Source organism: [Clostridium] aminophilum (assembly GCF_900101295.1).
GTDB classification, from domain to species: Bacteria; Bacillota; Clostridia; order Lachnospirales; family Lachnospiraceae; genus Clostridium_R; species Clostridium_R aminophilum_A.
The window spans coordinates 1-57,671 of the sequence record NZ_FOIL01000013.1 but is presented as its reverse complement, the minus strand read 5'-3'; the positions used below and the strand labels follow the sequence as shown (position 1 = coordinate 57,671).

The window sequence follows — 57,671 nt, the reverse complement described above, 5'->3', positions numbered from 1 at the left end:
CCGTCAGTTCCTCCGGAAGAGTCTTCGGATCGACCGCCAGCGAGTGATACCGCGCCACCGGAATCGTCTCCGGCAGCCCCGCAAAGAGCGGGCAGGAGCGGTCCAGTTTTGCCATCGACTGCTTTCCGTGCATCATTTTCTTCGCGTAGATGATATCCGCGCCAAAAGCTTCGCAGATTCCCTGCTCGCCGAGGCAGACACCCAGAATCGGAATCCGGTCCCCCAGTTTCCGCACGGTTTCTTCCAGAACACCCGCATCTGCCGGCCTTCCCGGTCCCGGGGACAGAATCACCGCTTCCGGGGAAAGTTCCGCAATCTCCTCCACCGTCAGTTCATCGTTCCGCACGACCCGGATCTCCGGCTCGATGCTTCCCACAAGCTGAAAGAGATTGTAGGAAAAACTGTCATAATTATCGATCAGCAAAATCATATCCGTTTGCCTCCTCCAGTGCTCTCACGACCGCGGCCGCCTTGTTGATGCACTCCTCATACTCCTTTTCCGGCACGCTGTCCGCGACGATTCCGGCTCCGCTTCTCACAAAAACCTTTCCGTTTTTCTTATAGGCAAGGCGTATGCCGATGCAGGTGTCCATATTGCCGGTAAAATCGATATAACCGATGGCACCTCCGTAGATGCCGCGCCGGTTGTCCTCCAGTTCATTGATCAGCTGGCAGGCCCGGATCTTAGGCGCCCCCGAAAGCGTTCCCGCCGGGAGAACCGCGCCGATCGTATCCAGCGCGTCCAGGCCGTCCCGGATGTTTCCCCGCACCGTCGAGCCGATGTGCATGACATGGGAGAAACGGAGAATCTGATGATAATGCTCCACCTCAACGCTTCCGAATTCCGAGAGGCGGCCGAGATCATTTCGGCCGAGGTCCACCAGCATGTTGTGTTCCGCCAGTTCCTTTTCGTCCGCAAGGAGCTCATCTTCCAGCGCCCGGTCCTCCTCCGGCGTCTTTCCGCGCCGCCTCGTCCCCGCCAGCGGGAATGTGTGCAGAACGCCGTCCTCCAGCCTTACCAGTGTCTCCGGCGATGCCCCCGCCGTCTCGACATCGGTTCCGGAAAGATAGAACATATAGGGGGACGGGTTGACGGTCCGCAATACCCGGTAAGTATTGAGGAGCGTTCCCTCGAAGCTCCCCTCCAGCCGGTTGGAGAGAACGATCTGGAAAATGTCGCCTTCATGGATGTGATCCTTCGCCTTCCGGATCATTTCGCAGTAGGATTCCTTATCGAAATACGGCGTCATGGAGGAGGTCAGCCTGCCCGGCACGTCCTCTGCAGGCGTTCCGTTGAGAATCAGATCCCGCATCTCTGCCAGATTACGCTCCGCCTTGTGATAACCCGCTTCACCTTCATCCACATTCATGTTGGAGATCAGAATGATTTTCTGCTTCACGTTGTCGAAGACGATGACGTTTTCAAAGAGCATCAGATCGATGTCCTCGAATTCTTCGGTATCCTCTGCGTCTAGGCTGAGCGTCGGCTCCGCGTATTTGAGATAATCGTAGGAGAAATATCCGACAAGCCCGCCCGCAAAGGGCGGCAGTTCCGGAATCCGCACTGCCTTGTGCTCCTTCAGGATCTGACGGATGTAGGAAGCGGGATCCCTTGTTTCCACCGTGATTGCGCCGATCTTCATCTTTCCGGCGCGGCACCGGATCTCCAGCGTCGGATCGTAGCCGAGAAATGTATACCTGCCCCATCGCTCCTGTGCCTCTGCGGATTCAAGGATAAAGCAGTGCTCGGACACCTTTTTCAGCTTCCGGAGCACCATGATCGGCGTAACCATATCGGCCGGAAGCTCACGGTAGACCGGAACCCGGTGATAATCGCCTCCCGCGGTCATCTTCCGCACATCATCAAGTGCCGGAAGTGCCGACTCCATCCCGTTCTGCCGGTTTTTCCCATATTCGGATGTCATTTCGGGTATTTTCTGGATATTCATATACTCTCCTCTCCCAGATAGAAATCTCAGCCTTTCTGCGTTATCCGACCGGTCCGGGGTGAAAACAAAGTCCGCAAGCAGGCTTTGGCTCGTTGCCCGCGGAACAAAGTCCGCAGGCGGACTTCGTCTCCCCATCCCCTCAGTCCTGAGGGGAGACCTGCGGACTTTGCGCGCCGCCGCTGGTCACCGTTAGGTGACAGCTTCCTTGGCGAAGCTCTTAGCGACACATATTTCACTTAGCGGCTTTGCCGCTTAGTGAAATAGCGTGCTGCGGCTGGTCTTTTCGAGCTTAGTGCGTGCCATGGAAATTCACTTAGCGAGGTTTTCTCGAGCTTAGTGAATTTGCTTACAGCGGCGTGCGCATCCTCGCGGAGCGTTTTTGTTTCATGGGGAATTTCGGAGAAATTTCCCATGAAACAAAAAAACGCCCCTGAGAGAGATCTTCCGATCATCTCTCAAGGACGTTGAATCTGAATTCAGCGCGGTGCCACCTTGATTCACAGCATTGGGGCGTTCCCTCCTGCTGTGCACTTTTGCGAAGTACCATCATACTCCCGGACAGTAACGACGTCCTCCCGTCATCGAATACTTGCGGCGGATGCTCCGCCGTGTTCACGATGCCCTCTGTGGTCCATTTGCATCAGGGTGATAATGCTGAAATCCCACCGCCTTCAGCTCTCTGTGAATTCCTTCTGATACGTTATCTCCACGTCATCGGTTTCAAACGCTCTATGAAATTGTCTAAATATTACATGATCTTCTACCGAAAGTCAACATTTCATTTCTTCATCCCGTTTATAATCTGACGGAATATCGTCATTTCCTGCATCCTCCTGCTTCTCCGGATCCATACAGGACTCCGGTTCCGACCTCAGAATCCGTTGCCACTCTTTTTTCAGTTCCCGGAACGCTTCCCGCTCACGGTCAAAAAAGCCGTGCTTCCAGAACTGTCCGATTAAAATTCCGATGGGAACGGCGAGGATCATTCCGCCGATTCCGCAGACACGGTAACCGGTAAAAAGGAGGAAAAGCGTCATCAGCGGCGACAGTCCCATGGTATCTCCCACCACCTTCGGCTGAATCAGCTGCCGGAGAAACTGCGTGACCGCCCAGAGAATCACACACCCCGCCGCCATCCGGTAGTCGTTCTGCCAAAATGAGAATACAGCCCACGGAAGCAGTGCCGTCCCGGTTCCGAATACCGGCAGGAAATCCAGAAACGAGATGAGAAAAGCCAGCAGAAGCGCCCATTTCACCTTCAGGATCAGGAATCCGGCAATCAGTACCGCCATCACCACCAGCATGATCCTGAACTGTGCGAGGAAATATCCCCCGATCAGACGTCCCGCCTCACCTTTCAGGAAGATCCCGTATGCCGTAAACCGTTTCGGCATATGCCTCCTCAAAAATGCGATGCAGCTGTCATAGTGGACAAGGAACAGGTAGGAGCCGGCCAGAATGACCACCGTGTAGACGAGAGTGTCCGGAAACACGCTGAGGACTTTCCGGATCTCGGGCGCCGAACCGCGAAACTGGTCCGGAATCTTCTCCGCCAATTCCGGAAACTGTCTCTGCGCCCACAGAAAAAGCTGATATGCCCACAGGCCAATCCTCCACAGAAGATAGAACACTGCCGCCAGAACGGTTCCGATCAGGACCAGGGACCCGTATCTCCTGCCGATCCGGAATTTCCGCTCCAGAAAATGCACGAGCGGGTGAATCAGCATCGCGATCAGCCAGGCGACCAGGAAAGGCATATAAAAACGAAACAGGAAAATGGCGCACAGAATCACCCCCGCCTTCTCCGCGATCGGTATCAGAAACCGCGCGGAAAGGAGCATCAGCCGATTCCTGTCCGATCCGGCCTCCGGGGCCCGATCGACGTCCTTCCTGTTTCGCTCGTTATCCATATGCTGTCCTCCGGGACTTGATTTTTATTTGTTCAGACCATACCTCTCCGCAACCTTTGCAAATGCCGGCATGGAACGCTCAATCATGTCATAGCTCACGCAGTACGCGATGCGGACGTATCCGCCGCAGGCAAAGGAGGAACCCGGCACCACCAGAATATGATGTTCTCTGCAGACATCACAGAATTCCTTTTCATCTTCCACAGGAGACTTCACCCACATATAGAACGCTCCCTGCGGGCGCACACATTCAAATCCGAGATTTGTCAGACCGTCATAGAGCGCACTGCGGTTCCGGTCATAGGCTTCGACATTCACTTTCGCATTCAGACAGCGCTTGATCACTCTCTGAATCAGAGACGGCGCATTCACGCTTCCGATGACACGGTTTGCGATGGCGGCCGCCGCGATCAGCTCCCTGCTCTCACTGACCTCGTCCGGGATCACAACATATCCGATTCGCTCCCCCGGAAGGGAGAGGGATTTGCTGTACGAATAGCAGACCACGCTGTTGGCGTAGAACTTTGTCACATACGGAACCTCGATTCCGTCGTACGCCAGCTCTCGGTAAGGCTCATCGGAGATCAGAAGAATCTCCGTGCCGAATTCCTTCTGCTTCTCTTCCAGAATTGTCGCAAGACTCCGGATTGTCTCCCCGGAGTAAATGACGCCGGTGGGATTGTTCGGCGTGTTGATGATCACCGCCTTGGTGCGCTTGTTGATCATGGAACGAAACACGGCAAGGTTTGGCTGAAAAGTTTCGGTGTCCGCCGGAACCACCACCAGTTTTCCGTCATAGTTGCGAACATAATTGCCGTACTCGACAAAGTACGGGGCAAAAGTCAGCACTTCATCGTCCGGATTCAGCACCGCCTTCAGGATGATATTCAGCGCACTGGCCGCGCCCACGGTCATGATCAGATTCCGGGCACCGAAGCCGGTTCCGAACCGGTCATTCAGCGACTGCGCGATCGCCTGTCGGACATCTTCATATCCGCTGTTGGACATATACCCGTGAACCAGAAGGGTGTCTTCCTCCTCCAACACGTCCCGGATCGCCTGATTGACCTCCGGCGGCGCCGGAACCGATGGATTTCCGAGACTGAAGTCATAGACATTTTCCCGTCCGTACAGTGCCGCAAGGCGGTTGCCCTCCTCAAACATCATACGGATCGCGGAATTATTGCGGAGTAACGGCATCATTTTTTCTGATATCATGGTATATCCTCTTTCTGAGTAAACGGATCTGCAGTTCTTATCTATATATTTCTATTATATCCGTTTTTATATCCGATAACCAATTATCTTGAGTTTTGGCAGGCATAAATCTGCTTTATAATTTCCGTCAGTTTCGAAGTCCCACCGCGATTGCGGCCGCCGCCGTGACACCGAAATAAAACCAGGTCACCGGGAGGGAAAACCAGGTCGTAAAAAACGCCAGCAGAAGATAGACGGCAGCCTGTCCGTAGATCAGAAACATCACCGGATTCTCACATTTTTCCGTCCGATGGGCGATCCACCGCGCCGCTCCTCCGAGAAGGGCGGAGAACAGTATCACGCCGGGGATACCAAAATCATAGTAGGCGTCGTAGAGGATCGTGGTGGTGGTCAGCTCCTCCTTCACAAAATACATCGGCCATTCCACCAGTTCCGGCTTCAGAAATTTTATGCCGGTAAAGGTCAGAAGCGGCATCATGGATTTGGCTCCCATCGAGTGCTTTGCAAGCGCCCGGACCATATAATCAAAATTCTCGTAATTGTTTGCGATATAGATATACGGCTGCGAGAAAAAGACCGGCATGTGCTCATTCTTCATCTCAAACACCTGATTCAGATATGCCGCATCATGGCTTCTCGCGACGGAAAGCACCGCAAAGAGAACTGCGATCACCGCCAGAGCGGCCGGAAGCATCCATGGGCGGATCCGGTCAAACATCCGGACGTACACCGCCACCGCGATCAGAATTCCGAACATCATCTGAAAGCGGGAAACGCACAGAAGCGGGACCGCCAGCGACAGGATAAGGGCGAGTTCCGCCAGCCGGTCAAAGAAAAGATCTCTTTTCCCGATCATGTTGCCGTTGAGAAAATGAAACCGGTTGATGCTGCCGACGGAGCGGACGCGCACCGAAAACTGTTCTCCCGCATCCTTCCGGAGTTTCAGATATATCATGTCCAGTCCCGGCACCAGCACGCAGCTGACCGTAATGTAATGAACCCCCATGAGATGAAACTCAGAGTAGGCATGCGGAACGCCGCGGACAAAGAGTGGAACATACCCGAGCCGGAACGCCTCGAAAAGAAAACTCAGAAAACTCACGGCAGCGATGGCAAATGCGCTCGCCGCCACGGCATGCCGCGCCGAGTCAGCACCTCCGGTACCGTGTCCTCCGCTTCTTCCCCGGTCGCCTCCGAAAGCCGAACGCCGGCCGCTTCCGAAACCGGAATTCCAGCCACCGTTTTCCGTCTGCCCCGGGGAAGCGATTCCGAATCCATTCCGACCGTCCATCCGGATGCCTGTCAGTTCCCATGCCGTAAGAAATGCCATCTGTGCGGCAAAAAAGGAGAGCCACGTAACCGGAGACCATTCGGACGACAGATACGAAAGCCGCATGACAGCAAGGGCCTCTCCCCCGCTGAAACTCAGGGAAAAGAGGCCCCGCAGATCGCAAAAACTCCCGCTTCTTTTTACGCTTTCCGCAAAAAGGTAAATGGCGGCGATTCCAAGTTCCAGGCCCGCCAGAATCGTATGACCGCCCGCGGAAGCCAGATACGCCGCCGCATAGAGAATGGGATAGATTATCATGTCAGTTCTCCCCGGACCGCTTCACACATCGCTTTCAGAGCCTCCTGCTCATCCGGCCCGTCGCAGCGGATCTCAAACGTATCGCCGAACCGAATGCAGGCGCCGAGCGTGCTGAGCACGCTCTTTGCGTTGTAATCGGATTCCCGGACCCGGAACGTGATGCTGGACTGGAATCCGATGGCAATATTGCACAGGCGGTTCGCCGGTCTCAGATGAAGACCTTCCGGAACGCCGAGTATAACTTGTTCACTGATCATAGTTTAGTTTCCGGATGCGGCACCGGAATCCGCCGCATCCTCCTCCGTTTTCTTCTCTCCGTTTTTGCCGGAAGCTTTTGTCTCCTCTCCGGCCGAACCCGATTCCACTTCCGCGGAACCGCTGTTCTCATCGTCATTTGCGCTGTCATTTCCGTCGCTGACATGAACCGTGACGGACGGGTAGGTGACAATCTCGCATCCGTCCTCAGGCTCAGCCTTGACCGTAATCGTGTGCACGCCCGGCGTGAGGGATGACACATCCGCCGTCAGGCTCAGATCCGAAACCTTCAGCTTTTTCAGCACATCCGGAAGTCCCTGAATCCGCATTCCCATGGACGCGCTCTCCACCGTATAACGGTAACTGCTGTTTTCCCCCGTGAGCGTGATATCCGACGTGGTGACATTGAACCGCTGGATATCCAGTTTCTTCACGTTCAGAACCACATGAATCTCGGTGCTGTCGAGGCCGGACACGGTGACACCCTCCGGCAGATAATCGCTGATGTCGATATCCGTCTCCACATTCTTCTCGGCATCCGCTACGTTCAGCGCCGGTGTCTGGATCCGGATCTCACTGAGGGAATCCAGAATCCGGGTATCGCCGGCCACATTGACCGCGGCCACGGTCGCATCCGCGCCGGTGAATCGGTAACCATCCGCAGGAGTTCCGGAAACCACGAAGTTCAGCGGAACTTCCTTCAGCCGAAGCACTTCCATGGTGCAGTGAACGGAATCCGTCAGAATCTGTACAGAGTCGTTCAGATGAAGGGCATTTCCGTTTGCATCGTAGAATCCGGGCGTTCCGTCCGTCTCGACGGTCGTTTCTGCGCCTTCCACATCAAATTCCACGCCGATGGAGTTGATCTGTCCGACCAGTGACTGCGGTCCCTGAACCGTAACTTTCTGCGGATCCAGCGATACCGCTCCCTTCTCAAAGCCGGAAGCGACTTTTCCCTTCGGCCGTGCCACCACGGTAAACTCCTTGGTCTGCATCGGCTCGGTCTGAATCCGCACCACCTCCGGCGAAACCTTTTCGCCGTCAATGAGAGAGGCGTTGTTCAGAACCTGCAGATGGATGGGAATTGCCCCCGTCACGTCATACATCTCGGAGAGATCCGCATATGCACGGAAATCCGATGTCTTGATCCGGTAATCATCCCTCGTACGGACCTTGTAGGTGACCGTCGCGGTCTTCTTGCCCAGAACCTCATATGCCAGATTCGCGTCCTGAAGGATATCGCCGTTCACGATTTCCACCTGTACCTCACGGGTCGATGTGATCGTCGGATTTGCGATATTGACGACGCCAAGCCAGACGATAAACGCCAGCCCCAGGGCCAGCAGTTTCCATTTGGCATTATTCAGAATCATTTCCTTCATGCTTCCTCCTCTTCCAGAGTGAACCGAAATGCCGGTTTCCGGTCGGTTCACCGCGCAGCATCTGCGTCTCCAGAATATCTCTCAGCTGTTCCTGCGTCGACGCTTCCTGAAGCGCTCCGCCGATTGCCACGGAGACCTGACCGGTCTCCTCCGAGACAACCAGAGTCACACTGTCCGTGTTCTCGCTGATGCCGATGGCGGCCCGATGTCTGGTGCCGTAAGCTTTGCTGATGTCATTGTTCTCGGAAAGAGGGAGATAGCAGGTCGCCGCCGCGACCCGGTTTCCCCGGATCACCACCGCACCATCATGGAGCGGCGTGTTGTGCTCAAAAATATTGATCAGAAGCTGGCTGCTCACCAGACCTTCAATGTCGATTCCGGTGCGCCGGATTTCGGAAAGCGGACTCTCCCTCTCCAGAACCATCAACGCGCCGGTTTTAACCCTGCTCATCTCAAAGCAGGCGCGGACCAGCTCGCCCACCGTCTGCTCGGAAAACTCCTCTTTTTGTGCCTCCTCCACCGACTGGAAGAGACTGCCGAACATCTTCTGGCTTCCGAGCTGCTCCAGCGCTCTCCGGAGCTCCTGCTGGAAGATAATCAGCACCGCGGTCACCGCGATTACGGAGAATTTTTCCATCAGCCAGAGGATCGTGTCCAGTTCCAGAACCGCCGCAAACACGAAGAAAGCAAAGATAAATCCGATTCCCTTTAAAAGCACGCTGGCGCGGGTATCCCGGATCCAGATGATGATCTTATAAATCAAAAACGTGATAATCAGAATCTCAACGATATTTTTAAATCCGATCCTCGGAACAAACGAAATCCAGGAATAAAGCTCGGAAAAAAATGACGTTCCCACCGTGTCACCTCCTGTGAACTTTATTGATTTTCTGCACCCTGACATCCGTCCGGGCGACATTGACCTTCGGGACTGCCTTCACATAATAGTAATAGTCCTCATCCTCGTACTGAAGGAACTCCGTGCGGCCGTAATCGGCCGAAAAACGAAGGAACCGGTACAGCATCGCGACCAGAACGCTGACCGCCACCGACACTGCGGTGAGCGGAAGGCTGACGGAAAGGCTGAAGCTGTAGCTTCCGGCCAGAATCACGATGAGACCCGCCATCAGTCCGCCGGCAATCGCGATCTCCCACACATAATTGACGGAAAGCCGGCGCAGAAGAAGTGTTACCATCATGGTGATGCAGACTGCAATCAGCATGACGATCATTTCCGGATTGGACAAAACGCCGCGGAGAATTCTGGAAAACATCTCCGACATTTCCCTTACCTCCCCTTTTTCCGTCAGTGTACTGCTGTTTTGCCGGACATACATGATCAGGTAGTAGACGAAAATGCCGCAGCTCATCGGAATCACCGAAACCAGCGTCCCGGAAAGTCCCACCAGAACCGCCATGGCTAACGGCATTTTGGCAAACAGCACCAGCGGCGCCAGCAGAATCAGCCAGATCGAATCCGGCTGAAATCCGAACAGGAGCAGCATGACAATCAGGATAAATGTAAAGGTGATCACCGTCACCTCCAGAGAAAGCGCAAAAAACTCGACCAGCAGGAAAAATCCCGCGACCGCCGTGATGGCCGTGGTCGGAAGAAAGGCGCACCCCGCCGAAGTCAGGACAATCAGCAGAATGCTTCCGAGCTTGTCCTGATAACCGGTAAACCGTGTGATAAACAAAAGTGACATCAGCGCCAGAAGAAAGCGGACCGCAGGGTCGATCACGATACTCCAGCGCGCATAGACCGCCTTCAGATTTTCTTTTAAAACAAGCAGATTGGTCATCCGCGTTTTTCCTCCCTCATCAGTTCCTCCGCCCGTTCATGGTATTCGTAACGGCGCGACAGCGACGTGAGCATGTCCAGATACTGCTTCCAGAGCGTCACCTGACGGTCGTAGCGCCGCCCGTAGACGCCGCCGACGATCAGAAGATAGGTGATCATTCCCAGAATATAGAGGGCGATGGCAACCGTCACGCGCACCGTCAGCGTCTTCATATCCAGGTCATCCAGAACCATATCCAGATTGTAAAATACAAACAGAATACCGATCATCACGAAACTGACGGTATAACTGACAAAACCGCGCACAAGGCTGCGGAACACATAATCCGTACGGTAAAAATCCGACACTTCCCGGACTTTTTTGCCGTTTTTCTTCTCAAACATTGCCAGATCCGTCATCCGGCGGATCTTCTCTTCTCTCAGCATACTGCACCTCAAAAGATTTTCCTGCAGTTTCCGGACCGGTCTGCAGCGGGACGAATTACGTTTGCGCCCGTTATCACGTCAGTCTCCAAAGTCTCGCGGGGCGTTTTTGTTTCATAGGGAATTTCGGAGAAATTTTCCCATGAAACAAAAAAGGGCAGACCAGTATACGATAAAAGTATACCATATCTGCCCTGTCAATGCGATAAATCGCAGGAATTGTTCATAGATTTCACATAATTTCGTAGGAAACGGTTTTCCATCCCTGACGCCGTGCGTGGGCCAGCATCAGATCCACGATCCTGCCGTAACTTTTCACGCCCTCTTCCTGTCCTCCCGCCCGGAGATAGGCGTCATTCACCTTCTCATGAACTTCGGCCGCCTTCCCCCGGAAACGGTCCCAATACGCATTGTTCTCCGCCAGTTCTTTTTTCATGCTCTCCGGGATCTCCCCGTAGAGCGCCGAGAAGGCCTCCGGATCTTCCGCCGCCAGCGCATTGCCCGCATAGACCCAGCCTTCCAGCCATCCGCTTCTGGCAAATGCCGCATTGTCTGACCGGATGCAGGCGAGAAACGCGATGAAATTCGCCTCGTCCTCCCGCATGAATCCCCTCAGATGGGAGAGCTCATGGCAGGCCGTAAACGGGCGGTTGTATCCCGGAATATCGCGGTTCCACGCCGCCTCGACAAAGAACGGAAGGTAGATGCCGGTCACCTGCTGCTCGCTGAAAATCCGGGAGGTGACGAGCGGTTTCGGTATCGGATAATATCCGGACAGATCCGGATATTCTTCACTGAGCCCCTCCATGGCCTTCCGGGCCTCTTCCCCGATCTCCGTCTCGGCTCCGTAGCTGACAGCGGTCCGTGTTTCTCCCACGTTTTCCGCGTTGCGTTCCATGCCGTTGTCTTCTGCATGTTCCATGCGCTTTCCTTCCGCTTCGTTCAGCCGTTCCGCGATGTAGGCGCAGAGATCCGCCAGCGCCAGCCTGTCATAACCGTCCGATTCCGCATTTTTCCGGATTTCCGCCGCCAGCCCCGACTTTTCGGAAAACGGGACCGACCGGTAATTGATCCCGCAGTTTGTCACATAAAGCATTGCCAGCACCGCGGCCGTGAGATACGTACCGCCGAGCCACCGGAAGAACCGGCCCGCCTTCGGGCCTTTTCGAAAGATCCCCAGAAAACTCCCGGCCAAAATCAGGATCATGAGTCCGGCCGCCAGCTCCGTCACGGAAAAGGGTACGGTTCCGCTGATCCTGCTCACCTGTTCCGAGATCATCCGATAGATATTCTCCCGGTACCACTCGGCAAATGCCGCATTGACCATCGACAAATAATACAATCCTGCTGCCAGTATAAGCAGAACGGTTCCCTCCAGCCAGACCATCCCCGTGCCTCCTTTGCTGATTCTGTTCCCTATCATAACACACCAAAGCAAACGAAGGAACCAACTCCACAAGAGGCGGAAGCCCCGCAATCCGGAGTTTCCGCCTCTCTTTTCCGAATCCCGACCGGTCACGTTTCGAACGATCGGATCCATTTTCATGCTCCATCACGCGAATGCGTGTTTACCGGTTCTCTGCATTCACTTAGATGTGTATTATCCGTTTTTGTCACATGGAAGCGTGGCAGGTTCTGGAGATGACATCCAGCTGCTGCTCACGGGTCAGATCGATGAACTTGACCGCATATCCGGAAACGCGGATGGTGAAGTTCGCATATTCCGGCTTCTCCGGGTGCTCCATCGCATCCTTCAGTTTCTCGACGCCGAAGACATTGACATTCAGATGGTGTGCGCCGCGGTCGAAATATCCGTCCATGGCGGACACAAGATTCTCCGCTCTCTCATCGTCGCTGTGGCCCAGCGCGCCCGGGTTGATCGTCTGTGTGTTGGATATTCCGTCCAGTGCGTACTCATACGGAAGCTTTGCCACGGAATTCAGGGAAGCCAGAAGACCGTTCTGCTCTGCTCCGTAGGACGGGTTCGCGCCCGGGGAAAGCGGAGTCCAGGCCGCTCTTCCGTCCGGAAGCATTCCGGTGTTCTTTCCGTACACAACGTTGGATGTAATCGTGAGAATCGAGGTCGTCGGCTCGGAATCGCGGTAGGTATGGTAGTGCTCAATCTTCTTCATGAAGGTCTTCAGGAGCCAAACCGCAATGTCATCCGCGCGGTCGTCGTCATTTCCGTATTTCGGGAAATCACCCTCAATCTTAAACTCCTTCGCGATGCCGTTCTCGTCGCGGATCGCAGTTACCTTCGCGTACTTGATCGCGGAGAGGGAATCTACAACATGGGAGAAACCGGCAATACCGGTGGCAAAGGTTCTGCGGACATTGGTATCGATCAGCGCCATCTCCGCCGCCTCATAATAGTACTTGTCATGCATATACTGGATCAGGTTCAGGACATTGACATAAATGCCGGCGAGCCACTCCATCATGGCATCATACTTCTTCATGACCTCATCATAGTCGAGGACGTCGTTCTTCACCGGCGCATACTCCGGTCCGACCTGCATGCCGGTCTTCTCATCCACACCGCCGTTGATGGCGTAGAGAAGGCATTTCGCCAGATTTGCTCTCGCGCCGAAGAACTGCATCTCCTTTCCGGTCTGGGTCGCGGACACGCAGCAGCATACCGCGTAGTCATCCGACCAGATCGGACGCATCACGTCATCGTTCTCATACTGAACAGAGGAAGTCTTGATGGAGATCATCGCGGAATATTTCTTGAAGTTCTCCGGAAGTCTGGAGGAGTAGAGAACCGTCAGATTCGGCTCCGGAGCCGGTCCCATGTTCTCCAGTGTGTGAAGAAAACGGTAGTCGTTCTTCGTCACCATGCTTCTGCCGTCATCGCCGAGACCTGCCACATCGAGGGTCGCCCATACCGGATCGCCGGAGAAAAGCTGGTTGTAGCTCGGAATGCGGGCAAATTTCACCATACGCAGTTTCAGCGTGAAATGATCCACCAGCTCCTGCGCCTCGGACTCTGTCAGGGTTCCCTCCCTCAGATCTCTCTCAATGTAAATGTCCAGGAAGGTGGACACACGGCCGACGGACATGGCCGCACCGTTCTGGCTGCGAACCGCCGCGAGATATCCGAAATACAGCCACTGGAATGCCTCGCGCGCATTCTTTGCCGGACCGGAGATATCATAGCCGTAGCTCTCCGCCATTTTCTTCATCTTGCGGAGAGCGCGGATCTGCTCCGCGATCTCTTCTCTCTGCCGGATCACATCGTCGGTCATGATGCCGCAGCCGCAGCCTGCAAAATCCGCCTGCTTCGCCTCGATGAGACGGTCAATGCCGTAGAGGGCAACTCTGCGGTAGTCTCCCACGATTCTGCCGCGGCCGTAGGTATCCGGAAGTCCGGTAAGGATCTTGTTATGTCTCGCCAGCTTCATTTCCGGAGTGTAGGCGTCAAATACCGCCTGATTGTGTGTCTTGTGATATTTGGTAAAGATCTTGTGAAGTTCCGGGTTCGGGGTGTAGCCGTAAGTCGTGCAGGCTTCCTCCGCCATCTTGATGCCGCCGTAGGGCATAAACGCTCTCTTTAACGGCTTGTCTGTCTGAAGCCCCACGACCTTTTCCAGTTTCTCGGTGCCTTCCCCGATATAGGCAGCGCCGTACGCGTCCACATCGGAAACCACCTCGGTTTCCATGTCCAGAACACCGCCCTTTGCGCGTTCTTCTTTCTGATATCCCTGTACCATATCCCAGAGACGGTTCGTCGCCTCCGTCGGCTCTGCCAGGAAACTCTCATCCCCGTCATAGACGGTGTAGTTTTTCTGGATAAAGTCTCTTACATTGATGTCATCCACCCAATGGCCGCTTTCAAAGCTTCTCCATTCATCTCTCATTGACATGATTATTTCCTTTCTTCGTTCAAAATCCGGATTTCTATATTTCTTCCGGGACTATATATAGCACAGTCGATTCCCCCCGTTCTTTGACCGCGGTCAAATTCGGGAGGGGTTCTGTGTCCTTTTTCGCATGCAATATTAGTCCTATCTAACCGCATATATGAAATAAAGCCCGGAACCATGCGATTCCGGGCCTTTTCGGCCATCTTTGTTCTTTTTTCCATACACATATCCGGTCATGTTTTCCTCCGGAACGTCTCTGATCCGGAGTGCCGGTCATGATTCGCCGCTCGTGTTTCACCGGTCATGATTCGCCGCTCGTGTTTTACCGGTCATGATTCACTGTTCTCGGGCCTGCGGTGATTCTTCTCCTCTCAGAATCCGCTCCGCATTTTTTACGCGGTCCGGAGTCGGCGGCTCCATCTCCCGCAGAGTGTACGGAATCCCCAGTTCCTCCCATTTCGGGATTCCGAGGGCGTGATACGGGAGAACCTCGACCTTTTCGATATTGGTGAGCGTATCCAGAAACGCCCGGGTCTTCCGGAGATATTCGTCCTCATCCGTGATGCCGGGCACGAGAACATGACGGATCCAGACCGGTTTCCCGATCTCTGACAGATACCGCAGCATGTCCAGAATATTGTCATTGGGCTGCGCTGTCAGTTTCCGGTGTTCCTCCGGCACGATATGCTTGATGTCCACCAGCAGAAGATCCGTATACTCCATCAGTTCGCGGAACATTCCGAACCATGGTTCCTCCCTCGTAAAGGGCTGACCGGCGGTATCAATCACCGTGTGAATCCCCCGTTCTTTCGCTTTTTTCATCAGATCCAGCAGAAAATCCATCTGAAGGAGCGGTTCTCCGCCGCTGACGGTGATCCCGCCTTTCCTGCCCCAATAGGACTTGTACCGCACTGCCTGATCCAGTACGTCCTCCGCTTCCCGTTCCCGGGACTTCCCAATGGGATCCCAGGTATCGACATTGTGACAGTAACGGCACCGCATCCGACACCCCTGCACAAAAACAATAAAACGGATCCCCGGCCCGTCCACCGAGCCGAAGGATTCCGTCGAATAGATTCTTCCCTTTGCCATGTTTTTCCTCTCCTCCCGTCAGGCATCTCCGCTGGTAAAAATCCGCCGCAGCCCGTCTCTGGAAAGGATCCGGATCCGTCCCTGCCCCAGTCTCTGCAGAATCTCTTCTTTCTCAAACTGCCGCAGAACACGGCTGACCGTCTCCTGACGCAGACTGATGGAAGCGGCAATCTCGTCCAGTTTCAGGTGAATCTCCGGTTCCGGAAAACGCCGGATCCGGTCCAGCAAAAATCCGGCCATCCTCACCCGCGGGCTCCGGATCGACAAAAGCAGTGCCTTTTCCTTCGCCGCCTCCAGCCGCTTGGACAGGAGCGCGATCAGGTACCGTTCAATCCCCGGATGCCGGTCCAGCTCCCCGAAGAAGACGTCTTTGCTGATCTCACACACACTGACATCCGTCAGGCAGACCGCGGTATAGGTAAACACCGCATCTTCCACAAAAAGACTCTCCCAGATGGAATTTCCGTCCGAGAGAACATCCATGATATATTCCTGTCCGTCCGAGTCTATCCGGCATAATTTCACCCTTCCCGCCTCGATGATCCGGATAGAATTCACCGGATCGCCTTCGAGAAACAGAAGGCTTCCCTTGTCATGCCGGCGGCGGACCGCATACCGGCACAGCGATTCCTGCACCTCTTCCGGAAGTTCCCGGAAAAGGGGAAGGTCTGCCGTACAGAGATGACCGTCTCTGGTTCTGCACCGCTCGCAGAATGAACTGTTTGTCATATCTTCTTACTTCTTTCTGTCTGCCGCATTTCCCTTGACCTGGAAACCTTTCCCGTCCTGGAAACTTCCCCGTTCCGGGAACCTTTCCCGTCATGAAAGCTTTGCCTGTCATGAACGCTTTGCCTGTCATGAACGCTTTGCCTGTCATGGAAATGTGTCCGTCAAATATCTGTCCCGGACCGTTTCACGCCTCACCGGTCAGAACGACCGTCGTGTAGCCGTGATCCACCGCCGGCAGAAACTTATCCACCATATCGCTGGTCTTCATGCACAGACTCGAGGTGTTCACACAGGGATGACAGCCGAACTCCCCTGCGTTCAGCACATCCTCGTCAATCAGGAGCCGTACCCGGTGTTCCTTATCGTTCATCAGACCCAGCACCGACACCGATCCCGGCGTGATGTCCAGAAACCGCTCCATATATTCCGCGTCGGCAAACGACAGTCTCGCCGATCCGATCTGTCCGGAGAGTTCTTTTGTCTTAAAAGGCTTGTCTCCCGGCATCAGCAGCAGATAAAAATCCGTCTTCTGCCGGTTGCACAGAAACAGATTCTTGCACATCACAACGCCCGCCGCGCCGTCCACTTCCTCACACGCCTCCATGGTGTAGAGGGCCTCGTGATCAATCCGGCGAAACGGTATTCCGAGTAAATCCAGCAAATCATAGCACCGGATCTCCTTCGGAAGGCGCCCGGTCTCATCCTGAGGCCTTCCCTGTTCTATCCTGAGTTCCATATTCTTTCCTGTCTTTTCTATAATCTTGCCGGCTCCGCACCGCCGCTGCCGGACAGTCCCGCTCTCCTGTCCGGCACGGCGAATCCCCGTTTTTCACCGCACCTGTCCGGTTCCGTCGATCTGGTATTTTGTCGTCGTCAGTTCCCGCAGTCCCATCGGGCCCCGCGCGTGGAGCTTCGCGGTGGAAATGCCGATCTCGGCGCCGAAGCCGAATTCGCCTCCGTCCGTAAATCTCGTCGACGCGTTCCAGTATACGCAGGCCGAATCAACGGCATTCTGGAAGAGACGGGCATGGGCCTCATCCGGTGTGAGAATCGTCTCTGAATGCTTTGTCGAATACCGGTTGATGTGCCCGATCGCTTCTTCCACGCTGCCCACAGTTTTTACCGACATCTTATAATCCAGATATTCCGTTCCGAAATCCTCTTCCGCCGCGCGCTCAATCAGGGAAAGCTTCAGCGCCGGATCCGCTGCGGCCGCTTTCGTCAGCGCCCCGTAGGCTTCCTCGTCGGCATATACGATCACATTCTTTTCCTGCAGTTTTTTCACCGCAGCCGGGAGAACCGTATCCAGTACGCTCCGGTGCACGACAAGACTCTCTGCCGCATTGCACACACCGATCCGCTGTGTCTTTGCGTTGAAAATGATCGCCTTCGCCATCTCCGCATCGCAGCCTTCATCCAGATAAATATGGCAGTTTCCGGCTCCCGTCTCGATCACCGGAACCGTGCTGTTTCTCACAACCGCCTGAATCAGCCGGGCGGAACCTCTCGGAATCAGCACATCGACATATCCGTTCATCTGCATGAACCGTGTCGTGGTCTCGTGATCCGTCGAGCGGATCAGAAGCAGTGCATCCTCCGGAAATCCGTTTTCCGACAGCGCTCCGCGGATCACGTCCGCCACCGCGCCGTTGGAATATATCGCATCGCTTCCGCCCTTCAGAATCACGGCATTACCGGATTTAAACGCGATGGAAAATGCATCCGATGTAACGTTCGGCCGGGCCTCATAAATGATCCCGACCACGCCGATGGGAACGCGGACTTTGCGGAGACGAAGACCGTTCGGCCGGGTCCATTCTTCCAGAACATCACCCACCGGATCCGGAAGAGACGCCACGCCGCGGACTGCCTCCGCCATCCCGTGAATCCGCTCTTCATTCAGGAGCAGCCGGTCGAGAAGTCCCTCCGACATATTCTTTGCTCTTCCGTTCTCAATATCTGTCCGGTTGGCCCGGATAATCTCCTGCGCATGCGCCTCCAGCGCATCCGCCGATGCCATCAGGGCACGGTTCTTTTCCTCTGTCGTCAGACTGTTCAGGGAAAATGCCGCCCTTCTTGCTCTCATCCCGAGTTCTGTAAGCTGTTCCATCCGCAATCTCCTTCGAATCTCCGCCGATAGCGCGCGGGATCATTTTCCCGCATTCCGCCCGGCATTTCCGTTTCATGGGTTACTGATTCTTCATACTTTTCCAAATTTACCAATCCGTAGCCCGGCACGCCGTCATGGCTTTATTCTTCCGCGTCTTTTGCCCGGCGGATAAACTCTGCCAGATCAAAATTCTCATTTTTGTGTGCCGCAAAGAGGGTACCGACATTTTTTCCCTTCAGAATGTCGAAGATGATATCCGCGCTGTCGAATTTCGCGATCACCATGTCCGCATCCGAATCGGTGGCAATGCGGGCCGCCGCGATCTTCGCGCTCATGCCGCCGGTACCGACGTCGCTTCCCGCGCCTTTTCCCATGCCGAGAATCTCTTCCGTGATTGTCGGGACATATTCGATAAATACCGCATCCCGGTTGTGCCGCGGATCATCGGTGTACATTCCCTCAATGTCGGACAGAAGAATCACCAGGTCCGCGCCGATAACCGCGCCGACGATGGATGCCAGCTGATCGTTGTCGCCGAAGGTCTCCAGCTGGGCAAGCTCCTGTGTCGAGATCGTATCATTTTCATTGACAACCGGGATGACGCCGAGTTTTAAGAGCTCGTCGAAGGTGTTCTTTGTGTTATCCCTGGATGTCTGGTTGATGATGACATTTTTTGTCAGAAGAACCTGCGCCGTTGTCTGGCTGTACTCCGCGAAAAAGCGCTGGTAGGTGCTCATAAGCTTGGCCTGGCCGACGGCCGCAAACGCCTGTTTTTCGGTCATGGAGCCCGGTTTTCTTCCGATCTTCAGCGCCTGACGCCCGCAGGCCACCGCGCCGGAAGACACCAGAACCACGTCCCGTCCCTCCCCTTTCAGGTCGGCGAGAACGCGGATCAGATGATCGATCTTGGAAAGGTTCAGTTCTCCGGTTTCCGGATGCACCAGCGAATTGCTTCCGACCTTGATGACGATTCTCTTCTTGTCCTTCAGACTCTGTCTTTTTTCCATCGATGCTCTGGATCTGCGATCCGGGAGCGATGTCTGTCTCTCTTCCATATGGATCCCCTTTTCTGATACTGCACCGTGAATCTGCATTCTCTCCGGATCTCCGGAGCCCTGCCTTTCATCACATTTTACTTTAGCCGGTTAAATCATTTTTGGATATAGTGTACCATCATCGGACAAAAAGGTACATCACAATTCTTTCTTTTTCTTTCGCGTCTGCTTTTCATGTTACAATATTCAGCGTATCAGGCGGGCCTTTGTGTCAGCGGACACTCCGCTGGATTTTTATTCCCTCGAACGTTTTTGCAGCCCCATGAACATTTTCGCAGACCCACGAACGTTTCCGCAGATTCACGAACGTTTCCGCAGAATTACAATTACATTGTTGGAGATAATTTATGAACATATCCATCCCATCGCTTTCCGCATCCGAGCGCGTCCTCCTCGGGAAATGTCCCCTTTTTTCCGGCTTTCCCGAACCGGATCTGGACTTTGCGCTCCGTTTTTTCGATGCGGAACGCGTCACCTTTTCGCAGGGGGAATCCCTGCTGAACGAGGGCGATCCCCTCTCATTCTTCGGTCTGGTTCTCTCCGGCAAGATCCGGGTTTCCATGACCGCCATCACCGAAGAGGAACTTCTGATGGCAGGCGTACTCCCCGGAGGAACCTTTGCGGAATCCCTGTGCTATCTCGGTACCGAGAGCGCCGGCATCGCGATCCGCGCCGATCTGGATTCGGTTATTCTCCGGATGAGCACCGACCGGCTTCGAAATTCCCTCCTCGCTCCGGAAACGTCCGTTTTGCCGGCCCAATTCCACAAGAATTCCGCCGCTTCCGACGGCATTTCGGCAGACCATGCGGACCTGCCGGTCCGAAATGCCGAAAACCTGAACGCGGCACGCCTGTCCCGGCTCCTCACGGACCGTTTTCTCCGCATGCTCGCAAACCGCGCCCTCTCCATGAACCGGCGCATTCAGACCCTGACGCGGACCACTCTCCGCCGGAAACTCATCGCCTTCTTCAGTGAATGCCGTGACGAGTTCGGCTCAGATACCTTTACGGTCCCGATGGACCGGGAAGGACTGGCCTCCTACCTTGGCACCGACCGCTCCGCCCTCTCGCGGGAACTCTCGGCAATGAAAAGGGAGGGGCTGATTGATTTCCGAAAAAATGAATTCCGCCTGTGCCGCATGAACCGTGAGTAGAAACAGCCATTCTCTTCCCGCAGGCTGACAGAAATCCCCTCCGCCCGGCTTCGCCCCCGGTTCCGGTTTCTTTCAGGATGAGACATTCCTTCGCAAACCGATTTTTTATATTTGTTGCAGATGCAACAGAAATATTGTATGGACCGTATTATAATATTTCGGGCAGAAATGCATAAATCGTTATGGTATGGGAGGAATATATCATGAAAAATCATACTTACAGACTGAGCGCAGCCACTCTCGCCGCTGCGATGATGATTGGCGCCGCAGGATGCGCATCCGGCGCAAAGGCACCGGAGACCACTGCCGCTTCCACGACAGAAGCTCCTGCCGAATCCGCAGCGGAAACATCCTCCGAGAGTGCCTCCGATGCTTCCGGAGCCGCAGAGTCCACGGCGGCGCACAAAGACGGAGCCATCCGTCTGGCCGGTCTTAAGGGACCGACCTCCATCGGAATGGTTAAACTCCTTGACGACGCAGAGGCCGGAAAGAGCCTGAACTCCTATGAATTCCTGATGGCCGCTTCCGCCGATGAGATCACCCCGAAGTTCCTTCAGGGAGAGCTGGATATCATCGCCGCTCCGATTAACCTCGGCTCCGTCCTCTACAACAAGAGCGAAGGAAGGGTTCAGATGGCTGCCGTCAACACCCTCGGTGTTACCTACATCGTCGAGAGCGGAGACAGCAAAGAGCTGAAAACCTGGGCAGATCTCAAGGGCGAGACGATCATGGCAACCGGCAAGGGCTCCGTTCCGGAGTATTCCCTCACCTACCTCCTCAAAGAGAACGGTCTGGATCCGGAAAAAGACGTCACCATCGACTGGAAGTCCGAGCCGACCGAAGTTGTCGCATCCATGAAGGAAAACGGAAAAGGCATCGCAATGCTTCCGCAGCCTTTCGTGACCGTTGCCAAAACCCAGATCAGTGATCTGAAGACCGTTTTCAATATGACTGAAGAATGGGACAAACTGGGCACCGACAGCCGTCTGATCACTGCCGGACTCTTTGTCCGCAAGGATTTCGCGGAAAACCATGCGAAGGAGCTCGCGGATTTCCTCTCTGAGTATCAGGCTTCCACCGAATATGCCAATGCCAATCCGGCCGACGCTTCCAAACTGGTGGAGAAATACGGCATCGTCAAGGCTCCGATCGCAGAGAAGGCGATTCCGGAATGCAACATTGTCACCATCACCGGCGAAGACATGAAGAAAGCCGCATCCGGTTTCCTGAATGTTCTCTCCGAGCTGAATCCGAAGGCCGTCGGCGGCAAGGTTCCGGCTGACGACTTCTACTATGCAGCGCAGTAATACCGATAAGCGAAGAGATCGAAACCGCCGGGGAACGGGAACGCTTCCCTTCTCCGGTCCGGCGGAAAGGGCGGCCGCTCTCGCAGCCGCCATCCTCGTCTGGACATGCATTGCCCGTTTTGTCCACACCGGAATTCTCATTCCGTCACCGGGTGAAGTACTTATCCGCTTCCCGGCTCTGATGGCCGGGCCCGATTTTATGCCTGCGGTCATCTTCAGCACCGGCCGCATCGCGGCCGGCTTTTTTTTCGCATTCCTTGTGGGAATTGTGCTGGCCGCCTGCGCAAGCGCCTTTCCGGCGGTGCGTACGCTCCTCTGGCCGTATATCGCCGTTGTCCGCGCGGTTCCGGTCGCTTCGTTTATCATCATGGCCCTGATCTGGATCCGGGCGGAAAATCTCTCGGTCTTTATCACCTTTCTGATGGTTTTTCCGATCATCTACCAGAACACGCTGGCCGGTTTTGATTCGGAAGACCCCCTTCTCCGGGAGATGGCAGATTCCTTTCACGTTCCGATGCCGGTCCGCCTGCGCTATATCGATCTTCCGCGGCTTCGGCCCTGGATTCGCTCCGCCTGTTCGAGCGGAATCGGCTTCGCATGGAAGAGCGGTGTCGCAGCCGAGATTATCGGTCTTCCGAAGGGTTCCATCGGCGAGATGGTATATAACGCCAAGATCTATTTTGAGACGGCCGACCTCTTCTGCTGGACCATCTCCATCGTCCTTCTGAATCTGGTGACCGGGCGCCTGTTTCTGTGGGCTGCAGACCTCCTTTTTGCCGCTGCCTCTCCGGACTGCGGAATGGGAAGAGGCCCCCATGGGCAATTCCGGGATGCTGAGCGCACCGGTCCCAAAAACAGTACGTCACTTTCGGAAAATGCCGCCGGGGCTGACGTCCGTCTCGGGCATATCCGCTTTGCCTATGAAAATGAGCCCCCGGTTCTGAATGATCTTTCGCTCACCATCCCCGCCGGAAGCCACATGTCCCTCATGGGCCCTTCCGGTGAAGGAAAAACCACGCTTCTTCGCATCATTTCCGGTCTGCAGAGACCGGACAGCGGCACGGTGACAAGGCAAATGCCCGACGGTTCGGATGGACTGGTCGCCTTCCTTTTTCAGGAGGACCGACTCCTCCCGGATCTCTCCGCCCGCGCCAATATCCGTTTTGTTCTCCGCCGCGGAGGCCAGACAGCCGTTTCCGCGTCATCTGAAGATGATCTGATTGACAGCCTTCTCACCTCACTTCTCCTCACACCGGAAGACGCGAGAAAGCCGGTCCGGGAACTCTCGGGAGGCATGCAGCGCCGCGTCGCCATCGCAAGGACGCTGGCATACGGCGGAAACCTGATTCTTCTGGATGAACCTTTCAAGGGGCTCGATGAGAAAACTCGTGACACCGTGATCCGTTTCGTCCGGGATTATACCCAGGATCGCACGGTTCTCATGATTACACACGAGAAAGCCGAGGCAGAACTTTTCGGCGGAACGGTTCTGCGGCTGTAAACCTTCTCCCGTCCGGGAATGCGGTGCCGGATCGGACGCACCGTTTTTCTGAATAACCTCTGGAAATCGTCCTCCCCTTTTTCAAGGGGCAGGGCGATTTTTTTTACGCGGCTACCATGCCAGAGCTGTGCCTGCACGAGGCCTTGGCGACTGCCGTTAACGCGCGAAACCCGCAAAGCTTTTTTCGTGTCCCGTCAAAAAAATGTTATAATAGCCCCATAATAAAAAGCATTATGATATCTTTTTCCCGTTTTTTGAGACAGACAAAACGAGGTGACTTTTATGCATCCATTTTCCCATTCTTCCATGCGATATCACGCGGCCGTTCTCCTTTCCGCCTCTCTCCTTGCCGTGGGATGCGGCGGGACAGTATCCCGAGCAGCGGATTCTTCTCCGGAGTCCGGCCTGACCGGTTCGTCCGCTGCGAATCCTTCTCCGGAGTCCGGTCTGACCGGTTCGTCCGCTGCAGAACAGCTCCGCGCCGCCGAGCCGGCATCCCCGGAATACGGTCCTGCCACTTCCGGAACCAATACCGGTTCCGGTCCCGCATCCGCCGGTTCTTCTCACGGGTCTTCCTCCGGTTCCGTTTCCGCCAACGCATCGGCCGAATCCGGGACACCTGTCTCCGTTCACGGCGCTCTCTCCGTCCGCGGAACCGACCTGATCGACGGGTCCGGAAATCCTTTTCAGCTGAAAGGAATCAGCACACACGGTCTCGCCTGGTTCCCGCAGTATGTCAGTGAAGATGCATTTCGCACGCTCCGTGACGGATGGGGTGCCAATGCCGTCCGGCTCGCCATGTACACCGGGGAGTACGGCGGATATCTGTCCGGCGGCGACCGCACCGCTCTGGAGAACCTGATTGATCAGGGAGTTCAGGCTACGGAACATCTCGGAATGTACGTGATCATTGACTGGCACATTCTGAGCGACGGAAATCCGAATCAGCACACCGGGGAAGCCGCGGATTTCTTCCGCCGGATGTCCGCCCGGTATGCGAACCGACCGAATGTACTCTATGAGATCTGCAATGAGCCGAACGGCGGCACGACCTGGGCCGAGATCAAGCAGTATGCCGATCAGATTATTCCGGTCATCCGGGAAAACAGCCCCGAAGCCGTCATCATCTGCGGCACGCCGACCTGGTCTCAGGACGTGGATCAGCCGGCAGGCAACCCGCTAAACCGTCCCGAAAACGTCATGTACGCCCTCCATTTCTATGCGGCGACACACAAGGACGGCATCCGTGACAAGCTTGTCCGTGCGCGGGCAGCCGGAACACCGGTCATCGTCTCGGAGTTCAGCATCTGTGACGCCTCCGGAAACGGCGGCATCGACTACGAGAGTGCCGAGGCATGGAAACGACTGCTGAAAGAGAACAACATCTCTTATTTCAGCTGGAATCTCAGCAACAAAGCGGAAACCTCCGCCCTCCTCGCCCCGGGCTGCCAGAAGACGGCGGACTGGGAGGACAGTGATCTCACAGAAACCGGAAAATGGGTCCGCAGCCTCATGCTCGGACAGTAATTTTAGCGAGACGAAACACACCTCACGGGTTTCAAACGTTTCGCGGCAGTCGCCAAGGTCTCTTGCAATCACAGGCTTTGGCTCGTTCCTCGCGTAAAAAACAGCTCCGAAGCGGCAGCCTGCCGCTCCGGAGCTTTCTCATTACCGGCAGATTATTCCGCCGGCTTTGTCTTTCCCTGTTTTGCCGTTGTCTTTTTCTTCTCTTTGGGCTTCAATGCGGAGGTTCCGCCATCCTTTTTCCGGCCGGAGGAATTTTCTTCCGCCGGCTCGTTTTTGGACGCTCTCGCCTTCGTCATGACCTTGGTCAATACGAGCACTTCTCTCACGTCCCTCACCGGGATGATCTCCAGCTTATTCTTGACCTCATCCGCCACATCTTCCAGATCTTCCGTATTCTCTTCCGGAATGAGAACCTTCTTCACGCCGGCACGGACCGCTGCCATCAGTTTCTCCGGAAGTCCGCCGATGGGCATCACCACGCCGCGCAGGGAAACCTCTCCGGTCATGGCGTATTCCGGTGATACCGCCCGCCCCGTAATCAGGGAAGCCAGCGCCGTTGTCAGGGTGATTCCCGCAGAAGGTCCGTCCTTCGGAACCGCGCCCTCCGGAATATGGATGTGAATGTCATTGTCCTTAAAGATCCGTCCCTTCTCCGGGAACATGGACTTTACAAGGCTGAGCGCAATCTGCGCCGACTCCTTCATGACATCCCCCAGCTGTCCGGTCACGGTGATCCGGCCGCTGCCCTTCATGAGAATCGTCTCAATGTAAAGAATCTCTCCGCCGGCCGATGTCCAGGCAAGTCCGGTCACAACGCCCGGTGCCTTCTTCTTGAGGGCCTGATCGTGGCGGATCGGCTTCATATCCAGAAGCTTCCGGAGATCCTCCGGCTTCACATCCAGACCTTTTCCTTTGTTTTTGACAATCTCGACCGCTGCCGCACGGCAGAGCGTCTCCATCCTCTTTTTCAGACCGCGGACGCCGCTCTCCGCGGTAAAGTCCGCGATAATCTTCCGGATCGACTCATCGCCGACCGTCAGCTGAGTTTCCTTGATTCCCATCGCTTTCCGCGCCTTCGGAAGAAGGTACTGCTTCGCAATCTCAAACTTATCCGTCGCGGTATATCCCGGGAAATTGATCACTTCCATGCGGTTGAGCAGCGGCTCCGGAATCGTGTCCAGAGTGTTGGCGGTACAGATAAAGAAGACATCGCTCAGATCGTACGGCACATTCATGTAATGATCCGTAAACGAGAAATTCTGCTCCGGGTCAAGCACTTCCAGAAGCGCACTGGCCGGATCGCCGTTGTAGGACGAGGACAGCTTATCCACCTCGTCCAGCACCATAACCGGATTCGAGACACCGCTCCGGCGGATGCCCTCCATAATCCGTCCAGCCATCGCGCCGAGATAGGTTCTCCGGTGTCCCCGGATATCCGCCTCATCCCGCACACCGCCGAGGCTGACGCGGACATACTGCCTTCCGAGCGCTCTCGCGATGCTCTGACCGATGGACGTTTTTCCGGTTCCCGGCGCTCCGACAAAGAGAATGATGGAACCGGACTGTTTTTTATTGAGGTCCATCACGGCAATCTGCTGCAGAATTCTGGATTTGACTTTCTTCAGCCCGAAATGATCCTCGTCCAGAATTTTCTCCGCCCTGGTGAGGGAAATGCGGTGTGCCGGCTCTTTTTTCCAGCTCAGCCCCGTCACAAAGTCCAGATAGTCGTACAGCATTCCGTACTCCTGGCTCTGCGTTCCCTCCTGTTCAATGCGCTTGAGAACGTGTTCCGCCTCTTTCCGGGCCTCGTCATTCATCCCGCTCTCTTTGATCTTCATCTCCAGCATCCGGATATCGGACACATCCTCCGGATGCATTTCATCCAGCTGATCCTGCAGATAATCGAGCTGACGGCGGATGGCACTCTCGCGGACCATCCGGTGATAATCCTCTTCCTGCTCGTCCTGCGCCTCCCCGGTCAGTTTCGACATCTCAAGGAACTCATACAGCGCTTTTTCCATCTGATGCATCCGTATCCTCGCGCTGTCCTCGGCGAGAAAGGAATATTTTTCTTCATTGGTGAGAAGCAGCCAGCTCGAGAGCGATGAGAGGATCTCTGCCACATTTTCCCACTGGACAATATACGGGCGGACGATCGCCCCCCATTCTTTGCTGTCCACAAATGTGACCAGCGCTCTGCGGAGTTTCTCGAAAATCTGCCGCTCTTCCTCTTCCTGAAGATCAGCCGTATCTTTTCGGACCGCGGAAGCGATCCGCATCGTCTTGTCCTCTTCGATGGTCACGCGCTCCACCGTAATACGGCGGTCGACACGAAGCGTGACATAATCATTTTCACCGATCTCCTCGATCACGCCCTCCGCACCGACCGGATAAAAATTGTCTGCGGTCAGACTGTCGCGGTTCTGAAGCTCCTTCTCATAGAGAAATGTTACCGGCTCATCGGCAACCGCATCCCTTCCGGACGTTTGCCGGAATTCCTTTTTCTTGAAATACAGATGGATCCCCGGCAGAAGGATCGCATTGTAAACAGGTATGACGATCATGTATTCTCCTTTTGTCAGCCTGACTTTTTCTGTTCATGCATACTTAAAAAGCCAAAATAAAAAAATTATATATATACCTCTTGGGCCTATTGCCTACATTATTAAGATTACAACTCTTTTATTTTATGTCAATATCCGCACGTTCCCATCGCCTGTTCGGAGACGAATGAGCAAAGGAACCGTACCGTATCCTCATATCCCAGTTTTTCATGAGAATCCAGTTTTTCCGGTGAAAAGTCCAGCGTGCCCGATCCCGGCGATTCTTCCAGCGGAACCGACGGCCGTAGTTCCCGATAGCGGCGGCAGACACCGTCTGCTCCTTCCTTCGGTCGTCCGACCTCATCGTAAAGATTCAAAAATGCACCGATCAGCCAGTCCGCGCAGACATTTTCCTCTTCCAGCATCTCACACATGGCCGGAACCGGAATTTTTTCATGCGGCGCCGGCGTCTCCGCAGCCCCACCGACCGAAATCCGCCGCTGCAGCTCCGCGTTCTCTGTCCGGCCGCTCTCATCCGGCCCTCCGCTCTTATGCCCCGTCTTCCTCTCGTGAAACAGAATCTCCGGAACGACACCGCCGTCCAGAAGAACATCCCCGTGATACCGCACCGGCGGAAAGACATACGGGAGACTTCCGCTGGCCAGAACCAGCATTCTCTGCTCCTCCGCAGGAAGCCCATTCAGCCGGAAATGCACCGGTCTGCGCGCGATCAGCGAATAACAGCACACTTCCACCGGAACAGAATTGTGCTCCAACAGTTCATCCGGCAGTGTCTCCCGGTAATACTCCAGAAGCGGAGCCGGATCCATGGCATAAAACCGCTTTTCGTTCAGGAATTCCTCCAGAGTGACCCGTCCGGCCACGACATCTTCCCGGGCCTTCCCCACCACATCAAACGGTGTGACCGGAACCGTCTCATGGCCCGCTGACCGGTCAAAGGCGTAAAACATTTCCCGAAGCGTCTCGAGATTATGACATGCAAGATAGACGGCATTCATCGCTCCGATGGATGTGCCTGAGAGCCAGAGTTTTGAACGGTCCAGCCCCGCCTCATACAATGCCTTCATCATGCCCACCTGATATGCTCCTTTGGCTCCGCCTCCGGAAAGCGCAAGCGCAACGGTCTTCCCGCGCAAAAGATTCTCATGTTTCATCTCTCTCCACCTTTCCGAAGCTGTGTGATCTCCGCCGCGATCGAGCGGTATCTCTCTCCAAATATACTGTTTTTCTCCCAGATAAAGGAAAAATCATGCCGGACCTGAAAATCCTGCAGCGGAATCTCAACAAGAACCCCCTTGCGGATCATCTCCTGCGCCGCCGGCTGGTACATGAACGAAATCCCCGCATCCTCCTCCAGCAGTTCAAGAATGGTATGCATTCCGCCGATCTGGATGGATGAGCGAAAATCCTCGACCGACAGGTTCCTGCCGGAGAGCTGCCGCTCCAGAATGGCTCTCGTTCCGCTTCCCGGCTCCCGGAGAATCAGCTGCTCATCCAACAGATCCTCCAGAACCCGGATCTTCTTCCGGAAATGATGGCGGACGCTGCATACAGCGATATAGCGCACCGTATCATACCGCTCCCAATCAAATTCCTTTCGCTGAAATGTTCCCTCCACCAGGCACAGATTCAGATTTCCCGTCTTCATCTTTGCGACCAGCGTCTCTGTATTCGCGATCTCCATACGGAGATCGCCGCCCGGATGATTTCGCATATATGCCGCCAGGGGACGTCCGATCACATATTCTCCGATTGTCATTGTGACGCCGAAATGAAGCGGCATCTGCACCGGTTGTCTCGCGGAAAGCCGGTCTCGAAGAAGTTCGGCATCATTTGCCATCGTATCCGCCGCCCGCTCCAGTTCCCGCCCGGCCGGTGTAAGTTCAAGACGGCGGCCGCGATAGTCAAAGAGCCTGGCGCCGTAATACTCCTCCAGCCCGCGGATGTGCTGAGACACCGCCGGCTGGGTAATATGGAGTTCCTCTGCGGCCCTGGTGTAATTCATGTGCCGGCAGACGCATAAAAACGTCATGATCTTTGGATCCAGCATCGCAATTCACTCCTGTCTGCTTTCTCATATCTGTCCTGCTGTTAATCCTCTGTGTTTTGTTTTCTGCTCTCAGTATACTTCTTTTCCGACTGGTTTGGTAAGCATATTCATAAATTTTCCTTATTTATTTATTAGTAATTATAATTTTATCTTTGTTGTTGAATTGACGTATATTGTTAACTGCCGGTTTGAGGATCGCCATCCGGACCGGAAGATATCTACTATACACATCGAAATGAGAGGAAACAAAAATGGACTTTATCAAAAAAAATCTCGCAGGCATCCTGCTCTGTCTTGCCATTGCCATCCCGTCATGGCTCCTTGGAAAAATATTTCCGGTCATCGGCGGCGCAGTCTTCGCCATCCTCACCGGCATGGTGATCGCCGTCTTTTTCACGAAACGGGACCGGTTTGACAGCGGTATCAAATGGACATCCAAAATGATTTTGCAGACAGCCGTCGTCCTCCTGGGCTTCGGAATGGATCTCCACGTTGTCATCCGAACCGGCCGTCAGTCCCTTCCGATCATCCTCTGCACAATATCCACCTCTCTGATCATTGCATGGGCACTCCGCCGGGCAATGCAGATTCCGGGCAATACCGCCATTCTTGTCGGTGTGGGTTCTTCCATCTGCGGCGGAAGCGCCATCGCCGCCACCGCTCCGGTCATCGATGCGGATGACGATGAGGTCGCTCAGGCCATCTCCGTCATCTTTTTCTTCAACGTGCTGGCTGCTGTCTTCTTCCCGATGCTGGGGCACGCTATCGGCTTCGATACCACCTCCGGAGAAAGTTTCGGTATCTTTGCCGGAACCGCGATCAATGACACCAGCTCCGTAACCGCCGCCGCGGCAACCTGGGACAGCATGTGGAATCTCGGATCTTCCACCCTCGACAAAGCGGTCACCGTGAAACTGACGAGAACGCTCGCCATCATTCCGATCACGCTGATCCTCGGCCTCCTCCGCGCACGCAGAGGGGGAAATACCGAAGACCACCGCTTTCATTTCCGGCGGGCGTTCCCCATATTCATTCTTTATTTTGTCATGGCATCGATCATTACAACCGTTCTCATCGGTTCCGGCATCTCAGCTTCCGTCTTTGCTCCATTGAAGGAAACGAGCAAATTCCTCATCATTACGGCAATGGCTGCCATCGGGCTGAATTCCAATATGGCAAAACTCATCCGTTCCGGCGGAAAGCCGATTCTTCTCGGCGCATGCTGCTGGTGCGGCATCACCGTCATCAGTCTCTTTCTTCAGCATGTAATGAACATCTGGTAATCCGTTCCACCGGTTATCTGACCCATTCCGCGACCGCATCGCTGAGTGCCGCAATGGCATCCGCCGATTCCTTCGCGGAGTTTTTCTTTGAATAGTAATAAAATTTAATCTTCGGCTCCGTTCCGGACGGGCGGACGCAGAACCAGCTTCCGTCCTCGAGAATAAATTTCATCGCATTGGATGCCGGGATATCCTTATATCCCTGCAGATAATCCACCTTCCCGCGAATCGCCGTGCCTGCGAAAGCATCCGGCGCTTCCGTGCGGAACCGCTCCATGATGCCACGGATCTCGCGATTGCCCTCTTCGCCCTTTCGGACGATGGACACCTCTTTTTCTGCGTAGTACCCGTATTTTCGGTACATTTCATTCAGCACATCTTCCAGCGTCATTCCGTTCTTCTTATAGTATGCCGCCATCTCCATTACCAGCATGGCCGCGCACACACCGTCCTTGTCGCGCACCTTTTCTCCCGGCGCACAGCCGATGCTCTCCTCATATCCGAAAAAGTAACGGTAACCCTTTTTCTCCAGTTCCGGAATCCGTCCGCAGATATTCTTGAAACCGGTCAGCGCTTCAAATGTCTGTATGCCGTAGTCCTCGCATACCGCCCGTCCAAAATCACCGGTCACGATGGATTTGATCATCATTTCCCGGCCGGTAAGTTTTCCCTGCTCCTTCCGGGCCTGTGCCATGTAGTAAATCAGGAGTGCGCCGGTCTGATTTCCGTTTAACGGAACGTACTCTCCATCCCCATTCCGGATCTCCACCGCCATCCGGTCGCTGTCCGGATCCGTCGCGATGAGGAGTTCCGCCCCTATCGTCCGTCCGAGTTTTTCCGCACACGCAAATCCTCTCGGATCTTCCGGATTCGGATACCCCACGGTGGTAAATTCCGGATCCGGATCTCTCTGTTCCGGGACAATGGCCACATCCGAAAAGCCTCTCTCTCTCAGAATCGTCATGACCGGAATACTTCCGGCTCCGTTCAGGGGAGTATATACCGCTTTTACGGCTTTATTCAGATCTTTATCCGGTCTCTGCGCGATACTCTTCACATAATCCAGATATTTTCTGTCCATTTCTTCCCCGAGAATATGGACAAGTCCCGATTTTATCGCCTCGTCCAGCGGCATTCTTCGAGGTGAATCAAACAGGTCGATTTTGGCGATCTTCTCCGACATTCCCTCGGAGATTTCCCCGGAAACCTGTGCTCCGTCCTCCCAGTAAACTTTATATCCGTTGTACTCTTTCGGGTTATGACTGGCCGTCATATTGATTCCGGAACACGCGCCGAGTTCCCGGATGGCAAAGGAGAGTTCCGGCGTCGGGCGCATCTCCGGGAACAGCCAGGAGACAATGCCGTTTCCCGCCAGAATCTCCGCTGCCAGTTCCGAAAACTCCCGTGAGTGATATCGGCAGTCGTATGCAATCGCGACGCCGCGCTCCGGATCCACTCCGGATGCGAGAATGTAATCGGCAATTCCCTGTGTCGCTCTTCCGACCGTAAGAACATTCATCCGGTTCGTTCCCGCCCCGCAGATACCTCGAAGTCCGGCGGTTCCAAATGCAATCTCCCTCCAGAACCGGTCCGTGATCTCTTCCGCATTTCCCCGGATTTCTTCCAGTTCCCTCTTCATCGGATCTTCATCCGACAGTTTTTCCATCCAATATGCATAACGTTCCTGCGCGTTCATCTTATTCCTCCCGATGTGTCCGGTCCGTACGTTTTCTGTTCTCCATTATACCGCATTTCACCGAATTGTGCATTTTCGGACGGAGGCGGCCTCATTTCTGACAGTTGATATCTTCCATGGCAAAAAAAGAAACGGCCGCATGTTTTTTCCATGCGGCCGCCCGTTATTTTTTTGTAAATCCGTACCATCTGCCGGAGGTTCTGTGGAAACGCTGATATTATCGTTGTTTCCCCGGATCTTTTTCTCAGTATAACATCGCAAAAAAGGATGCGCCAATCACGGTCAGAATACCGGAGACAACAATTGCAAGTGAACTCATCGCGCCTTCCAGTTCACCGATCTGCATCGCGCGGGACGTACCGATGGCATGGCTCGAAGCACCGATGGCAAGCCCCTTGGCGATGGGCTCCACGATGTGAAACATCTTACAGACGAAATCGCAGGAGACATTTCCCAGAATTCCGGTGATAACGATCACGGCAACCGTGATGGTCACATAACCGCCGAGTTCCGCCGTCACGCCCATTCCGATCGCTGTTGTGATAGACTTCGGAAGAAGTGTCACGTACTCCTCGTGGCTGAGTTTGAACACCGCCGCCAGAGCCAGAATACAGCCCATGCTGGTCACCGCGCCCGCCACAAGGCCGCACAGGATGGCGACAACATTTTCCTTCAGGCGCTCAAGCTGAACATAAAGCGGAATCGCAAGCGCAACCGTCGCCGGCGTGAGAAGATAACTCAGATATGCGGCACTCTTATAATAATTGTCGTAGCTGATTCCCGTCACGGAGAGCACACTCATCGTGATGACGACCGAGATCAGAAGCGGATTCAGCCAGTTTTTGTGAAAATGAAACTTAACGAGAACTCCGAAGCCATAGGCAATCAGACTCAGCACCACGCCAAATGTAGCTGAGCTGGCAATCAGATCATTCATGACATACCTCACTCTTTCCCGACTTTGTTTTCTGGGAGGATTTATGCTCCGTGTGCATCCGATGTATTACAAACTGCGTCACTTTACCGGTTACCACCATGACAAGGAAGGTGGAAAATACCGTGATCACAAGAACCGGAACGACAATCGGCCGAAGCTGCTCCCAGGACTCCAGAAGACCTACCGCGGCCGGGATAAACATGACCGGCATGATCTCGATCAGAAACTCCGCCGTCTCTTTCACGTCATCCAGAGGAATCACATGCAGCATCAGAAGGATAAACATCAGGACAAGGCCATAGATCGACCCGGGAATGGACAGCGGGATAAAATAATGCAGAAATTCGCCGATACACGTTGTCGCGAGGATAAAGCCGAACTGTTTCATGTACTTCATACCATTTCCTCCATCAGAACAGAGTTCGCAGACCGGCAAATCCCGTCCGGCTTCTGCGACATATTTCTCCCGTGGCTGAGCGGAATTTCCGCCTCATGTGTCATAAAAAAAACGAAGAACTTTCTTAATGAGAACAAAGTCCGCAAGCGGACTTCGGCTCCCCTGAAACATAAAAATCGGGAACGCGCGAGTGCGCGTTCCCGATGGAATGTGCATTTCACAGTCTGATATATTAGAACACCGTGATGCGCTTGTCAATGGTCTGACCACTGAACAATAGTTACAAAAGTCGTTTTTTCATGTTTTTCCCGTTACCGGCGTTTCAGCCCGGCATACGCTCACCGGTATCCGCGGATGCGTTCTCTGCCTCGTGATCATCGTTGTTGTCAGAACGGCCGTTTCCCGCCGCAGCAAAGCCGGATCCCGCCGAACCGTCTTCGTCCGATCGTTCCGGATCTGTATTCCCGCCGTCTGCGGGCTCATTTCCGCCGTCTGTGGGCTCATTTCCGCCGTCCGCGGATTCATTTTCTCTGTCTGCGGATTCAATCCCGCCGTCTGCGGGCTCATTTCCGCTGTCTGCGGATTCATTTCCGCCGTCCGCGGTATGTTCGTCCTGCCGGAGATCCGGCGTCGCGGCATCTCCATCATTTGAAAGCTCCGTATCTCCGCCATCCGCCGCATTCTCGGCGGCCGTCCTGCCCGCATCCGGTTCTCCCGCTTCAGCCGGAGAAGTTTCTTTCTCTATCCCTGACAGAAGATTCATCGCATTCCTTGCGGCATATCCCGCCGGAGCCGCGATATGCGAGGTCAGCAATCCGTTATACAGCGCGTTGTTATTCGCGGTTGTGCGATCCTCGAAGTCACCGATCTCATCGTATACCCCATCCACATCCGGGAACCATATCTGCATACCTTCATCGCTGTACTCAATATCATACGTGCGGTCATGGAAGCTCACAGCGTGATTATAGGTATGTCCGTCATTGACCGCCTTATAAAAATCAGAGTCTTCCGGCCAGCCCTCCAGACGGCCTCCCGGGTAAGTCATACTGACCGCATGCTTCTCCCGCATAAACTCAATCAGTTCCCGTACATTGACATTCTCTCCATAGACCTTGACATTCTTGTTCCGGTCAATGGAGTACCCCGGATCTGCCGATTCTCCGCGCGAACCGTCTTCTCCGGTGGAGCTGTTCCCGCCGATCGGGGAAGTTCCGCCGGACGCGCTGTTGCCTCCTCCGTTCGGGGAAGTTCCGTCGCCTGCGCTGCTGCCTCCTCCGTTCGGGGAAGTTCCGCCGCCTGCGCTGCTGCCTCTCCCCGGAGCGGAAACTCCGCCGCCTGCGCTGCTGCCTCTCCCCGGAGCGGAAACTCCGCCGGACGCACTTCCGCTGTTCGCCGGAGTCTCTCCGGCTGAGGGACCATTTTCTTCATCCCATTTTTCCGGATCCTCGGATGGCTTTGCCCCCGATCCGCTCTCCGTCTTTTCGCCGACCGGAGCCGCTGCCTGCGTTTCCGTCCTCCGGCCGGAGCCATCGCCGTCCCCTGACGATGAACTCTTTCCGGTTCCGCCGGCGCCGGTTCTGACATATTTCACAGCTTTTCCGTTCTCTTCTCTGATCCTGTTCGGATCGCTCAGCGGAATGGAAGTCAAATGTTCTCCGGCATGGCTCTCTTCCGACGTTCCCGGCGTAAATGCCGGCACATCTGCTGCGGTCTCCTGCGTTCCGTTTTCTCTCCGTCCTTCCGCCGATCGGCCGCCGATGTCTCTGGCAAATTCATTTCTTGATTCCGTATCTGTTCCGTGTCCCGACTTTCCGGACGTTTTCTTCTCCCATACGGATTGCGCGCAGCCGATGAAGTTTTCCCCGAAATCATATCCGTTCACGGAACTAAGCCTCTGATTCAACGCATTCCGCAGATCTTCCGACGTTTTTCCGCCGGTCCGGGCCATGGATGAGAGGACGCGTTCCCGGAGCGTCTCATCCGTCTTCAGCTCCGCCAGAACATTTTCCGGCAGCTCATCGATTTCAAAATCCTCCACCCGGATCTCGCCGGTCCGGTCGTCCGGCTCCACTTCCGTCATCTGGCCGCCGTTCATCACGGTCTCACGCTCCGATCCGTCTTCCGTCACGGTAACATGACCGTCCGTCACCATCAGAAGAAGACCGTCCTCATCGGTGTATCCGATATCCAGGGATGTTCCCCGAATGCTCATAGTCGTCGATCCGGCACTGAATTCCATCTTCTCGTGATCTTCCAGCTTATTCTCAACATTGACAAAAAGCTCTCCCACTTCCACCTGAATCCGGATCCGGTCCCTTCCGGCCTCGGTCACCGACACGGAAGAATCCGCAGAAAGCCGCAGATTCTTATCTTCATCGATCCGGAGATATACTACCGTATTCCGGTCAGTCTTTACGACATCACCTATCTCAAGGCGCATTCCCACATATCCGCGGATGGCTTCACCGTTCCGCCGGATCTCGACGCCCGGCGCCTTTCCGTCAGCCGTTTTCATCTGAACGATCACCGCGGTTCTCGCATTGGTCTGATCCACCTGCTCACTCGAAGCAGTTGCCTGACTGCCTTGATTCGGTCCGGCACACCCTGCCGCCGAATTCAGCATCAAAACGCCGCAGATCAGAAGAACTGCGGCTCTTATTTTTATTTTTCCACCCAACATTTTTCCACTATTCTTTCCCAGTCAGCAGCGCGTCATGGCGTACTTTTTCACCGTACATCCTCTGCAGCCCCCCGCATTCCGCACAGCTGCCAGAACAATACCTTTATGTGTATTGCTGCATTTCTCCGGTGCAGACAATCCGCACCGTTTCGTCACCCTCCGGCGCTTTCACTCCTTCACACGCAGGGCCCGGTAAATGTGAACTGCCTCCGTCTTTCCCTTGAGTCGAACCATACCGCGGTCCTCACACTCAATGCGGCTGCAAACCCGGTCATACACTTCCCGGCTGATGATCACCTCCCCGGCTCCGGCCTGACCCTCCAGGCGCGCCGCAGTGTTCACCGTATCCCCGATGGCAGTATACTCCATCCGGAAATCCGTCCCGATATTTCCGACGATGGCTTCTCCGCAGTTGATGCCGATCCCAAAACCGACTCTCCCTTTCATCTCGTCCGGAAGACCGTTTTTGAGCCGTCCCGACTGCTCCGCCATATAGAGTCCCGCGCACACCGCACGGTACGTATAATCCTCAAGATCCAACGGAGCGTTAAAGAGTCCCATCGTCGCATCGCCGATAAATTTGTCCACCGTACCCTTATTCCGGAGAATACCGTCCGTCGTGATTCCGAGGTACCGGTTCAGCATTTCCACCACTTTTTCCGGTCGAAATTCCTCCGACAGAGTTGTAAAATTCCGGATGTCGACGAACAGAACCGCAATATCCTTTTTCCGCCCACCCAGCGAAAACGGAACATTGCCGGTATCCGCGATGGCTGCCGCGATCTCCGGTGAGAGGTATCTGCCGTAATCGGCGATCATTTTTTTCTTCTCCCGATATACCGCAAAATAGCGGACCGCAATGTGGCCGATGACAAGCATGGTCACCACCAGCGGAACATAGAACACCGGACAGATCACCAAGTTTTCCCTGTACAGAATCCGGATTCCGAGAAGATAGCACACCGCGCCAAATACACTCAGTCCGATGGAAATCCTGGTTCTCAGAAAAATAAGGAACGCTCCGGTCAGAATCCCGACCGCCATCGTCAGGAAGATCCGCATATCCTGCGCCATTTCCCGAACGTCCGCATTGTCCAGAAGCTGCTGGACAATGTTTGCCTGAATCTCAACACCGTACATCGGTGTCCCGTGGCTGACTGACGTAAAATACTGATCCTGCATTCCGGACGCATACGCACCGATCAGGACAATATTGCCGGCAAATGCCTCCGACGGATACTCTCCGCTCAGAACCTTGCGGAATGAGCATCCTGCCCCGACCGCTCCATAGTAATCATGCGGTTTCCCCGCATACCGTATGTAGAAGCCCTTGTCTTTTCTGGCAAAGTCCCGGTCTCTCTGTCCCGTGTACTGTGCATAGATCTGATACGCAAAAGACGGATAGTTTGTTCCGGAAAAAGTCAGATCCCCGGCAGCATGACGGACGAAGCCGTCCGAATCCGTCTGAACATTGGAATGACCGATAGCCCTAGCTGCCTGCTTCAGAGCCGGAAACGGCTCATCAAACAAGATAACCTGATTTTTGCCGGAGAATGTTCCGTTCGGCTCATCGCGAAGAACCGTGCCAAATGCTGCTGCCGAAACGAGCACAACATTGCCGGCATCTCTTACCGCCTCCGTCAGTTCGCGGTCGGAATCCGCTTCCTTTTGTCCATAGAAGCCGACATCGATCGCAATCACCGCCGGTTTTGATGCTTCGTCCCTTGTCAGATAGCGCACCATCTCCGCAATTTTTTCTCTTCCCCACTGATGAAACGCTCCATAATACGCCAAAGATTCTTCATCAATACCGATCACGTAGATTTCCGGAGAGACTCTGCTTCCCGTCTGAAAAAAACGATCCTCCAGAGTGTTCTCCGCCGTATTCATGACACCGCTGACCTGAAGCAGAAGCGTCAGCATAATCGGAACAGCATACCAAAACCAGGCCATTATCCCTTGTCCGCGCCTGATCATCTTTTCACCCGCTGTCATTCAGAATTGTTTATGTTTTTCTAAATATCCATTTTATAGCAATACATTATTAAATATAGTAGCATTTGCATTTTTATCTTTCAATTGTTCGACATTATATGTAATTTTTTTCGCACAATATCATAAATATCCGCCGTTATTCCATCTTTCTTTCATTATAATGCACATAAATCACCGCTATTTTCTCATTTTATTCTTATTGTGTTTTTTTTATGATTATGCTCGTATCTGCATATTGTGAACCAAAACCGGTGCTGGTGCAGAACGGTCGTCGGCTCGTTCGCTTCCATCTCCTCTGTCAGGCACGATCCTTCAGCACCGTTACGGTCTGGTAAGGGATCTCGATCCCGTTTTTATCGAATGCTTCCACCACGTGCTGGCGAAGATTGCTGCACGCACGGAAACTGTCATTCAGATCCTTTGTCTTGGCGGTGAACTTCAGCACGATTCCGTTGGCCGTCAGCCGGTTGACCAGAACGCTGATCCGGTCAACTTCGATCAGGAGAGGCTCTCTGCGGCATTCCTCCAGAATGATCGCTTTTGCCTTCTCCACATCCGACCCGAAGGCGATCTCGAACTCCATGAAATTGCCCACATTCTCGATATAGTTTGTGTTCACGATCACCGAACTGTCGATCACACTGTTGGGAAGAATGCAGGCCTGTCCGTCATACTGCTCGATTACCACATGCCGCATCGTCATGTCCCGGACAAGCCCCTCCGCAAGGGTGGTCCCTCCGGACACCACCCGGATCTTCTGTCCGATGTCGCAGGGCTTTGACGCCGAGATGGAGAAGCCGCTGATCACATTTCCCAGCGTCTTCTGCGCTGCAAAGGTGGCAACCGCAATGATCAGAGAGCCACTCTGAAGAATGGTTGTGCTGAAATCTCTTGTGAGCTCAAACTGCGATAAAACCGCAAAAAGGCCAATCACCAGAATGACACCCTTCAGGCAGCTGTGCAGAAATTTGTGCGGAAGTCCCGCCCGCTTTCTCTCCAGGCGCTGAAGTGCCTGATCGCTGATCTTCAGTACCGCAAGCGTGATGAGCACCGTCATTCCCACGCCAATCAGCCGGAATACGCCGGCCTGTCCTCCCGGAAAAATCTCAAACAGTTTCTCCATAATCCTCTCTCCTTACCTTAAACTCATTTTCCCGGAGACATACTGTCTCCCTTGATAAAAAGATTATATACTATCCGTCCACTGTCCGAAATGAATTCATTCTTTCTGTTTTCTTCCATATTTTTGTCCTCCAGGCTCAAGCAGACAAGCTTGCTTTTCTATTTGAGCCGTCAATCAAAGTTTGAAAGTCTACTTTCAAATTTTCTCTCCGGATTGTTCTAAAGAAAGGGCAAAGCGTGAAAATGAACCGCATATGTTTACATCCCGCATAAAATCTGATAAAATCCTACCGCCAAGGTCTGCACTCTTAGGGATATCCTCTGCATTGGAAGCATCATCCGGATATCCGATGACGATAGATCAGGCCCCGGCTTATTTGTATTTCACAAGATGAAAGGAAGGTTGTAATGAAGAATCATGTAATCGGTGCGGCCGCAATGGTTCTCTGCGGTGCGGCCATCGCATTTGCAGGAAACCAGCTCAATGCACAGAAGAAGGCGAACCAGGAGGTTCTTACCGGCACAGCAAAAGGTTTCGGCGGTGACGTTACCGTAACCCTTACCAGAGAGAACGGTGCGATCGTTGACGTTAAGATCAGCGGTGAAAAGGAGACTCCGGAAATCGGCGGCGCAGCACTCGCTGAGCTCGCAACACAGCTCCGCACCGCAGGGAAGGCTGATATCGACGGCGTATCCGGCGCAACCATCACCAGCACAGCCGTAAAGGAAGCTGCTGCTCAGGCGCTCGGTGAGACTCTGACCGCTGCACAGGAGACTGCTGCAGAGACTGCCGCTGCGGAAGAGCCAAAAGCAGAAGCAGAGGAAGTCAACGTCGAGGGCGGTCTTCAGATCGGTCAGGTTCTCGCAGCCGCTCACGGCACAAAGTGCTTCGCACAGGTTACCTCCGTTGTATCCGGTGACAAGATTGTTGCCGCTTACATTGATGAATATCAGTTTACCGATAAGGGAACCGAGGGCATCACTGCCGTTCCGAACAGTGACAGCGATTTCGGTGCCGGATATGCAGAAGGCAAGGTTCTCATCTCCAAGCGTGAGAGCGCAGACTACTACAGCAAGCTGATGACCGACCACGCCAAGGCTACCATCCGCATCGACGACAACTATGATGCAATTCAGGCATTTGCAGCCGGCAAGACCATCTCTGAGATCGACGCCGCAGCCGCAAAGGGCAAAGAGGCTGTTGACGCAGTATCCGGCGCGACTCTCGTTGATACCGCCGGTTATCTTCAGGCGATCGCAGACGCGGCCAAGGCTGCGCAAAAGACACCGGCTGTCGCATTTGACGGCGATGCTTCCGCTCTGAAGCTGAACTTTAAGATCGGTGCTGCTCACGGTACAAAGGGCTTCTCCACCGCTGCAGTTCTGACCGACGGCTCCAAGGTTATCCTCAGCTGGATCGATGAGTTCCAGTTCATGCCGAAGGGTGAATCCACCGTTGTCGGTGTTCCGAACAGCGATGCAGACTTTGCAGATGGCTATGCTGCCGACGTTGTCCTTGCTTCCAAGCGTGCAAGCGCAGACTACTACAGCAAGCTGATGACCGATCACGCAAAAGCTACCACCCGCATTGATGACAACTATGATGCAATCCAGAAGGCTGTCGACGGAATGACCATCGATGAGACCATCGCCCTCGGAAAGAACGAGAAGGCTGTCGATTCCGTATCCGGCGCAACTCTGGCAGATACCGCAGGCTACGTTGCCCTGATCGGTGACGCTGCAAAGCAGTAATCCTGCCAACGATATTGCAATCGCATACGCGAGGCGAAACACGCAAAGCGTGTTTCGCCTCATTTTTATAGAACAAAGTCCGCGGGGCGTTTTAGTTTCATAGGGAATTTCGGAGAAATTTCCTCTCCAAAAGCAAAAAAGAACGGCAGACAGGCGAAACGCGTTTCGCTTGTCTGCCGTTCTGATAACGTTCAGAGCCAGTCAGGGACAGTTCCTATCCCTCTGTTTTCTTCCCTCCCGGGAACCAATCAATAGTTTTCCTCGCGAACCTCAAAGAAGCTCTGCGGGTGATTGCATACCGGACAGACTTCCGGAGCCTTGGTTCCGATCACAACATGTCCGCAGTTACGACATTCCCATACCGTGACACCACTCTTCTCGAAAACTTCCTTTTCTTTCACGTTATGGAGAAGTTTCCGATAGCGCTCCTCATGAAGTTTCTCGATCGCCGCCACACCGCGGAACTGAGCGGCCAATGCGGTAAAGCCTTCTTCCTCCGCCTCTTTCGCCATGCGCTCATACATATCCGTCCACTCATAGTTCTCACCGGCTGCAGCCGCTTCCAGATTCTGTTCGGTATCACCTAACTCGCCCAGAGCCTTAAACCAGAGCTTCGCATGTTCTTTTTCATTGTCCGCTGTCTTGAGAAACATCGCGGCAATCTGCTCATATCCGGCCTTTTTCGCAACCGAAGCAAAATATGTATATTTGTTTCTTGCCTGAGACTCTCCGGCAAAAGCTTCCCAGAGATTCTTTTCGGTCTTTGTTCCGGCATATGGATTCTTTTTTACGTCTGCCATTGGTAATGCACTCCTTTCCGTACTGCAATCGATGATATTCTCCCGGTCTCTCCCTTCTGCCGAAGAATCCGGACCTGCCGGTCAGCTCCGGACAAAAATGATGGGGCCGAAAGACGTTGATATCTTTATTATAATCAGAAAACCAGGAGTGTGTACGGTTTTTCTCCGGCAGAACCGCATTCATCACCGAAAGAGGCTTACTCGCGGAATGTCAGGGAATCGTCGGTCATGTTTTCCACAATCGCCAGAGACTCTACACGGAATCCTCTCTTTCGAAGATCCTCTCCCCCCGGCTGAAAGCCCTTTTCGATGCAGATTCCGATGCCGACAATCTCCGCTCCTGCCTGCTCACAGACATCGATCAGTCCGTTCATGGCCTTTCCGTTCGCCATAAAATCATCGATCAGAAGCACCCGGTCACCTTTATTCAGGAATTTCTGTGAAACCGTGATATCATAATCCTTTCCATAGGTAAAGGAATGAACCTTGGAATGATACACGTCGCCGTCGATATTGATGCTCTTAGCCTTCTTGGCAAATACCATCGGCACGTGGAAATGAGTCGCGACAAGACAGGCAATGCCGATTCCGGATGCCTCGATTGTCAGAATCTTATTGATACCGGCATCCTTGTAGAGTCGATAGAATTCCGCCCCGATATGATCCAACAGTTCAACATCCATCTGATGGTTCAGAAAACTGTCCACCTTCAGTACATTTCCCGGTCTAACCTGTCCGTCTTTCAGGATGCGGTCTTTCAACTCCTGCATTGTATTTCCTCCTGCTTCTCTGCAATTTGTATTTCCGCCTATTATAACGCACAACATTCGGAGCGTAAACAGTTGTTTTTCCATTCTTCAAAATCATACATGCATTCGGCAAGGCCTGACCGATCAGGGGGGATCAGTCAGGCCTTGCACCCCAGAGTTTTTATCGAAAAGGAAGAGTGGCAGGCTTTCTCAAAATGCAACCTTGATATCGCGGTATCCTCCGGCATTCATGGTATCCGGATTCATATCAAGATATGCGGGGTTCCGGTCAGCATCGTAGTTGCAGACATCGTAGTATCTCCAGATGCCGTTGTCATTGATCGCTGACCATGCATGATCGTTATTGTAGACAAAACGTGCGGCGAGATAGGATGGATTTGCTGCATTGTAATCCACAATGCCATTTGCTACCGGAACTGCGGATATGATGGAATTGAACGCATATGCGTATGTCGCGCAGATGCCTTTTCCCTCGGTGAAGCACCGGAGTGCTGACTGATAACTTCTGGCAAGTTCGGAATTGCCGATGGCTGCCCGGTCATAATTCATCCGGTCGGAAACCCATACAGCGGCTGTGTGCGGGATATCTGCTGCCGGTGTTCCCTGCGGAACGATGTTTTGGATATTGTCCGCCAGCCATGCATCCACCTGATTCTGAATCGAGTCCAGTTTTTCTGCGCTCTCAGCCGAAATCAGAATATTGCCGGTGTTGGTACTGTAAACCTTATCCAGTGTCGTCATGCCAACCGCCGGGCAGGCGGTGTTCAGCATTTTTTCCGCCTGAACATAACATCCGGAAAGATCACTTCCCGATACAGAATTAAAAATATATCCATTGCTATTTGAAGTAAGAAATCCACCATCTTTTACGCCCGCAAAAGAGGTAAGGGTCATTGTTGCTGTGATTGCCGCAGCAGCCATGAGGCTCTGGAAAAATCGTCTGAGCTTCATATAATCCCTCCTCGCAATAATCATAAATTCAATCACATTTCAGTATTCCTATCTGTTGATTGAATCATACATGATCCGTACCGGTTTTTCATAGTGGATTTGATATTTTCGGAGAGTTATTCGCTGTTTTTTGTGTTCATTTTAATTATCTATTTTTCATATCTATGTTTTATGTTCACATTATGCTCTTATTTGTCTTTTATTACCGTTTTTTTCACTTTTATCCTAAATAAAAAATCATATATAATTCACGTTTTTCCTTTTTTGATGCATCAATTCTGATTGCGCCACGTCGTTCATTTATTTATTTAATATATTTTAAATGTTGTTTTTAATTTTTTAGCAAGGAAGATCCGCCCATGACGGAGAGAACAAAGTCCGCAAGCGGACTTCGGCTCCCCCATCCCCTCAGTCCTGAGGGGAGCCCCGCGGACTTTGCGCGCCGCCGCTGGTCACCGTTAGGTGACAGCTTCCTTGGCGAAGCTCTTAGCGAGGTCTTTTCGAGCTTAGTGCGTGCCATGGAAATTCACTTAGCGAGGTTTTCTCGAGCTTAGTGAATTTGCTTACAGCGGCGTGCGCATCCTCGCGGAGCGTTTTTTTCATAGGAAATTTCTCCGAAATTTCCTATGAAAAAAATCGGCCATCAAATGTACGATATTCGCTCGTACAATTGATGGCCGGCACATTTACCTGCTCTCCGTGATTCTCTTATTCTCCGTTGTCCCCGGTTACTTTCAGTCGTTCAGCGGGTCCAGTACCACGCTTCCCTGCGCTCTCGTCTTCTTCATGTCGATAATCCGCTGGTTTTCCGAACCGCGGAATTTCAGAGTGATGTTCTTCAGCTCCTCCACAAACTTTCCGTCGACAAGAATGTCAATGTGATCCAGAATGGAATCCGTCACTTTCGTGTAACGGCAGCCGCCCGGCACCAGATCCCGGTCATAAGTGAACCCGGTAAACATCCAGATCGTCTTCTGCGGAAGTTCTTCCCGGATGCGGAGAATCAGATGGACCAGCACTTCCTGATTCGGGATTTCAAACGGTTCCCCGCCGAGAATCGTGATTCCGTCGTAATACGGCTTTTTCAGCTCATCCATCAGGCTCTGCTCGATCTCTTCCGTATACGGAATTCCATAGTTAAAATCCCACGTCTGCGGCTGAAAACAGCCCGGACAGCAGTTCGTACAGCCGGACACGAAAAGAGTCAGCCGGATTCCGATTCCGTTTGCGCAATCTGTCTTGATTATCTCGCCGATATGCATACCGTTCTGCCTCCTTTTTCAATACGTTATTCTGCATTCCGCATTTCTCCGCGAAAGCATCCTGTTGTTATCTCTACTATACAACGTTCCCCGGCTTCATGGAATCCCCAAAGCCAACGGGACGAAACAAGGGAAAAGGCTCCGAAGGAATCCCTTCAAAGCCTTTTGGTTCATGTTATAATCCCGCTTCTGCACGGTCAAAGCCGTCGGCGCTGCGCTGCGGTCATCCCTTGCAGAAGGTATTCTCCGACACGTGCATCACGCGCTCGGCGATCTCCTGAGTTCTGCCCTGATTCCAGAACTGTGTGCCGATGTATCCACAGGTCCGTCTTGCCACATGCATCTTCGACTGATCGCGGTTTTTGCAGTTCGGACACTCCCACACAAGCTTTCCGGTGGAATCCTTCACGATCTGGATCTCGCCATTGTAGCCGCACTCCTCACAGAGATCGCTCTTTGTGTTCAGCTCCGCATAGAGGATCGTGTCATACATATGCTTCATGATCGCGAGAACCGCTTTCAGGTTGTTCTGCATATTCGGAACTTCCACATAGCTTACCGCGCCGCCCGGAGAGAGCACCTGGAACTCTGCTTCCTTGGAAAGCTTGTCGAACGCGTTGATCTCCTCGGTTACATGAACGTGATAGCTGTTGGTGATGTAATTCTTGTCCGTCACATGCGGAATCTTGCCGAATCGCTTCTGCAGGCATTTCGCAAACTTATAAGTAGTGGACTCCAGCGGAGTGCCGTATACGGAATAATCGATGTTCTCCTCTTTCTTCCACTTCTGGCATGCATCATTTAACGCCTGCATCACCTTCAGGCCGAACTGCTCGCCCTCCTCACTGGTGTGGGAGGTGCCCTTCATATAGTAAACGCACTCGGCAAGGCCGGCATATCCGAGAGAAATCGTAGAGTATCCGTCAAAGAGAAGCTTGTCAATGGTCTCGCCCGGTGCAAGTCTTGCCAGCGCGCCGTCCTGCCAGAGGATCGGAGCGACGTCGGACGGTGTGCCGAGAAGTCTCTCGTGACGGATGCGGAGCGCCCGGTGGCAGAGATCCAGTCTCTCGTTCATGATCTCCCAGAACTTTTCCTCATCTTTTCCGGAAGAGCACGCCACATCCACCAGGTTAATGGTAACCACACCCTGATTGAAGCGGCCGTAATACTTGTGCTTTGTCTCGTCAAAATTCCCCGCATGGCCGATGTTGCCGACGCCGGCATCCGTAAAGCGGTCCGGTGTCAGGAAGGAGCGGCATCCCATGCACGGATAGCAGTCGCCCTTCAGCTCCAGTGCCTTCTTCTCGGAAATGTAGTCCGGAACCATTCTCTTGGCCGTGCACTCTGCGGCAAGCTGTGTCAGATAGAAATACCGGGATCCCTCTTCCACATTGTCATCCTGCAGAACATAGATCAGCTTCGGGAACGCCGGTGTGATATAGGTGCCGTTGCGGTCCTTAACGCCGAGAATCCGCTGTTCCAGCATAACCTCAATGATCATGGCAAGGTCATCTCTGGTCTGCCCCTCCGGAACCTCGTGGAGATAAAGGAATACGGTGACAAATGGTGCCTGACCGTTGGTGGACTGAAGGGTAATCAGCTGGTACTGGATGGTCTGACATCCGGATTCCACTTCTTTGCGCACTTCCTTCTCCACCAGAATCTTAAACTTCTCGTCGGAGATTTCGATTCCGGCCTCCTCGAACTCACCTTTCAGTCGCTTTGCGATCTTCTGACGGCTGGCGTCGACAAACGGTGCCAGATGAGACATGGTGATCGTCTGTCCGCCGTACTGGCTGGATGCAACCTGAGCGACGATCTGTGATGCAACCGTGCAGGCGGTGTTGAAGCTGTGCGGCGTGTCAATGTGCGTACCGCTGATGCAGGTGCCGTTCTGGAGCATATCACCCAGATTCACCAGACAGCAGTTGTGCATATGCTGTGCAAAGTAATCCGCATCGTGGAAATGAATCACGCCCTCTTTGTGGGCCGTGGTGATATCCTCCGGAAGGAGGTAACGGTTGGTGTAATAGCGGCTCCACTCACCGGCCATATAATCTCTCTGAACCGAGAGAACGGTCGGATTCTTGTTGGAGTTTTCCTGCTTTACTTCTTCATTGTCGCGCTCGACAACACCGGAAATCTTCTGGTCGATGTCGCTCATCTTGCGCATTTCGTTGTGTTTATAGCGATAAGTGATGTAGAGCCTTGCAACCTTGTGTTTTCCGGTTCCCATCAGCGCATCTTCTACTTTATCCTGAATCTCTTCAACGGAAAGATCTCTTCCTGCATTTCGAGCATCCTTCTGAATTCCGATCACAACATCATGAATCTGTGCATCAGTCAGACGCTCAGACAGAATTCCTTCTTCTTTATTTGCCTTACAGATCGCATGTTCGATCTTTTCCGGATTAAACGGCACTCTCTCACCGGAGCGCTTCATTACAAAGATCTGCTGCTCTTCCAGACCAAGGTTTCCATCCAGATACTCGTCGTACATTTCCATTTCCTCCCGGTTTTCGTCTATTCATTCCGGTCCGCTCCCGCAGCGCCCGCATCGTTCATAGTTTACGGGTGTCGGTATCTTTCGCGGACCAACGGCTATCTTTGAGCCTCACTTATTATAGTCTCGGCCTCCGGTATTGTCCATTGTAAATTATGCCGAAAACACAATATATAGTGTCTGTCCTGAATTGATTATTCAATATGATGTATAATCGTTTTTTGCCTGTTTTCTGCTGAAAAACCTCGTTCTTTTTTCGCATCGGCTCCGCGGCAGCTTCGTGGAGCAGGTCCGCAAATCCCGCATAAATGCGTCATTTATCAATTATTACCAATGCTTACGGAACAAAGGTCAAAAAAACACGGCACACCGCAGCCGGCATGCCGTGTCTGATTTATTCTCTGTTTCCGCAGTCCTGTCCCGGAATAGTCGGACCACTATATCTTGTGGTCTCCTTTCCGGCCCGCACAACGGTGTCCGGAGAACCTGTCACCGTCCGAACGCCTGATGCCGCACAACGGCATACTCGTCGTCATTGCGGTAAAACGGGCATTGTTTGTAGCGGCCTTCCAGAATACGGGCGTAGTCGTCCTCGTCCATCTGAGCCTCACAGAAATAATCGTCCTCGTCTTCATCATATGCGTAATACGCACAGGTCTCACAGGTTCCCATTCATTTCTCCTTAAATTTCAGCGTTGATTTTTGCCGCAGCTTCGGTCTCCTGCTCGTTGATCGAATGTTTCTCGGCATAACCGGTCAGAATCAACGACAGTGCACCGTCGCCGGTTACGTTGCAGGCGGTTCCGAAGGAATCCTGAAGCGCGAAAATAGTCAGCATCAGTGCGGTTCCGTTCTCGTCAAATCCGAGAACGCCGGTGATCAGTCCGAGAGAGGCCATAACCGTTCCGCCCGGAACGCCCGGCGCGCCGATCGCGAAGACACCGAGAAGCAGGCAGAACAGAACCATCTGTCCCGGTTCCGGATACACACCGTAAAGCATCCTGGATACTGCCATAACGAAAAAGGTCTCCGTCAGAACCGATCCGCACAGATGAATATTGGCAAACAGCGGAATGCCGAAATGAACCATATCCTTTCTCAGCGGCGGAACGGATTTCTCCGCACACTTGAGAGCAACAGACAGTGTCGCCGCGCTGCTCATGGTTCCGACCGCGGTCACATATGCCGGTCCGTAATTCTTCAGAATCGCCATCGGATTCTTTCCGGAATAAGCGCCGGCAATGCTGTAGAGCAGCGTCAGCCAGATATAATGGCCGGCCATAACAATGACAATGATGATCAGGAAGATCGGAAGCTGCCTGGTGATCGTTCCCTCATAGCTCAGCGTGCAGAATGTACATCCGATCAGTAACGGAAGTACCGGGATGACAAAATGTGTGACAATGCTGAGAACGATCTTCTGAAACTCCTCCAGGATCGCGGTTACATTCTTACTGTTGTTCCATGCGGCCGCCAGTCCGACCATAACCGAGAAGAACAGCGCGGACATCACCGACATGATCGGCGGGATGGAGAGTGCAAAGACTACGTCCGGAACATTTTTCAGTCCATCCACATTCGGATTGATGTTCAGATGCGGAAGGATCGTGTATCCTGCTGCCGTTGCGAACAGCGCGGCGCCGATGGATGAAACATAGGCGATTACCAGTGCAACCTTCAGCATGCGGGATGCGTTCTGTCCCAGTCTTGTGATGGACGGAGCGATGAATCCGATGATGATCAGCGGAACGCAGAAACCGATAAACTGCGATAAGATGTACTTTGCGGTTACCACAATGTTCAGGACCGCGCCGCCGACAAGTGTCTGATCCGAACCCTCAAGCACAAGTCCCAGACCGATACCGATCAGAAGTCCGAGAAGGAGCCTGAACGGCAGACTGCTGAAAAAACCATTTTTCATATTCCATTTCCCCCTGTTTTGTTCCGTCGGGCTCATCCGCCGATCTATCCTCCCCCGATCCCGAAGAGCCTTCTGGTCATAATGGTTATTACCCCAAAAATATTATCATAACTAACCGGTTTATTCTACCGTTTTACCATGAATCTGCACAAACGTTTCTTTCGCTCAGCGTCCGCAGGCAGACTTCCGCCCGCTGTCCCTTCCGTCCTGCCGGGAGACCTGCGGCCTTCGGCCGGTCATCCCCGCGGGGCATTTATTCTTCCTTCCGGCTCAGTGCGAAAAATGCCACTGCGCTGGCTGCTGCCACATTCAGGGAGTCCACCCCGTGGTACATCGGGATCTTCACGGTCACATCACAGGCCTCAATGGTCTCTTCCCTCAGACCTTCCCCCTCCGTTCCGAGATATACCGCCAGGCGGTCGATCTCCGCAAGACGCGGATCCCCGATCGCCATGGTGTCGTTCCGAAGCGCCATCGCCGCGGAGGAAAATCCCAGTCTTCTCAGATACTCCGGGCCGGCCCCTTCCGGAAGATAGGTCCACGGGATCTGAAACACGGTTCCCATGCTGACTCTCGCCGCTCTCCGGTAGAGGGGATCGCTGCAGGCCGGCGTCAGAAGCACCGCGTCCATCCCCAGCGCCGCCGCGGAGCGGATGATCGCTCCGACATTGGTGGGGTTGACCACATCTTCCAGTACCGCGATCCGGTGGGCCGTCTTCAGGATCTCTTCCGGCGCCGTCTGTGCTCTCCGCCGCATCGCGCAGATGGCGCCGCGGGTCAGCTGAAAGCCGGTCAGGCCGGTCAGCAGTTCCATCGGAGCGGCATAGACCGGAACCGGTGAGCCGTCATTCTCTTCACGGTCACTGTTTCTCCAACCGGCCACTCTGCGGATGGTCTCCTGCGTCGCTGCATCCGATTTATCTTCCTGCACCAAAAGGGATAGCGGCTCATATCCCGCGTCAAGCGCTCTCCCGATAACCAGTGGACTTTCAGCGATAAAGACACCTCCGTCCGGTTCGTACAAATGCCTGAGTTCCGGCTCAGAGTGTCCCGCGTAAACGTCGAGTTCCGGAATATCAAGCGAACGGATTCTGATCATTCTGTCCATATCTCAGTCCTCACCGACCACTTCCAGCACGCGTTCCAGAGTAGTACCCGCCGCGTATGCAATGTTTTCATTATCGTAATTCAGTGCCTTCAGCACCTGAATATATCCGTCCAGAAGTTCTTCCGGATCCGGTGCGGTATCCTCCTCACTCTGCCCGTAATATGCCGGATTCACCCCCGGATCGATCACCGGTTCCAGTGACTGTTCGAGATCGGACATTTCCTCGGTGTCTTCCGTATTATCAAATGCATATCGGTTCATATTCATCTTCTCCTCTTTCTCTATCCCGGTCCAAAGACCGCAGGGCGGCTTCGGTTCCTCCATCCACTCACCTCTGAGGTCTCCACAGTTTTTTTGCAGCAAAACAGGCACAGCCATTCGTTTCCGAAATGTGCTGTGCCTGCTATTATACCTCATTTTCCAGCGCACGAAAATGAAAAGAGCCCGGGAAGAAACCAAAGAATGTCTCTCCCTGACGGATTTATTTGTTATTCGTCCGCCTTCTCCTCGTCATCCTCATCATCTTCTCCGGCTTCTGTCTCTGCCGGAATAAACTGAAGAAATTCGCCGTTGTCGTCGTCAATGACATACTGCCCGTCATAATTCATCAGTTCGAGCCATTCCTGCATGGCGTCCGCCAGTGTCTCCGGGTCGCTGAAGTAAGGATCGCCGTCATTTCCTCCATGCTGGATTGCTGCCTCAATAATCTTATTTAACAGTCTGATCTCATCTTCCATTCTGATCAGATCTCCGCTTTCCAAAGACCATGCAGATTGCAGAATTCATATGCCGCGACCGGAGCATCGCCCTCTGCCAGTGCAAAACATGCCGTCGGCGCCTCGCCCGGCTTGAGATCCTTCTTCTGATAACCCTGTTTTGTCTCGAGAACAATAAACTGAATGTAGTGATTGTCCATCATCGGATGTTCTACCGATCCGACCGTAACCGTAACCTGATTTCCGTCGACTTTTACGACCGGTACATGTTTCTCGAAAGCGCCGTCGGTTGTGTTCGGTGTCAGTTCTTTCATCGGCTCACCACAGCACTTCGGTGTACAGGCTGTCTTCTCGGTAAGAAACGTCACAAAGTTGCCACATCCTTCACATCTGTAAAAAACCATCGACTTCTCCCTTCTGCCGCCTACTCCGGCGGATCTTAAACGCCGGATTCACACCTCCGGTAAGGTTATCTGTTATTTCCATAATAGCCAATATTCATATCCGATGTCAACACAGGCGGTTCCGCAAAATAATCACTGTTTTTCGGATTTGCAAGAATGCCCAAAAAATGATATAGTCGGACGGAACATCTCTGCCGGCAGGCCGGCAGACACAGGAAGGAAAGGAAACCGATATGACCGAAGCACAGATTGCACGAATCAACGAACTTTATCATAAATCCAAATCCGAGGGACTGAACGCGCAGGAAGCCGAAGAGCAGGCCGCACTCCGCAAACAGTACATCGCGGACATCCGCCGGAGTCTCCGCGGCAATCTCGACAGCATGTCGATTCAGCATCCGGACGGCACCATCACCCCGCTCCGCAGAAAGTCCGGAAAGTAACCGGAAATTCGGAACATAATTTCTTACCGCAACGCACGAATCCTCGCGAAGCATTTTTGTGGTATAAGGATTTTCCGAAATATTCCCGAATAAGAACAAAGTCCGCTTGCGGACTTTGCGCGCCGCCGCTGGTCACCGTTAGGTGACAGCTTCCTTACAGCAGCGTGCGCATCCTCGCGGAGCGTTTTGTTTCATAGGGAATTTCGGAGAAATTTCCTATGAAACCAGAAAAGAGCTTCGGCTTCCCCTCACAGAGGGGATCGCCGAAGCTCTTTCCCGTATCATAAGCTGCTTTTTCCGAAACTCTTATGACGTCAAACGCTCCGCGGGGATCCGCGCAGCGAATATTTTACTGCTCTGCCTTCACCGGATTCAGAACCTGAACCTTGTGATCATACCACTTGCCTTTTTTTCCGAGAATCGCGCAGTCGAATTCCTCGCCGATCACGGAAACCGGAATATCAAATCCGTTGACTTCCTCCGTCGTTCCGTCTTTGTATTTCACCGTATCGATGGTCGGAGACAGGATTTCCGCCCCGTCTTTCTGCGCTTCGTCCGCGGTTCCGCAGAACAGATTCATGATGTTCACGGAAGCAAGGCTGACGTGCATGGTCATTTTCCCGTCCCTGACGGTAAGAACTCCCTTTCCGTCGTTTGCCTCACTGACGTGAAACATGGAACTGTCCGTCTTGAATTCTGCCTGATAGACTCCGTCCTCTAATGTCTTTGCCGCTGCGGACACATTCTTTGCGTTCTCAGCCGATGCGCCCTTCGTCCCGTCCGCTTTGGTTTCTCCGGTGCTTTCCGAAGCCGGTTCTCCCGTTTCTGCGGCCGCTGTCTCTAATGCACCGTTTTCTGCAGTCGAAACCGCAGCGGACTCCGCCGTCTTCGATGCAGATCCGGCCGTAGCGGAGCCGGCAGCATTGCTGCCGCAGGCGGAAGCGGCGGTCAGAAGCAGAGCCGCTCCGATCGCGGCGATTCTTGCCTTTTTCATATGATATCTCTCCTTTATCCGACGGTCTGATCTCTCCCGGCAGCTGCCATGTCATTTCCCCCGGATCTCTGCTCTTCTGCGTTCCTCTTTATTCTTCGTTTCTCAGCCAATCGCGTTCTTGGTGTGCTCCACATAGATCTTCTCAACATCTGCGATGCTGCCGAGACCGTCGATCTGGCAGTCGATCTTCTCAAATGCGCCGGACGCAGTAAACTGGTTCTTCCAGGAATCCTCATCATCACCGGCCATATCGTTGTTTGCGTGATCACCGGCAACGACCATCAGCGGTCTGAGAACAACCTTCTTGAATCCAGCCTTCTTCACGGCCTCCATCACACTCTCGCAGGAAGTGGTTTCCGGCTTACCCTCAACGGTGCCGATGAATACGTTTTTATATCCGAGGCTCTCCATCTGCGCCTGCATCTGGCTGTAGGAAACGGCTGCCTTGTGGCTGGTTCCGTGGCCCATGAATACAAATGCGGTTCCGTCCTTCTCCGCATCCTCCAGTTTGTCGAATCCCGCTGTCTTTACGGCTTCCGCGGTAATTGCCTTTGCAACCGCCTCTTTGTCGTCGTTGACTGCCTGCTCGTTCTCTCCTACTTCTCCGAGAAGCGGCTCTGCGATCTTCACCGACTCGAAGGATGCCTTGTGCTTCTCGATCGCCTCGCAGAGTTCATCATACTCTGCACCGTGCATCAGATGCGTCGGCTGAACCACAAGCTGCTTTACGCCGTTCTTCTCGGCTCTCTCCAGCGCCTGCTCCACGTTATCGATCTTCTCGCCGTCTCTTGCCTGAATATGGTTGATGATAATCTGTGCCGTAAATGCTCTTCTGACCGACCAGTCCGGGTTTGCCTTCTGAAGAGCCTTCTCGATGCCGCCGATGTCATCCACACGGCTGTCATTGAAGGATGTTCCGAAGCTGACAACCAGAAGTTCCTTCTCGCCGATGCCGTCGGCATTCAGCGCGTCATCCCTAGATGCGTCGCCGGTGTCTCTGCCGAAATAATCCGGATCAGCTTCCTCACCGGAAACCAGTTCTTTCTGCGCGTCGGTCAGTGCGTCCCAGGCTTTCTTTGCTTCCTCGCACTGGCGATCAGTGTCCTCGGTTCTCTCCTGAACATAGATCGCATCGATCATGGCAGCCACCTTATCTGCTGCTTCCTGATCGGCGGATACCGCTGCGCTGCTCTCTTCTGCTGTGCTTTCCGCCGCAGTCTCGGCTGCAGTGGTTGCGGCTGCGGTGGTCGCTGCGGTCTTGGAAGCAGATCCGCATCCGGCTGCCGCGCCTGCAGAAAGCGCCAGTGTAAGCATTGCTGCGGTGTACAGATTTCTCTTTTTCATAATGTCTCCTTTTGTCCATCCTCGTGGACATATGTAAAATGATGAATACAGGCAGGTCTCCTGACTCATGAAGCGTTTCGTAAGGCCGCCTTCCCGAACGGTTCTCCTGTCCGGAACGTACTCCGGCATTTCCTCCCCTGTACTCCGGATTTTCCGAAGCATTCTCTGATCATGTCAGCCGGTTCCGAATAGACGGTTCAGTGGCGTCTGGCCTCTGCTCTTCATTCACAGTGACGGGATCGTACAGGATTTGCACCTGTTTCCCTTTTCACCGTTTTTACGCGGCACCTGTATCCTTTGCAACTCAACGATTATAGCACACAAAAAATGGAATAGAAATACCTTCTCTGTTTCCTTCCATATACGGCAAAAGCCTGCACCGTCTCCGGTGCAGGCTTCTGTATGGTTCTCTTTGCAGATTTTACCCCGCAAGTTCCATCAGCAGTTTCACCGCAAACGCCGCAAGATATGCGGCCGTGCACTGGAACAGAACGATGAAACAGGCCCATTTTGCGCCGAGCTCGCGCTTCACGGACGCAATGGCCGCGACACACGGCGTATACAGCAGACAGAACACGAGAAGTGCTGCGGCCGATGCCGTATCGAGGGCCGCGGCAATCCCGCCGCTTCCGTAAAGAACGTTCAGGATCGCAACCACGCTCTCCTTTGCCATAAATCCGGAGATCAACGCGGTCGCCACCTTCCAGTCGCCGAATCCCAGCGGTGCAAACACCGGGGCAATGGCGCCGGCCGCCCTTGCGAGAATGCTGTCCGCGGAATCGTTCACCATCCGCAGGTCCGTGCCGAAATTACGCATAAACCAGATGATGATGGATGCAAGGAAGATGACGGAAAATGCTCTCTGAAGGAAATCCGCCGCCTTCTCCCACAAAAGACGGAGCACATTGCCCGCACTCGGAAGCCGGTAATTCGGAAGTTCCATGACAAACGGAACCGCTTCCCCCCTGAAATAGGTCTCTTTGGAGATCTTTGCCGTCAGAATGCCGACGAGAATTCCCAGAAGATAGAGGCCGATCATCACCGCTGCCGCGTTATCCGGGAAAAATGCCGCCGTAAAGAAACCGTAGATCGGCAGTTTCGCCGTACAGCTCATGAACGGAACCAGCATGATGGTCATCTTGCGGTCACGATCCGACGGAAGCGTGCGGGATGACATCACCGCCGGCACACTGCATCCGAATCCCATCAGCATTGGAACAATGCTTCGCCCGGAAAGACCGATTTTTCGAAGGATGCGGTCCATAACGAACGCGATGCGCGCCATGTAACCGGTATCCTCCAGAAGCGACAGAAAGAAAAACAGGATCACGATCACCGGAAGGAAACTGATCACGGATCCGACACCCTCAAAGACGCCGTCGATCACGAGGGAATGGAGAACCTCGTTGACATTGGCCGCCGTCATTGCCCCATCGCAGAATTCAGCCAGCGCGCCGACACCTTCCTCCATCTTTTCCTGAAAGAATGCCCCGATTACATTGAACGTCAGCCAGAATACGAGGCCCATAATCGCGATGAATGCGGGAATCGCCGTGTATTTTCCGGTCAGGACTTCGTCAATTTTCCGGCTTCTCTCATGCTCTTTGGATTCTCTCGGTTTGATAACAGTCTCGGAGATCAGTTTTTCAATGAAGGCAAATCGCATGTCCGCGATCGCAGCGCTCCGGTCCAGACCGCGCTCTTTCTCCATCTGGACGATGATATGCTCGATCAGCTCCTCTTCATTCTGTTCAAGGTTCAGCGCACGAAGGATGCGGCTGTCCCCCTCGATCAGCTTGGTCGCCGCAAAACGAAGCGGTACGCCCGCTCTCTGGGCATGATCTTCAATCTGATGCATGATCGCGTGAAGCGCGCGGTGAACCGCTCCGCCGTGGTCCCCCTGATCACAGAAATCCTGTCGTCCCGGCCGTTCCTGATATTTTGCCACGTGAATGGCATGATCTACCAATTCCCGTACGCCTTCATTTTTCACTGCAGAAATCGGGATAACCGGAAGTCCGAGCAGTTCCTCCATCCGGTTGATGAGAATGGATCCTCCGTTTCCCTGCATCTCGTCCATCATGTTGAGGGCAAGAACCATCGGTACATCCAGTTCCATCAGCTGCATGGTGAGATATAAATTTCGCTCAATGTTGGTGGCATCGACAATATTGATGATGCCTCTGGGCTTTTCGTCGAGAATGAACTGACGGGACACAATCTCTTCCGCTGTATAAGGGGACATGGAATAAATTCCGGGAAGATCGGTTACTTCCGTCTCCGGATGACCTTTGATGGATCCGCTTTTCCGGTCTACCGTAACTCCCGGAAAATTGCCGACATGCTGGTTTGATCCGGTCAGCTGGTTAAAGAGCGTGGTCTTTCCGCAGTTCTGATTCCCGGCAAGGGCATAGGTCAGTTTTGTCCCGTCCGGAAGCGGATGTTCGTCCGCCTTCACATGAAAGCGCCCGCCTTCTCCGAGGCCCGGATGTGCCGACTGGCGGATTCCTTCCGCTTCCATATACGGATTGCTCCGGTGATCCGCCGCGATCGTCTTCTCATCGGTCTCACCGGAACTTTTCTTCCGGTCTTTCCTTCTGTCTCTGGTTTTTTCTTTATTTGATCCGCTTCCTGTATGATCCGCCGGTTCCGGCCGGAGCTGCACCGATTCTTCAATCTCAATTTTTGCCGCGTCCGCCAGTCGAATGGTCAGCTCATATCCGTGAAGTCTCAGCTCCATCGGATCCCCCATCGGTGCCAGTTTTTCCAGCGTAACTTCCGCTCCGGGAATGACGCCCATATCAAGAAAATGCTGCCGGAGTGCTCCTTCGCCGCCGACGGCGAGAATCCGGGCGGATCTTCCTGTCTCCAATTCGTTTAATGTCATATTTTTTGTCCTCCAGGCTCAAGCATATCATACTATAAGGTGATGATTTCCGGTGTCTTTTTGTTATGTATATTTCTGTCGGAAAAGTGTGAGAAATGGTTTCATGGGGCTGGCGCACTAACTCAAGTTAGATAATATGAAGTGACCCCACATTTGTAGCACCGTGGATTTACCTGTATACTGATGATTGAAAAGATCAATGGTAACAGGGATTACCGCATA

At 53.7% G+C, this 57,671-nt stretch carries 47 protein-coding genes and 1 riboswitch (1 of these 48 running past the window's edge); of the genes, 7 read left to right on the top strand and 40 right to left on the bottom strand.

All coding sequences use genetic code 11. The features are described from left to right. The 17 genes from BMW41_RS05250 to proB all read right to left on the bottom strand — a co-directional run. Positions 1-430: the 5' portion of an anthranilate synthase component II gene (locus BMW41_RS05250; protein WP_074649172.1), read on the bottom strand. Its footprint begins 152 nt before the window's first position; only the first 430 of its 582 coding nucleotides appear in the window; it begins with the start codon at positions 428-430; its stop codon lies beyond the left edge, outside the window. Further along, positions 411-1,889: an anthranilate synthase component I gene (trpE, locus tag BMW41_RS05245; RefSeq protein WP_074649179.1), complete on the bottom strand. Its 1,479-nt coding sequence runs from the start codon at positions 1,887-1,889 to the stop codon at positions 411-413. Before trpE ends, BMW41_RS05250 begins: the two co-directional genes overlap by 20 nt. 830 nt (positions 1,890-2,719) lie before the next feature. Next, positions 2,720-3,859 (bottom strand): AI-2E family transporter, encoded by a 1,140-nt coding sequence (locus BMW41_RS05240; protein WP_074649171.1) that lies wholly within the window; start codon positions 3,857-3,859, stop codon positions 2,720-2,722. A 24-nt stretch (positions 3,860-3,883) separates the two neighbouring features. Then, a complete protein-coding gene (locus tag BMW41_RS05235; RefSeq protein WP_074649170.1) occupies positions 3,884-5,077 on the bottom strand; it encodes a pyridoxal phosphate-dependent aminotransferase in 1,194 nt (397 codons plus the stop codon). A gap of 127 nt (positions 5,078-5,204) precedes the next feature. Next, positions 5,205-6,665, bottom strand: a complete 1,461-nt coding sequence (locus BMW41_RS05230; RefSeq protein WP_074649169.1) for an O-antigen polymerase — start codon at positions 6,663-6,665, stop codon at positions 5,205-5,207. After that, the gene (locus tag BMW41_RS05225; RefSeq protein ID WP_074649168.1) at positions 6,662-6,922 is read right to left on the bottom strand and encodes an HPr family phosphocarrier protein; all 261 of its coding nucleotides are present in this window, start codon (positions 6,920-6,922) and stop codon (positions 6,662-6,664) included. Before BMW41_RS05225 ends, BMW41_RS05230 begins: the two co-directional genes overlap by 4 nt. Before the next feature lie 3 nt (positions 6,923-6,925). Then, the gene (locus tag BMW41_RS05220; RefSeq protein WP_074649167.1) at positions 6,926-8,302 is read right to left on the bottom strand and encodes a CdaR family protein; all 1,377 of its coding nucleotides are present in this window, start codon (positions 8,300-8,302) and stop codon (positions 6,926-6,928) included. Continuing rightward, positions 8,280-9,161, bottom strand: coding sequence for a diadenylate cyclase CdaA (gene cdaA, locus BMW41_RS05215; protein ID WP_074649166.1), 882 nt, complete (start codon positions 9,159-9,161; stop codon positions 8,280-8,282). The genes BMW41_RS05220 and cdaA overlap by 23 nt, the downstream gene beginning before the upstream one ends. Before the next feature lie 4 nt (positions 9,162-9,165). After that, on the bottom strand, positions 9,166-10,104 hold the full coding sequence (locus BMW41_RS05210) for a hypothetical protein (protein WP_074649165.1): 939 nt from the start codon (positions 10,102-10,104) through the stop codon (positions 9,166-9,168). After that, a complete protein-coding gene (locus tag BMW41_RS05205) occupies positions 10,101-10,529 on the bottom strand; it encodes a hypothetical protein (RefSeq protein WP_074649164.1) in 429 nt (142 codons plus the stop codon). Before BMW41_RS05205 ends, BMW41_RS05210 begins: the two co-directional genes overlap by 4 nt. A gap of 229 nt (positions 10,530-10,758) precedes the next feature. Then, positions 10,759-11,913: a DUF3810 domain-containing protein gene (locus BMW41_RS05200; RefSeq protein ID WP_177171167.1), complete on the bottom strand. Its 1,155-nt coding sequence runs from the start codon at positions 11,911-11,913 to the stop codon at positions 10,759-10,761. Between the two features lie 226 nt (positions 11,914-12,139). Continuing rightward, entirely contained in the window at positions 12,140-14,386 is a 2,247-nt protein-coding gene (gene pflB, locus BMW41_RS05195) for a formate C-acetyltransferase (RefSeq protein ID WP_177171166.1), read from the bottom strand. A 342-nt stretch (positions 14,387-14,728) separates the two neighbouring features. Further along, on the bottom strand, positions 14,729-15,484 hold the full coding sequence (gene pflA, locus BMW41_RS05185; protein WP_074649161.1) for a pyruvate formate-lyase-activating protein: 756 nt from the start codon (positions 15,482-15,484) through the stop codon (positions 14,729-14,731). A gap of 18 nt (positions 15,485-15,502) precedes the next feature. Then, positions 15,503-16,213, bottom strand: coding sequence for a Crp/Fnr family transcriptional regulator (locus BMW41_RS05180; protein WP_074649160.1), 711 nt, complete (start codon positions 16,211-16,213; stop codon positions 15,503-15,505). A 184-nt stretch (positions 16,214-16,397) separates the two neighbouring features. Continuing rightward, a complete protein-coding gene (locus BMW41_RS05175) occupies positions 16,398-16,949 on the bottom strand; it encodes a prolyl-tRNA synthetase associated domain-containing protein (RefSeq protein ID WP_074649159.1) in 552 nt (183 codons plus the stop codon). A gap of 93 nt (positions 16,950-17,042) precedes the next feature. Beyond that, positions 17,043-18,323, bottom strand: a complete 1,281-nt coding sequence (locus tag BMW41_RS05170) for a glutamate-5-semialdehyde dehydrogenase (protein ID WP_074649158.1) — start codon at positions 18,321-18,323, stop codon at positions 17,043-17,045. A 140-nt stretch (positions 18,324-18,463) separates the two neighbouring features. Beyond that, positions 18,464-19,378, bottom strand: a complete 915-nt coding sequence (gene proB, locus BMW41_RS05165; RefSeq protein ID WP_330372121.1) for a glutamate 5-kinase — start codon at positions 19,376-19,378, stop codon at positions 18,464-18,466. Between the two features lie 347 nt (positions 19,379-19,725). On the opposite strand from proB, the gene BMW41_RS05160 reads away from it, so the two are divergent. From BMW41_RS05160 to BMW41_RS05145, 4 genes are all read left to right on the top strand, one after another. Then, positions 19,726-20,532 (top strand): Crp/Fnr family transcriptional regulator, encoded by an 807-nt coding sequence (locus BMW41_RS05160; RefSeq protein WP_074649157.1) that lies wholly within the window; start codon positions 19,726-19,728, stop codon positions 20,530-20,532. Between the two features lie 203 nt (positions 20,533-20,735). Continuing rightward, entirely contained in the window at positions 20,736-21,839 is a 1,104-nt protein-coding gene (locus BMW41_RS05155) for an ABC transporter substrate-binding protein (RefSeq protein WP_074649156.1), read from the top strand. After that, positions 21,826-23,340, top strand: a complete 1,515-nt coding sequence (locus tag BMW41_RS05150) for an ATP-binding cassette domain-containing protein (RefSeq protein WP_074649155.1) — start codon at positions 21,826-21,828, stop codon at positions 23,338-23,340. Before BMW41_RS05155 ends, BMW41_RS05150 begins: the two co-directional genes overlap by 14 nt. A gap of 282 nt (positions 23,341-23,622) precedes the next feature. Next, positions 23,623-24,867 carry a glycoside hydrolase family 5 protein gene (locus tag BMW41_RS05145; RefSeq protein WP_074649154.1) on the top strand — a complete coding sequence of 415 codons (1,245 nt, stop codon included), beginning with the start codon at positions 23,623-23,625 and terminating at the stop codon, positions 24,865-24,867. 152 nt (positions 24,868-25,019) lie between these two features. On the opposite strand, the gene lon is transcribed toward BMW41_RS05145, so the two are convergent. The 3 genes from lon to BMW41_RS05130 form a co-directional block, all read right to left on the bottom strand. Beyond that, positions 25,020-27,431: an endopeptidase La gene (lon, locus tag BMW41_RS05140; RefSeq protein WP_074649153.1), complete on the bottom strand. Its 2,412-nt coding sequence runs from the start codon at positions 27,429-27,431 to the stop codon at positions 25,020-25,022. 128 nt (positions 27,432-27,559) lie between these two features. Continuing rightward, positions 27,560-28,585 carry a patatin-like phospholipase family protein gene (locus tag BMW41_RS05135; protein WP_074649152.1) on the bottom strand — a complete coding sequence of 342 codons (1,026 nt, stop codon included), beginning with the start codon at positions 28,583-28,585 and terminating at the stop codon, positions 27,560-27,562. Then, positions 28,582-29,481 carry a LysR family transcriptional regulator gene (locus BMW41_RS05130; RefSeq protein WP_074649151.1) on the bottom strand — a complete coding sequence of 300 codons (900 nt, stop codon included), beginning with the start codon at positions 29,479-29,481 and terminating at the stop codon, positions 28,582-28,584. Before BMW41_RS05130 ends, BMW41_RS05135 begins: the two co-directional genes overlap by 4 nt. Positions 29,482-29,732: 251 nt before the next feature. On the opposite strand from BMW41_RS05130, the gene BMW41_RS05125 reads away from it, so the two are divergent. Beyond that, complete coding sequence (locus BMW41_RS05125; protein ID WP_074649150.1) at positions 29,733-30,764, top strand: YeiH family protein; 1,032 nt, start codon at positions 29,733-29,735, stop codon at positions 30,762-30,764. A gap of 13 nt (positions 30,765-30,777) precedes the next feature. Here the strand turns inward: BMW41_RS05125 and BMW41_RS05120 are convergent, their stop codons facing one another. From BMW41_RS05120 to BMW41_RS05095, 6 genes are all read right to left on the bottom strand, one after another. Next, the gene (locus BMW41_RS05120) at positions 30,778-32,460 is read right to left on the bottom strand and encodes a phospho-sugar mutase (protein WP_074649149.1); all 1,683 of its coding nucleotides are present in this window, start codon (positions 32,458-32,460) and stop codon (positions 30,778-30,780) included. Between the two features lie 244 nt (positions 32,461-32,704). After that, entirely contained in the window at positions 32,705-33,397 is a 693-nt protein-coding gene (locus tag BMW41_RS05115) for an LrgB family protein (RefSeq protein ID WP_074649148.1), read from the bottom strand. Further along, entirely contained in the window at positions 33,390-33,794 is a 405-nt protein-coding gene (locus BMW41_RS05110) for a CidA/LrgA family protein (protein WP_074649147.1), read from the bottom strand. Before BMW41_RS05110 ends, BMW41_RS05115 begins: the two co-directional genes overlap by 8 nt. Positions 33,795-34,116: 322 nt before the next feature. Then, complete coding sequence (locus BMW41_RS05105) at positions 34,117-36,474, bottom strand: FecR domain-containing protein (protein ID WP_177171165.1); 2,358 nt, start codon at positions 36,472-36,474, stop codon at positions 34,117-34,119. Between the two features lie 171 nt (positions 36,475-36,645). Then, entirely contained in the window at positions 36,646-38,430 is a 1,785-nt protein-coding gene (locus BMW41_RS05100) for a CHASE2 domain-containing protein (protein WP_074649145.1), read from the bottom strand. Positions 38,431-38,770: 340 nt separating this feature from the next. Continuing rightward, positions 38,771-39,595 (bottom strand): mechanosensitive ion channel family protein, encoded by an 825-nt coding sequence (locus BMW41_RS05095; RefSeq protein ID WP_074649144.1) that lies wholly within the window; start codon positions 39,593-39,595, stop codon positions 38,771-38,773. Between the two features lie 407 nt (positions 39,596-40,002). On the opposite strand from BMW41_RS05095, the gene BMW41_RS05090 reads away from it, so the two are divergent. Beyond that, positions 40,003-41,346 carry an FMN-binding protein gene (locus BMW41_RS05090; RefSeq protein WP_074649143.1) on the top strand — a complete coding sequence of 448 codons (1,344 nt, stop codon included), beginning with the start codon at positions 40,003-40,005 and terminating at the stop codon, positions 41,344-41,346. A 248-nt stretch (positions 41,347-41,594) separates the two neighbouring features. Here the strand turns inward: BMW41_RS05090 and rbr are convergent, their stop codons facing one another. From rbr to BMW41_RS05035, 11 genes are all read right to left on the bottom strand, one after another. Then, positions 41,595-42,146 carry a rubrerythrin gene (rbr, locus tag BMW41_RS05085; protein ID WP_074649142.1) on the bottom strand — a complete coding sequence of 184 codons (552 nt, stop codon included), beginning with the start codon at positions 42,144-42,146 and terminating at the stop codon, positions 41,595-41,597. 197 nt (positions 42,147-42,343) lie between these two features. Then, a complete protein-coding gene (locus BMW41_RS05080) occupies positions 42,344-42,916 on the bottom strand; it encodes a xanthine phosphoribosyltransferase (protein WP_074649141.1) in 573 nt (190 codons plus the stop codon). 189 nt (positions 42,917-43,105) lie between these two features. Beyond that, complete coding sequence (locus BMW41_RS05075) at positions 43,106-43,867, bottom strand: transglutaminase domain-containing protein (RefSeq protein ID WP_074649140.1); 762 nt, start codon at positions 43,865-43,867, stop codon at positions 43,106-43,108. A 734-nt stretch (positions 43,868-44,601) separates the two neighbouring features. Next, positions 44,602-45,129 carry an anaerobic ribonucleoside-triphosphate reductase activating protein gene (gene nrdG, locus BMW41_RS05070; protein WP_074649139.1) on the bottom strand — a complete coding sequence of 176 codons (528 nt, stop codon included), beginning with the start codon at positions 45,127-45,129 and terminating at the stop codon, positions 44,602-44,604. 223 nt (positions 45,130-45,352) lie between these two features. Further along, positions 45,353-47,581, bottom strand: coding sequence for an anaerobic ribonucleoside-triphosphate reductase (gene nrdD / locus BMW41_RS05065; protein ID WP_074649177.1), 2,229 nt, complete (start codon positions 47,579-47,581; stop codon positions 45,353-45,355). Between the two features lie 540 nt (positions 47,582-48,121). Further along, positions 48,122-48,304 carry a DUF6472 family protein gene (locus tag BMW41_RS05060; RefSeq protein WP_074649138.1) on the bottom strand — a complete coding sequence of 61 codons (183 nt, stop codon included), beginning with the start codon at positions 48,302-48,304 and terminating at the stop codon, positions 48,122-48,124. A gap of 10 nt (positions 48,305-48,314) precedes the next feature. After that, a complete protein-coding gene (locus tag BMW41_RS05055; RefSeq protein ID WP_074649176.1) occupies positions 48,315-49,553 on the bottom strand; it encodes a dicarboxylate/amino acid:cation symporter in 1,239 nt (412 codons plus the stop codon). 253 nt (positions 49,554-49,806) lie between these two features. Next, the gene (locus tag BMW41_RS05050; RefSeq protein WP_074649137.1) at positions 49,807-50,661 is read right to left on the bottom strand and encodes a TrmH family RNA methyltransferase; all 855 of its coding nucleotides are present in this window, start codon (positions 50,659-50,661) and stop codon (positions 49,807-49,809) included. Between the two features lie 3 nt (positions 50,662-50,664). Then, the gene (locus BMW41_RS05045) at positions 50,665-50,985 is read right to left on the bottom strand and encodes a hypothetical protein (protein WP_074649136.1); all 321 of its coding nucleotides are present in this window, start codon (positions 50,983-50,985) and stop codon (positions 50,665-50,667) included. 164 nt (positions 50,986-51,149) lie between these two features. Then, positions 51,150-51,398, bottom strand: a complete 249-nt coding sequence (locus BMW41_RS05040) for a hypothetical protein (RefSeq protein ID WP_074649135.1) — start codon at positions 51,396-51,398, stop codon at positions 51,150-51,152. 5 nt (positions 51,399-51,403) lie between these two features. Continuing rightward, positions 51,404-51,781, bottom strand: coding sequence for a desulfoferrodoxin family protein (locus BMW41_RS05035; protein WP_074649134.1), 378 nt, complete (start codon positions 51,779-51,781; stop codon positions 51,404-51,406). Between the two features lie 233 nt (positions 51,782-52,014). Here BMW41_RS05035 and BMW41_RS05030 point away from each other — a divergent pair, with 233 nt between their 5' ends. After that, entirely contained in the window at positions 52,015-52,224 is a 210-nt protein-coding gene (locus BMW41_RS05030) for a DUF896 domain-containing protein (RefSeq protein ID WP_074649133.1), read from the top strand. Positions 52,225-52,573: 349 nt separating this feature from the next. Here the strand turns inward: BMW41_RS05030 and BMW41_RS14130 are convergent, their stop codons facing one another. The 3 genes from BMW41_RS14130 to feoB all read right to left on the bottom strand — a co-directional run bounded on the left by BMW41_RS14130 (position 52,574) and on the right by feoB (position 57,449). After that, positions 52,574-53,218, bottom strand: coding sequence for a hypothetical protein (locus BMW41_RS14130; RefSeq protein ID WP_083378789.1), 645 nt, complete (start codon positions 53,216-53,218; stop codon positions 52,574-52,576). A gap of 102 nt (positions 53,219-53,320) precedes the next feature. Then, positions 53,321-54,562 carry a sirohydrochlorin cobaltochelatase gene (locus BMW41_RS05020; RefSeq protein ID WP_074649132.1) on the bottom strand — a complete coding sequence of 414 codons (1,242 nt, stop codon included), beginning with the start codon at positions 54,560-54,562 and terminating at the stop codon, positions 53,321-53,323. Between the two features lie 32 nt (positions 54,563-54,594). Beyond that, positions 54,595-54,869, bottom strand: a riboswitch (cobalamin riboswitch). Between the two features lie 114 nt (positions 54,870-54,983). After that, positions 54,984-57,449: a ferrous iron transport protein B gene (feoB, locus tag BMW41_RS05015; RefSeq protein WP_074649131.1), complete on the bottom strand. Its 2,466-nt coding sequence runs from the start codon at positions 57,447-57,449 to the stop codon at positions 54,984-54,986. Between the last annotated feature and the right edge of the window lie 222 nt (positions 57,450-57,671).

Excerpts from the sequence above, each read along its gene's own strand:
- trpE (WP_074649179.1), bottom strand. The coding sequence starts at position 1,889 with ATGGAGTCGGCACTTCCGGCACTTGATGATGTGCGGAAGATGACCGCG.
- BMW41_RS05240 (WP_074649171.1), bottom strand. The coding sequence starts at position 3,859 with ATGGATAACGAGCGAAACAGGAAGGACGTCGATCGGGCCCCGGAGGCC.
- BMW41_RS05235 (WP_074649170.1), bottom strand. The coding sequence starts at position 5,077 with ATGATATCAGAAAAAATGATGCCGTTACTCCGCAATAATTCCGCGATC.
- BMW41_RS05230 (WP_074649169.1), bottom strand. The coding sequence starts at position 6,665 with ATGATAATCTATCCCATTCTCTATGCGGCGGCGTATCTGGCTTCCGCG.
- BMW41_RS05225 (WP_074649168.1), bottom strand. The coding sequence starts at position 6,922 with ATGATCAGTGAACAAGTTATACTCGGCGTTCCGGAAGGTCTTCATCTG.
- BMW41_RS05220 (WP_074649167.1), bottom strand. The coding sequence starts at position 8,302 with ATGAAGGAAATGATTCTGAATAATGCCAAATGGAAACTGCTGGCCCTG.
- BMW41_RS05210 (WP_074649165.1), bottom strand. The coding sequence starts at position 10,104 with ATGACCAATCTGCTTGTTTTAAAAGAAAATCTGAAGGCGGTCTATGCG.
- BMW41_RS05205 (WP_074649164.1), bottom strand. The coding sequence starts at position 10,529 with ATGCTGAGAGAAGAGAAGATCCGCCGGATGACGGATCTGGCAATGTTT.
- BMW41_RS05200 (WP_177171167.1), bottom strand. The coding sequence starts at position 11,913 with ATGGTCTGGCTGGAGGGAACCGTTCTGCTTATACTGGCAGCAGGATTG.
- pflB (WP_177171166.1), bottom strand. The coding sequence starts at position 14,386 with ATGAGAGATGAATGGAGAAGCTTTGAAAGCGGCCATTGGGTGGATGAC.
- pflA (WP_074649161.1), bottom strand. The coding sequence starts at position 15,484 with ATGGCAAAGGGAAGAATCTATTCGACGGAATCCTTCGGCTCGGTGGAC.
- BMW41_RS05180 (WP_074649160.1), bottom strand. The coding sequence starts at position 16,213 with ATGACAAACAGTTCATTCTGCGAGCGGTGCAGAACCAGAGACGGTCAT.
- BMW41_RS05175 (WP_074649159.1), bottom strand. The coding sequence starts at position 16,949 with ATGGAACTCAGGATAGAACAGGGAAGGCCTCAGGATGAGACCGGGCGC.
- BMW41_RS05170 (WP_074649158.1), bottom strand. The coding sequence starts at position 18,323 with ATGGAACAGCTTACAGAACTCGGGATGAGAGCAAGAAGGGCGGCATTT.
- proB (WP_330372121.1), bottom strand. The coding sequence starts at position 19,378 with ATGGAAGAGAGACAGACATCGCTCCCGGATCGCAGATCCAGAGCATCG.
- BMW41_RS05160 (WP_074649157.1), top strand. The coding sequence starts at position 19,726 with ATGAACATATCCATCCCATCGCTTTCCGCATCCGAGCGCGTCCTCCTC.
- BMW41_RS05155 (WP_074649156.1), top strand. The coding sequence starts at position 20,736 with ATGAAAAATCATACTTACAGACTGAGCGCAGCCACTCTCGCCGCTGCG.
- BMW41_RS05150 (WP_074649155.1), top strand. The coding sequence starts at position 21,826 with ATGCAGCGCAGTAATACCGATAAGCGAAGAGATCGAAACCGCCGGGGA.
- BMW41_RS05145 (WP_074649154.1), top strand. The coding sequence starts at position 23,623 with ATGCATCCATTTTCCCATTCTTCCATGCGATATCACGCGGCCGTTCTC.
- lon (WP_074649153.1), bottom strand. The coding sequence starts at position 27,431 with ATGATCGTCATACCTGTTTACAATGCGATCCTTCTGCCGGGGATCCAT.
- BMW41_RS05135 (WP_074649152.1), bottom strand. The coding sequence starts at position 28,585 with ATGAAACATGAGAATCTTTTGCGCGGGAAGACCGTTGCGCTTGCGCTT.
- BMW41_RS05130 (WP_074649151.1), bottom strand. The coding sequence starts at position 29,481 with ATGCTGGATCCAAAGATCATGACGTTTTTATGCGTCTGCCGGCACATG.
- BMW41_RS05125 (WP_074649150.1), top strand. The coding sequence starts at position 29,733 with ATGGACTTTATCAAAAAAAATCTCGCAGGCATCCTGCTCTGTCTTGCC.
- BMW41_RS05120 (WP_074649149.1), bottom strand. The coding sequence starts at position 32,460 with ATGAACGCGCAGGAACGTTATGCATATTGGATGGAAAAACTGTCGGAT.
- BMW41_RS05115 (WP_074649148.1), bottom strand. The coding sequence starts at position 33,397 with ATGAATGATCTGATTGCCAGCTCAGCTACATTTGGCGTGGTGCTGAGT.
- BMW41_RS05110 (WP_074649147.1), bottom strand. The coding sequence starts at position 33,794 with ATGAAGTACATGAAACAGTTCGGCTTTATCCTCGCGACAACGTGTATC.
- BMW41_RS05100 (WP_074649145.1), bottom strand. The coding sequence starts at position 38,430 with ATGGCCTGGTTTTGGTATGCTGTTCCGATTATGCTGACGCTTCTGCTT.
- BMW41_RS05095 (WP_074649144.1), bottom strand. The coding sequence starts at position 39,595 with ATGGAGAAACTGTTTGAGATTTTTCCGGGAGGACAGGCCGGCGTATTC.
- BMW41_RS05090 (WP_074649143.1), top strand. The coding sequence starts at position 40,003 with ATGAAGAATCATGTAATCGGTGCGGCCGCAATGGTTCTCTGCGGTGCG.
- rbr (WP_074649142.1), bottom strand. The coding sequence starts at position 42,146 with ATGGCAGACGTAAAAAAGAATCCATATGCCGGAACAAAGACCGAAAAG.
- BMW41_RS05080 (WP_074649141.1), bottom strand. The coding sequence starts at position 42,916 with ATGCAGGAGTTGAAAGACCGCATCCTGAAAGACGGACAGGTTAGACCG.
- BMW41_RS05075 (WP_074649140.1), bottom strand. The coding sequence starts at position 43,867 with ATGAAGCTCAGACGATTTTTCCAGAGCCTCATGGCTGCTGCGGCAATC.
- nrdG (WP_074649139.1), bottom strand. The coding sequence starts at position 45,129 with ATGCATATCGGCGAGATAATCAAGACAGATTGCGCAAACGGAATCGGA.
- BMW41_RS05060 (WP_074649138.1), bottom strand. The coding sequence starts at position 48,304 with ATGGGAACCTGTGAGACCTGTGCGTATTACGCATATGATGAAGACGAG.
- BMW41_RS05055 (WP_074649176.1), bottom strand. The coding sequence starts at position 49,553 with ATGAAAAATGGTTTTTTCAGCAGTCTGCCGTTCAGGCTCCTTCTCGGA.
- BMW41_RS05050 (WP_074649137.1), bottom strand. The coding sequence starts at position 50,661 with ATGGACAGAATGATCAGAATCCGTTCGCTTGATATTCCGGAACTCGAC.
- BMW41_RS05045 (WP_074649136.1), bottom strand. The coding sequence starts at position 50,985 with ATGGAGGAACCGAAGCCGCCCTGCGGTCTTTGGACCGGGATAGAGAAA.
- BMW41_RS05040 (WP_074649135.1), bottom strand. The coding sequence starts at position 51,398 with ATGGAAGATGAGATCAGACTGTTAAATAAGATTATTGAGGCAGCAATC.
- BMW41_RS05035 (WP_074649134.1), bottom strand. The coding sequence starts at position 51,781 with ATGGTTTTTTACAGATGTGAAGGATGTGGCAACTTTGTGACGTTTCTT.
- BMW41_RS05030 (WP_074649133.1), top strand. The coding sequence starts at position 52,015 with ATGACCGAAGCACAGATTGCACGAATCAACGAACTTTATCATAAATCC.
- BMW41_RS14130 (WP_083378789.1), bottom strand. The coding sequence starts at position 53,218 with ATGAAAAAGGCAAGAATCGCCGCGATCGGAGCGGCTCTGCTTCTGACC.
- BMW41_RS05020 (WP_074649132.1), bottom strand. The coding sequence starts at position 54,562 with ATGAAAAAGAGAAATCTGTACACCGCAGCAATGCTTACACTGGCGCTT.
- feoB (WP_074649131.1), bottom strand. The coding sequence starts at position 57,449 with ATGACATTAAACGAATTGGAGACAGGAAGATCCGCCCGGATTCTCGCC.